The sequence below is a fragment of the Enterobacter cloacae complex sp. IR53041 genome (genome assembly GCF_049238285.1).
Lineage (GTDB): Bacteria > Pseudomonadota > Gammaproteobacteria > Enterobacterales > Enterobacteriaceae > Enterobacter > Enterobacter roggenkampii.
Genome location: NZ_JBMKHB010000037.1, coordinates 1 through 40,565 on the forward strand (window position 1 = coordinate 1; position 40,565 = coordinate 40,565).

The 40,565-nt window shown below is 50.5% G+C and carries 37 protein-coding genes, 2 tRNA genes, 1 pseudogene and 1 other annotated feature; of the genes and pseudogenes, 17 read left to right on the forward strand and 23 right to left on the reverse strand.

Annotation, left to right across the window (positions count from 1 at the left end; all coding sequences use genetic code 11):
• Positions 1–70 precede the first annotated feature (70 nt).
• The gene (gene ldtA, locus ACOTXF_RS20345; RefSeq protein WP_048962296.1) at positions 71–970 is read right to left on the reverse strand and encodes a L,D-transpeptidase; all 900 of its coding nucleotides are present in this window, start codon (positions 968–970) and stop codon (positions 71–73) included.
• Positions 971–1,161: 191 nt separating this feature from the next.
• Here ldtA and shiA point away from each other — a divergent pair, with 191 nt between their 5' ends.
• The 3 genes from shiA to ACOTXF_RS20360 all read left to right on the forward strand — a co-directional run bounded on the left by shiA (position 1,162) and on the right by ACOTXF_RS20360 (position 5,794).
• Positions 1,162–2,475: a shikimate transporter gene (gene shiA / locus ACOTXF_RS20350; RefSeq protein WP_008499472.1), complete on the forward strand. Its 1,314-nt coding sequence runs from the start codon at positions 1,162–1,164 to the stop codon at positions 2,473–2,475.
• A 73-nt stretch (positions 2,476–2,548) separates the two neighbouring features.
• The gene (locus ACOTXF_RS20355; protein ID WP_008499471.1) at positions 2,549–4,003 is read left to right on the forward strand and encodes an AMP nucleosidase; all 1,455 of its coding nucleotides are present in this window, start codon (positions 2,549–2,551) and stop codon (positions 4,001–4,003) included.
• Positions 4,004–4,021: 18 nt separating this feature from the next.
• Entirely contained in the window at positions 4,022–5,794 is a 1,773-nt protein-coding gene (locus ACOTXF_RS20360; protein ID WP_047747554.1) for an aminopeptidase P family protein, read from the forward strand.
• Positions 5,795–5,939: 145 nt separating this feature from the next.
• Here ACOTXF_RS20360 and ACOTXF_RS20365 read toward each other — a convergent pair.
• Both ACOTXF_RS20365 and emmdR read right to left on the reverse strand, forming a co-directional pair.
• Positions 5,940–6,015, reverse strand: a tRNA-Asn gene (locus ACOTXF_RS20365).
• 103 nt (positions 6,016–6,118) lie between these two features.
• On the reverse strand, positions 6,119–7,573 hold the full coding sequence (gene emmdR / locus ACOTXF_RS20370; RefSeq protein WP_196343123.1) for a multidrug efflux MATE transporter EmmdR: 1,455 nt from the start codon (positions 7,571–7,573) through the stop codon (positions 6,119–6,121).
• 162 nt (positions 7,574–7,735) lie between these two features.
• On the opposite strand from emmdR, the gene ACOTXF_RS20375 reads away from it, so the two are divergent.
• Together ACOTXF_RS20375 and ACOTXF_RS20380 are read left to right on the forward strand one after the other, a co-directional pair.
• Positions 7,736–7,811 (forward strand) — tRNA-Asn (locus ACOTXF_RS20375).
• 53 nt (positions 7,812–7,864) lie between these two features.
• The gene (locus tag ACOTXF_RS20380; protein WP_047747485.1) at positions 7,865–8,200 is read left to right on the forward strand and encodes a gamma-glutamylcyclotransferase family protein; all 336 of its coding nucleotides are present in this window, start codon (positions 7,865–7,867) and stop codon (positions 8,198–8,200) included.
• Between the two features lie 47 nt (positions 8,201–8,247).
• Here ACOTXF_RS20380 and ACOTXF_RS20385 read toward each other — a convergent pair whose 3' ends face one another.
• The 4 genes from ACOTXF_RS20385 to dacD form a co-directional block, all read right to left on the reverse strand.
• Positions 8,248–8,583 carry a DUF496 family protein gene (locus tag ACOTXF_RS20385; protein ID WP_008499467.1) on the reverse strand — a complete coding sequence of 112 codons (336 nt, stop codon included), beginning with the start codon at positions 8,581–8,583 and terminating at the stop codon, positions 8,248–8,250.
• A gap of 158 nt (positions 8,584–8,741) precedes the next feature.
• Positions 8,742–9,800 carry an FUSC family protein gene (locus tag ACOTXF_RS20390; RefSeq protein WP_048963088.1) on the reverse strand — a complete coding sequence of 353 codons (1,059 nt, stop codon included), beginning with the start codon at positions 9,798–9,800 and terminating at the stop codon, positions 8,742–8,744.
• A 92-nt stretch (positions 9,801–9,892) separates the two neighbouring features.
• Positions 9,893–10,366: a DNA gyrase inhibitor SbmC gene (gene sbmC / locus ACOTXF_RS20395; protein WP_048963087.1), complete on the reverse strand. Its 474-nt coding sequence runs from the start codon at positions 10,364–10,366 to the stop codon at positions 9,893–9,895.
• Between the two features lie 119 nt (positions 10,367–10,485).
• The gene (dacD, locus tag ACOTXF_RS20400) at positions 10,486–11,652 is read right to left on the reverse strand and encodes a serine-type D-Ala-D-Ala carboxypeptidase DacD (protein WP_048963086.1); all 1,167 of its coding nucleotides are present in this window, start codon (positions 11,650–11,652) and stop codon (positions 10,486–10,488) included.
• Positions 11,653–11,850: 198 nt separating this feature from the next.
• Between dacD and sbcB the strand changes: the two genes are divergently transcribed.
• Positions 11,851–13,287 carry an exodeoxyribonuclease I gene (gene sbcB, locus ACOTXF_RS20405; protein WP_370974986.1) on the forward strand — a complete coding sequence of 479 codons (1,437 nt, stop codon included), beginning with the start codon at positions 11,851–11,853 and terminating at the stop codon, positions 13,285–13,287.
• 123 nt (positions 13,288–13,410) lie between these two features.
• Here the strand turns inward: sbcB and plaP are convergent, their stop codons facing one another.
• From plaP to ACOTXF_RS20425, 4 genes are all read right to left on the reverse strand, one after another.
• Positions 13,411–14,769 (reverse strand): putrescine/proton symporter PlaP, encoded by a 1,359-nt coding sequence (plaP, locus tag ACOTXF_RS20410; RefSeq protein WP_008499462.1) that lies wholly within the window; start codon positions 14,767–14,769, stop codon positions 13,411–13,413.
• A complete protein-coding gene (yoeI, locus tag ACOTXF_RS20415) occupies positions 14,759–14,821 on the reverse strand; it encodes a membrane protein YoeI (RefSeq protein WP_099458931.1) in 63 nt (20 codons plus the stop codon). Before yoeI ends, plaP begins: the two co-directional genes overlap by 11 nt.
• 219 nt (positions 14,822–15,040) lie before the next feature.
• Positions 15,041–15,970: a LysR substrate-binding domain-containing protein gene (locus ACOTXF_RS20420; protein WP_021241428.1), complete on the reverse strand. Its 930-nt coding sequence runs from the start codon at positions 15,968–15,970 to the stop codon at positions 15,041–15,043.
• Between the two features lie 41 nt (positions 15,971–16,011).
• On the reverse strand, positions 16,012–16,836 hold the full coding sequence (locus tag ACOTXF_RS20425; RefSeq protein ID WP_023344481.1) for an SDR family oxidoreductase: 825 nt from the start codon (positions 16,834–16,836) through the stop codon (positions 16,012–16,014).
• Between the two features lie 175 nt (positions 16,837–17,011).
• On the opposite strand from ACOTXF_RS20425, the gene hisL reads away from it, so the two are divergent.
• The 9 genes from hisL to hisIE all read left to right on the forward strand — a co-directional run bounded on the left by hisL (position 17,012) and on the right by hisIE (position 24,228).
• Positions 17,012–17,062: a his operon leader peptide gene (gene hisL / locus ACOTXF_RS20430; RefSeq protein ID WP_001364200.1), complete on the forward strand. Its 51-nt coding sequence runs from the start codon at positions 17,012–17,014 to the stop codon at positions 17,060–17,062.
• Positions 17,038–17,161: a sequence feature (His leader region), on the forward strand. Its footprint overlaps the gene before it by 25 nt.
• A 45-nt stretch (positions 17,162–17,206) precedes the next feature.
• Entirely contained in the window at positions 17,207–18,106 is a 900-nt protein-coding gene (gene hisG / locus ACOTXF_RS20435) for an ATP phosphoribosyltransferase (RefSeq protein WP_000886595.1), read from the forward strand.
• Positions 18,107–18,111: 5 nt separating this feature from the next.
• Positions 18,112–19,416: a histidinol dehydrogenase gene (gene hisD, locus ACOTXF_RS20440; RefSeq protein ID WP_045419028.1), complete on the forward strand. Its 1,305-nt coding sequence runs from the start codon at positions 18,112–18,114 to the stop codon at positions 19,414–19,416.
• A complete protein-coding gene (gene hisC / locus ACOTXF_RS20445; protein ID WP_047747481.1) occupies positions 19,413–20,474 on the forward strand; it encodes a histidinol-phosphate transaminase in 1,062 nt (353 codons plus the stop codon). The genes hisD and hisC overlap by 4 nt, the downstream gene beginning before the upstream one ends.
• Positions 20,471–21,538 (forward strand): bifunctional histidinol-phosphatase/imidazoleglycerol-phosphate dehydratase HisB, encoded by a 1,068-nt coding sequence (gene hisB, locus ACOTXF_RS20450; protein WP_048963084.1) that lies wholly within the window; start codon positions 20,471–20,473, stop codon positions 21,536–21,538. Before hisC ends, hisB begins: the two co-directional genes overlap by 4 nt.
• Positions 21,538–22,128 carry an imidazole glycerol phosphate synthase subunit HisH gene (gene hisH, locus ACOTXF_RS20455; protein WP_045418646.1) on the forward strand — a complete coding sequence of 197 codons (591 nt, stop codon included), beginning with the start codon at positions 21,538–21,540 and terminating at the stop codon, positions 22,126–22,128. Before hisB ends, hisH begins: the two co-directional genes overlap by 1 nt.
• Entirely contained in the window at positions 22,128–22,865 is a 738-nt protein-coding gene (gene hisA, locus ACOTXF_RS20460) for a 1-(5-phosphoribosyl)-5-[(5-phosphoribosylamino)methylideneamino]imidazole-4-carboxamide isomerase (protein ID WP_045418643.1), read from the forward strand. Before hisH ends, hisA begins: the two co-directional genes overlap by 1 nt.
• Positions 22,847–23,623 (forward strand): imidazole glycerol phosphate synthase subunit HisF, encoded by a 777-nt coding sequence (hisF, locus tag ACOTXF_RS20465; protein ID WP_021241435.1) that lies wholly within the window; start codon positions 22,847–22,849, stop codon positions 23,621–23,623. Before hisA ends, hisF begins: the two co-directional genes overlap by 19 nt.
• Positions 23,617–24,228 (forward strand): bifunctional phosphoribosyl-AMP cyclohydrolase/phosphoribosyl-ATP diphosphatase HisIE, encoded by a 612-nt coding sequence (gene hisIE / locus ACOTXF_RS20470; protein ID WP_045418639.1) that lies wholly within the window; start codon positions 23,617–23,619, stop codon positions 24,226–24,228. Before hisF ends, hisIE begins: the two co-directional genes overlap by 7 nt.
• 39 nt (positions 24,229–24,267) lie before the next feature.
• Here hisIE and wzzB read toward each other — a convergent pair whose 3' ends face one another.
• Positions 24,268–25,248 (reverse strand): LPS O-antigen chain length determinant protein WzzB, encoded by a 981-nt coding sequence (gene wzzB, locus ACOTXF_RS20475; protein WP_045418636.1) that lies wholly within the window; start codon positions 25,246–25,248, stop codon positions 24,268–24,270.
• A 190-nt stretch (positions 25,249–25,438) separates the two neighbouring features.
• On the opposite strand from wzzB, the gene ACOTXF_RS20480 reads away from it, so the two are divergent.
• Positions 25,439–26,443 carry an NAD-dependent epimerase gene (locus ACOTXF_RS20480; RefSeq protein ID WP_045418633.1) on the forward strand — a complete coding sequence of 335 codons (1,005 nt, stop codon included), beginning with the start codon at positions 25,439–25,441 and terminating at the stop codon, positions 26,441–26,443.
• A gap of 48 nt (positions 26,444–26,491) precedes the next feature.
• Here ACOTXF_RS20480 and ugd read toward each other — a convergent pair whose 3' ends face one another.
• The 11 genes and pseudogenes from ugd to ACOTXF_RS20535 all read right to left on the reverse strand — a co-directional run.
• Positions 26,492–27,658 (reverse strand): UDP-glucose 6-dehydrogenase, encoded by a 1,167-nt coding sequence (gene ugd, locus ACOTXF_RS20485; RefSeq protein ID WP_025913291.1) that lies wholly within the window; start codon positions 27,656–27,658, stop codon positions 26,492–26,494.
• Between the two features lie 226 nt (positions 27,659–27,884).
• Positions 27,885–29,291 (reverse strand): NADP-dependent phosphogluconate dehydrogenase, encoded by a 1,407-nt coding sequence (gndA, locus tag ACOTXF_RS20490; RefSeq protein WP_048963082.1) that lies wholly within the window; start codon positions 29,289–29,291, stop codon positions 27,885–27,887.
• Positions 29,292–29,702: 411 nt separating this feature from the next.
• Positions 29,703–30,920, reverse strand: a complete 1,218-nt coding sequence (locus ACOTXF_RS20495; protein ID WP_025913287.1) for a transporter — start codon at positions 30,918–30,920, stop codon at positions 29,703–29,705.
• A 2-nt stretch (positions 30,921–30,922) separates the two neighbouring features.
• A complete protein-coding gene (locus ACOTXF_RS20500) occupies positions 30,923–32,251 on the reverse strand; it encodes an oligosaccharide repeat unit polymerase (protein ID WP_234115142.1) in 1,329 nt (442 codons plus the stop codon).
• A 120-nt stretch (positions 32,252–32,371) separates the two neighbouring features.
• The gene (gene cpsG, locus ACOTXF_RS20505) at positions 32,372–33,742 is read right to left on the reverse strand and encodes a phosphomannomutase CpsG (RefSeq protein ID WP_045419026.1); all 1,371 of its coding nucleotides are present in this window, start codon (positions 33,740–33,742) and stop codon (positions 32,372–32,374) included.
• A gap of 69 nt (positions 33,743–33,811) precedes the next feature.
• On the reverse strand, positions 33,812–35,248 hold the full coding sequence (gene cpsB / locus ACOTXF_RS20510) for a mannose-1-phosphate guanyltransferase (protein WP_234115144.1): 1,437 nt from the start codon (positions 35,246–35,248) through the stop codon (positions 33,812–33,814).
• Entirely contained in the window at positions 35,230–36,264 is a 1,035-nt protein-coding gene (locus ACOTXF_RS20515) for a glycosyltransferase (RefSeq protein WP_421635298.1), read from the reverse strand. The genes cpsB and ACOTXF_RS20515 overlap by 19 nt, the downstream gene beginning before the upstream one ends.
• Entirely contained in the window at positions 36,261–37,421 is a 1,161-nt protein-coding gene (locus tag ACOTXF_RS20520) for a glycosyltransferase family 4 protein (protein ID WP_223861871.1), read from the reverse strand. The genes ACOTXF_RS20515 and ACOTXF_RS20520 overlap by 4 nt, the downstream gene beginning before the upstream one ends.
• A gap of 76 nt (positions 37,422–37,497) precedes the next feature.
• Positions 37,498–38,364 (reverse strand): glucose-1-phosphate thymidylyltransferase RfbA, encoded by an 867-nt coding sequence (gene rfbA, locus ACOTXF_RS20525; protein WP_047747580.1) that lies wholly within the window; start codon positions 38,362–38,364, stop codon positions 37,498–37,500.
• A complete protein-coding gene (gene rfbB / locus ACOTXF_RS20530) occupies positions 38,364–39,449 on the reverse strand; it encodes a dTDP-glucose 4,6-dehydratase (protein ID WP_047747581.1) in 1,086 nt (361 codons plus the stop codon). The genes rfbA and rfbB overlap by 1 nt, the downstream gene beginning before the upstream one ends.
• A gap of 104 nt (positions 39,450–39,553) precedes the next feature.
• Positions 39,554–40,471 (reverse strand): annotated as a pseudogene (locus tag ACOTXF_RS20535) (UDP-N-acetylglucosamine 4,6-dehydratase family protein); the annotation flags it as partial.
• Between the two features lie 32 nt (positions 40,472–40,503).
• Between ACOTXF_RS20535 and ACOTXF_RS20540 the strand changes: the two are divergent.
• Positions 40,504–40,565, forward strand: a 62-nt coding sequence (locus tag ACOTXF_RS20540) for a hypothetical protein (protein WP_225385476.1), incomplete at its 3' end; no start/stop codon positions are given.

The window sequence follows — 40,565 nt, forward strand, 5'->3', positions numbered from 1 at the left end:
CTTACCCGACCGACAAAAACCTCGAATCGTAGGCCGGGTAAGGCAACGCCGCCACCCGGCGAAAATGTCCTCAATTGCCGAGCTTCACCGGCATCCCCGACCGCCGTTCCAGCTCAGCACCTGCACCCTCGTTGATCAACTCTGTCCGCAGCGCGGCCGATATCGGCAGCGGCACTTTCCGGGTCGATTCAAATTCCGCACGGTTACGCGATAACGGCTCGTGAACCTCCACCCAGCGGCTGCCGTCCGGTTCCGTGGTGACTTTAACGGGCCGATCGATAAGCTGCAAGCGGGTGCCGACGGGAACATTATCGAAAAGGTATTTGATGTCGTTATTCCGCAGACGAATACAGCCCTGGCTCACCCGCAGCCCGATGCCGAAATTAGAGTTTGTGCCGTGTATGGCATACAGCCTGCCGATATAGATCGCATACAGCCCCATCGGGTTATCCGGCCCGGCGGGCACGAAGGCAGGCAGCGTTTTTCCCTCTGCCGCATAGGCACGGCGCGTATTGGGCGTCGGAGACCAGGTGGGTCCCACCTGCTTACGTTCAACCGCCGTTACCCAGTTACGCGGGGTTTCGCGCCCGGCCTGACCGATGCCGATGGGCAGCACTTCAACGGTATTGCTGCCCGGCGGGTAATAATAGAGACGCATTTCCGCCACGTTAACGACAATCCCCTCGCGAACGGTGTCGGGCAAAATCAGCTGCTGGGGAATGACCAGCCGGGTGCCGGATTTGGGCAAAAAAGGATCCACGCCCGGGTTCGCTTCCAGCATATTGCTCAACCCCTGCCCGTACTGCGCGGCAAACGCCTCAAGCGGTAACGTATTATGATCCGGCACGGTAATGACCTGCGAGCTCCCCACCAGGCGACTGCCCGCCGGCGGTAAAGGATAGCTCACCGCCTGCACGCTCTGGCTGATGAGTAACGCAGCAAGACAGCCCAACGCCTTTTTACGACACATATTCCCTTCCTCAGTCGCTTCGCTCTTTAGTAAGCATAGCGTAGCCGTTTTGCATTACCCATCAGGAAATAAAATCAGTTTGCACAGGCCCCCTGTCGCGGTAGTCTCATAGGTTCCGTTTATATGACGGCCGCTATGTGAGTGACCTTTTCTTATACCAATAATTAAAAATCAGTGCAGACAGGACAACTATGGACTCCACTCTCACCTCCACACATCCCAACGAGGAGACACCTTCGCTCAATCGTGCCCGCCGCGCCGCACTCGGCAGCTTCGCGGGTGCCGTCGTCGACTGGTATGATTTTCTGCTCTACGGCATTACCGCCGCGCTGGTGTTTAACCGCGAATTTTTTCCGCAGGTCAGCCCCGCGATGGGCACCCTCGCCGCGTTTGCCACCTTCGGCGTCGGTTTTCTGTTTCGCCCGCTGGGCGGGGTGATCTTCGGCCACTTTGGCGACCGCCTCGGCCGCAAGCGCATGCTGATGCTTACCGTCTGGATGATGGGGATCGCCACGGCGCTGATTGGCATTCTCCCGTCGTTTTCCGCGATTGGCTGGTGGGCACCGGTATTGCTGGTGACATTACGGGCGATTCAGGGCTTCGCCGTGGGCGGTGAATGGGGCGGCGCGGCGCTGCTATCCGTTGAGAGCGCGCCCAAAAATAAGAAAGCGTTTTACAGCAGCGGCGTGCAGGTCGGATACGGCGTGGGTCTGCTCCTTTCTACCGGGCTGGTCTCCTTGATCAGCCAGCTCACCACCGATGAGCAGTTCCTGAGCTGGGGCTGGCGCATTCCGTTCATCTTCAGCATCGTGCTGGTCATCGCCGCGCTGTGGATCCGTAACGGCATGGAGGAGTCGGCAGAGTTCGAAAAACAGCAGGAAAAACCGGCCGTCAAAAAAAGGCTGCCGGTCATGGAGGCACTCGTCCGGCATCCTGGCGCTTTTCTGAAAATTATTGCCCTGCGCCTGTGTGAACTGCTGACGATGTATATCGTCACCGCGTTTGCCCTGAACTACTCGACGCAGAACCTCGGCCTGCCGCGTGAACTGTTCCTGAATATCGGTCTGGTGGTTGGCGGGATCAGCTGCCTGACCATCCCCTGCTTCGCCTGGCTGGCGGACCGCTTTGGCCGCCGTCGCGTCTATATCACCGGGGCGCTGGTGGGCACCCTCAGCGCCTGGCCATTCTTTATGGCACTGGAGGCGCAGTCGATCTTCTGGATTGTCTTCTTCGCCATCATGCTCGCCAACGTCGCTCACGACATGGTGGTCTGCGTCCAGCAGCCGATGTTTACCGAACTGTTCGGCGCCAGCTACCGCTACAGCGGCGCGGGCGTGGGCTACCAGGTCGCAAGCGTGGTCGGCGGCGGGTTTACGCCATTTATTGCCGCCGCGCTGGTGACCTTCTCCGGCGGAAACTGGCACAGCGTGGCGATTTATCTGCTGGCCGGTTGCCTGCTCTCTGCTGCGACGGCCCTGGTGATGAAAGAGCCCCGCCACACCTGATCGCCCTTTTGTTTCACAGGCGTGTGACATACTATCGGGTAGAGTCGCACACCTGTGGAACAAGGAGACAGAGATGAATAATAAGGGCTCCAGCCTGACCCCGGCTCAGGCGCTGGAAAAACTCGACGCGCTGTATGAACAGTCCGTCAATGCGCTGCGCAGCGCCATCAGCGAATATATCGAAACAGGGAAACTTCCCGACCAAAAGGCCAGAAACGAGGGCCTTTTTGTTTATCCATCGCTCTCTGTGACCTGGGACGGCAGCGCCAGCACGACGCCAAAAACCCGCGCCTACGCCCGTTTTACCCACTCCGGCTGCTACAGCACCACCGTCACCCGCCCGGCTCTGTTCCGCCCGTATCTTGAAGAACAACTTACGCTGTTGTACCAGGATTACGGCGCGCACATTGCCGTTGAGCCCTCGCAGCATGAGATCCCCTATCCGTACGTAATTGACGGTTCGGCGTTAACCCTTGACCGTTCCATGAGCGCGGGGCTGACCCGCCACTTCCCGACGACGGAACTGTCGCAGATTGGCGATGAGACCGCCGACGGGATTTATCACCCGGCAGAATTTTCTCCTCTGTCGCACTTTGACGCCCGCCGGGTCGATTTCTCCCTGGCGCGACTGCGCCACTACACCGGTACGCCCGCTGAACATTTTCAGCCGTTCGTGCTCTTTACCAACTACACCCGCTACGTCGACGAGTTTGTCCGCTGGGGCTGCAGCCAGATCCTCGACCCGGAAAGCCCGTATATTGCACTCTCCTGCGCGGGCGGGATCTGGATCACCGCAGAGACCGAAGCCCCCGAGCAGGCCATCTCCGATCTGGCATGGAAAAAGCATCAGATGCCTGCCTGGCACCTGATCACCGCCGACGGTCAGGGCATTACGTTGATTAACATTGGCGTCGGCCCCTCGAACGCCAAAACCATCTGCGACCATCTGGCGGTGCTGCGCCCGGACGTGTGGCTGATGATTGGTCACTGCGGCGGCCTGCGTGAAAGCCAGCTGATTGGCGATTACGTGCTCGCCCACGCCTACCTGCGCGACGACCACGTGTTGGATGCGGTGCTGCCGCCGGATATCCCAATCCCGAGCATCGCCGAAGTACAGCGTGCGCTGTATGACGCCACCAAAGCGGTCAGCGGCATGCCGGGCGAAGAGGTGAAACAGCGCCTGCGCACCGGTACGGTCGTCACGACGGATGACCGCAACTGGGAGCTGCGTTACTCCGCCTCCGCGCTGCGGTTCAACCTGAGCCGCGCGGTAGCCATTGATATGGAGAGCGCCACCATCGCCGCACAGGGCTATCGCTTCCGCGTCCCGTACGGTACGCTGCTGTGCGTCTCCGATAAGCCGCTGCACGGCGAAATTAAGCTACCGGGCCAGGCCAACCGTTTCTATGAAGGGGCCATCTCAGAGCATCTGCAAATTGGCATTCGCGCCATCGACCTGCTTCGGGCGGAAGGTGACAGGCTGCATTCCCGCAAGCTGCGCACCTTCAACGAGCCGCCGTTCCGCTAATAACGATAAGGAATAACCATGTCCAGCACATCTCCGCTCTCTGCCCTGCGCCACTGGCTTGAGGCCAGCCATCTCGACGGGATGATCGTCCCGCGTGCGGATGCGTGGCAGAGCGAATACTGCGCGCCCTACGACGAAAAGCTGGCCTGGCTGACGGGCTTTGACGGTTCTGCCGGCGTCGCGCTGGTACTGAAGGATAAAGCGCTGCTGTTCGTCGACGGGCGCTATCAGGTGCAGGCCCGCGTTCAGGTGAATCTGGACGAGATTGAAATTCACCACCTGCACAACGAGCCGCTGGCTGAATGGCTGACAGAAAACGTGGAGGCAGGCACGCGCATCGGTTTTGACGCACTGCTGATGACCAATACGGAGTTTGAGCAACTGTCCGCCACGCCGTGCAAGCTGGTACCGCTGAAGGTTTCGCCGTTTGACGCCTTATGGACCGATCGCCCTGCCGCACCGGCGGGGCTTATTCGTGAAATGCCGGTTGAAGTAAGCGGTGAAAGCAGCGAGGACAAACGTCAGCGCGTCGCTGCCGTGCTGGCCGCGAACAATGCTGATTATCTGGCCGTTACGCTGCCGGATAACATTGCATGGCTGCTCAACGTAAGGGGCTCAGATATCCCAACCAGTCCGGTACCGCTCTCATTTGCCCTGCTGAGTCGTGACGGCCACGTTGAGTGGTTTGTAAACGACAACAAGCTCGGCGCCCTGCCTGAAGAGGTGCGCAATGCGTTTACCATTGCGCCGCAGGACGCCTTCATCGAACGCTGTCAGCAGATTGCTGCAGGCAAACGGGTGATGGTTGATGCCGATTCCGCTCCGGTCGCCCTGCGCTTTGCCATTGAACCACGGGGAGAGATTGTCTGGCGAACCGATCCCATCACCCTGATGAAGGCCACCAAAAACCCGATCGAGCTGGCTGGGTATCGCGCGTGCCATCACCAGGACGGTGCCGCCTGGGTCAACTTCCTGGCCTGGCTGAGCCGCGAAGTGCCGCTGCGCGAGGCGGCAGGAAATCCCCTCACCGAACTGGAAGTGCAGGCGCAGCAGCTCGCGTTCCGTCAACAGCAGCCCGGGTTTATCGAGCAAAGCTTTGCGACCATCTCCGCCTCTTCGAGCAATGCGGCGATGTGCCACTATCATTCGAGCGAGGCCAGCAACAAGCCCATCGGCCATGATCATTTTTACCTGAACGATTCCGGCGGTCAGTACGTTAATGGCACCACCGACGCCACGCGCACGCTGGCATGGGGTAAGGTCGACCCGCAGCAGCGCCTGCACTACACCGCCGTGCTGAGAGGCTTTCTGTCGCTCATTACCCTGCAGTTCCCCTCTGGCACTCAGGGGCATCAGCTGGATGCCTTCGCGCGTCGTCCGCTGTGGGAGATGGGGCTGGATTACGATCACGGCACAGGGCATGGCGTGGGGCATCAGCTTCTGATCCATGAGAACCCGCATCGCATCGCCAAAAAGGTCAACCCGTGGCCGCTGGTGGCGGGCAATATCATGACGATTGAACCTGGCTACTATCTGGGCGATAGCCACGGGATTCGTATTGAAAACCAGGTGGAGATCGTGGAGAGCCGTCCGGGATTCTGTAAATTTGCCTCGCTGACGCTGATCCCGATTGATTTAAGCCAGGTCGAGCTGGATCTGTTGAGCGAACAGGAAAAAGCGTGGCTGGATGCGTATCACCAGCAGGTGCGTGAGGCGCTGTCACCACGGGTGAACAGCGATGCGCGTTCGTGGCTGGAAGAGGCGACGGCACCGGTTCGTGTGAACGGATAGTGCGGCTTTTGCCGGGTGGCGGCTTCGCCTTACCCGGCCTACGATTCGAGGTTTTTGTCGGTCGGGTAAGGCGAAGCCGCCACCCGACAATTTAACCCAACCCAGAAAAGCAAAAAGCCTGCTTTAAAAGCAGGCTTTTCAAATTTGGCTCCTCTGACTGGACTCGAACCAGTGACATACGGATTAACAGTCCGCCGTTCTACCGACTGAACTACAGAGGAATCGTGTGAACGGGGCGCATATTATCGATGCTCCCCCATGATGTCAAAGGCAGAATGCATATTTCCGATCGTTTGCCGATTTATTCTCCACTTCGCACAATTGTCAGGCATTTTTCCGCGGGTATTTCCACAGCCAGCGCCCGCTGACCATGCGCCAGTAGAACAGCGCGCCCCGTACGGCCCAGTCCAGGAACATACCCAGCCAGACGCCAACCACGCCCCATCCGAGTATCACCCCGAGCGTATACCCCGCCACAACGCGACATCCCCACATGCCGAGCATCGACACCCACATCGCAAAGCGGGCGTCACGCGCGCCCTTTAGCCCGGCTGGTAGTACCCATGAGGCCGCCCAGATGGGCATAAAGGCGGCGTTGAGCCAGATGAGGATTTTAACGACCTCTTTAACATCCTCTTCGTGGGTATAGAACGAGGCCATCAGCCCGGCAAACGGCGCCGTTCCCCAGGCAATCACGGTCAGTCCAATGGTCGACAGCCAGAAAACGTGGCGCAGCTGCCGCTCAGCCTGGCCGATCTGCCCTTTCCCGAGCCGTTTCCCGGTGATGATAGTCGAGGCCGAACCCAGCGCGTTACCCGGCAGGTTAATCAGCGAGGCGATAGAAAAGGCGATGAAGTTACCGGCGATAACGTCGGTGCCCATCCCGGCGACAAACATCTGCGTCAGCAGCTTCCCGCCGTTAAACAGCACCGACTCAATACTGGCGGGAATGCCGATCCCCATCACTTCCCAGATAATGGCGAAGTTAAAGGGGCGGAAATAGCTCTTCAGCGTGAGGCGCAGCGAGGGGGTGATCCCCGCCATCAGCACGCCGATAATCGCTGCTGCACCGATATAGCGTGAAATGGTTAGCCCCAGTCCGGCGCCGACGAACCCCAGCCCGTCCCACGAGAACACGCCGTAGATCAGCACGCTGCTGATGATGATATTCAGGATATTCATTCCGCCGTTGATCAGGAGCGGAATTTTGGTGTTACCTGCCCCGCGCAGCGCGCCGCTGCCAATCAGGGCGATAGCCGCCGCCGGATAGCTGATGACGGTCATCTCCAGATAGGTCAGCGCCAGGTCTTTAACCTCGTTCGTGGCTTCCCCGGCGACAAAATCGATAATCTCTTTACCGAAATAGTGAATCACCGCCGCCAGAACAATCGAAAAGACAGTCATGATCATCAGCGACTGGCGGGCTGCCTCGCGCGCACGTTTGGGATCGAGCTTGCCGAGGCTAAAAGCCACCACCACCGTCGTCCCGAGATCGATGGCAGCAAAAAATGACATCACCACCATGTTAAAGCTGTCCGCCAGCCCGACCCCCGCCATCGCCTCTTTCCCCAGCCAGCTCACCAGGAAGGTGCTCAGTACCCCCATCAGCAGAACGCAGGTATTTTCCAGGAAGATAGGCACAGCAAGAGGGGTGATTTCACGCCAGAACAGGACACGATAGCTTTTACGTTTTGCATACCATGGCGTGCGCGCGATCGCCTGGCGTAAGGAGGCAGTGACGTTCAAAATGGACCTTAGCGAGAAAAGTTGAAACTCCATTTCAAATGATGGGGGAGAAATGCTAATCCTGCAAAGTATTTTCCTGAAAAAAGATGTGTGGAATTACAACAAACTGACGACAGAATCAGCAATCAGTCGATTTTCCCTAAGATCAGGTTTGACAAAAGTTTTTTCGCCGCTAAGATAAGCCTCCACAACGATTCCTCTGTAGTTCAGTCGGTAGAACGGCGGACTGTTAATCCGTATGTCACTGGTTCGAGTCCAGTCAGAGGAGCCAAATTTAAAAAGCCTGCTTTTAAAGCAGGCTTTTTGCTTTGCGGATGAGGGAAAATGAACGCTCTGTTTGTCTACGGCACGCTGCGTCCGGGCCATTCTAATGCGCATATCCTTGAAAACATCGGCGGTGAATGGCTGGCCGGTTTCGTCTCCGGTACGTTCTACGAACGCGGCTGGGGTGCGGCGGCAGACTTTCCCGGGATTATCCTCCACTCCGATGGACCGCGCGTCGAAGGCTATCTGTTTATCTCTGATAACCTTTCCGCACACTGGCAAATGCTGGATGAGTTTGAAGACGGCTATGACCGGGTTGAGGTCACGGTGACTACCTCTGAAGGCAAGCAGGTTCAAGCCTGGATTTATCAGCTACAGCCACGTTCTGAGTCATAAAAAAAGGCTCTCTGTCACCAGAGAGCCTTTTTCACGATTCGCTGCGATTACTCGCTTTTTGCTTCGCCGTTTTTGATTTCGCCCATCACTTTCAGCTTCTTAGAGATGTCGCGACGCTCTTTGGACAGTTCAGCGTTTTTGATGATGTAATCATCAACACGGTCTTCATAGTCGCTCTTCATGCTGGCGATGATGCCCTGAATAGCTTCAACACTCATGCCTGGCTTGATGTAGTCGCTCAGGTTGTCGAGCAGCAGAACACGTTTCTGGTTGTCACGGATCTTCTTCTCAACGTCCTGGATTTCACGCTGCAGCTTGTTTTTGCGGCGGAACAGGCGGACGAATTCCAGAACATCCTGGAACGAAGGCTTGGTAGTTTCCATTTTTACACCCCTGATAATGTGAGATTCGGATTCGTTAAAGCAACCGTTGTAACAATAACCTTACTGACAGCGGCTGCGAATGACAATGAGTATATCGTTTAAACCTATCATAACCCCAATTGCTGCTGAATCGAAGCAGCAGGCGTCACATCCGCGTTTTATTTGCGCAGCGCCCGACAAATCAGATGCGATAGCAGCTCAAGCTGTCGCGCCAGTTCCATACTCAGCCAGACATAGCCATGAATGGGCGTTTCCGCCACGTTATCGCCCTGCCGCTCATTGATTAACTGCTTCAGCTCCGCAACGATCTCATTCAGCCGCTCGCTGTTTGCCAGTATCGGCTGCGGGTTACCTTCGTAGAGCGCATGAGCGATGGTCAACAGCGTTTGCTGCGTCATCTGCTGGGTCTCTTTGAGGGTCTGCGCGTTAAGCATCAACAAATGGCTCGGGCGAGAGGCCCAGTGCGCGTTGATTTGCAGTTCAAGCATGCAGACCAGGTTGCGGCTTACCGTCTGGATGGCTTCGAAAATCGCTTTCTGAATATGGGTCTCTTTGCTGGCGGGCGTGATCAGGCCGCGCATTTTGACCACGTCGTTGAGGATGGTTTGCAGATGCTTTTCCAGCCGGGGGCGTTCAACCAGATTAGGGGAAAAACCGGCCTGATAGACGCGGTTAAACGCGGTGACATAGTTGGCCATCTGGATACGCCAGTGCAGAAAAGCCCGCTGCGGCCAGATGCCGGTAAACAGCATGGCGAGCAGTGAACCCAGAATGACATCCCCGCTTCGCCACAGCGCCGTGGTCATATCCCCGGCGGGTGCGCCGACCACCACCGCGAGCGTGATACCAATCAGCAGCGCCTGATAAGGACGCTTGCCCAACGCCAGCCAGCCGCACAGGAACATGGCGGCACCGCACCATATCAGCATGACCGGGAACGAGATAAGCTCCAGCTTCAGGGCGATAAGCCCCAGGGCCGAGCCTAACACGGTCCCGCCAATACGCTCGAAGGCGCGCGGGACAACGTTGCCCCAAAACGAGATGGGCCCCATCACCACCACCAGCGTGATCTGCGGCCACGTCCCTTCCGGAACTTCCAGCAAGCGGACCAGGACAAACGTCAACACGAACGCCAGCGCGATGCGACACCCGTGCACCACACGGTAGTGTTTATACAACCGAATTTCAAAAGGGGTTAATGATTTGTCGGGACGCACACCCGCTCTCCAGCTACACGGCAAATCACAATTGTACTGTGTTTTCAGCCGGGCGGAACGGTCCCGGCTGAAAAACCCTTTATTCAGCAGGCCTAAACCGGTTTGTGCTCTACCGCGATATACATTTCAATATCCCAGTAGCCGTCCGCGTTGCCGTCATTCAGGTAGCGCTCGAAGCAGGGTTTGAGCGCCATCTGATACTTATTGTCCTGCAGCAGGGAATTGAAGAACTGATACCACGGCGTGGCAAAGTCATAGTTTTCCACACGCGCCGTCGCCACGGCATAATCCCCTCCCGCGATTTCCGTCATCATGACGCCTTCGCTGTTTTCCGGGATCAGAAAATCGTCCGGTACGGTAACGGCCGTATCGCAGCGCAGTTTTTCGGCCGGGACCTCATCGGGGTTATCGTAGTAGACCGCCACCCACTCCAGCGGCTCAATGTGACGCCCGTCGACCCACATGACCAGCTGTTCAAAGCCCTGTTTTACCGTGTGTTCCCACGGACCGACCAAATGAAAACCGGCAATCTTACGTTTCTGTTGCTGCGTAATGCTGTAGTCCATGCTGCCTCCGTTTATCACTGTATATTTATACACTATAAAACTGGATTATGATTATCAGCAAACGAGGAGTGTTTATTATGTGAGCAGACTCGCAACCCTGCCAATCTGCTCATCGGCGGTTAAAGCGTGTGATGCAGATAATCGCTCAGACGAGAGAACAGGCCGCCTTTATCAACGGCTTCCAGCGTGACCAGCGGCCAGTGGGCTACCACCTTGTCACGATCGTAAAGCTGGATCTCCCCGACACGCTGATGCGCGGCAATCGGCGCTTCCAGCTTTTTTTTATCCAGCACGTATTTGGCTTTGATATTGGGCACCTCCGCTTTCGGCAAGGCCAGCCAGAAGTCCTGGTCGGTGCCCAGTTTTACCTGCTCCTTGTCGCCGTACCAGATGCGCTCCGTTCCCACTTTTTTTCCGTTATGCAGGATCTGCACCGTATCGAAATTCTGCTGCCCCCAGTGCAGCAGTTTTCGGGCCTGGTCCTCACGCCCTTTCGGGCTGTCCGCTCCCATTACAACGGCAATCAAACGACGCTGACCGTCAACGGCGGATGCAATCAGGTTAAAGCCGGCCCCCGAGGTATGCCCCGTTTTCAGCCCGTCTACGTTCATGGTCTTATCCCACAGCAGGCCGTTACGGTTCTGCTGGGTGATCCCGTTCCAGGTCAGGCTCTTTTCGCTGTACATATGATAAAACTCGGGCTCACCGTGGATAATGGCCCGGGAGAGAACGGCCAGGTCATACGCCGAGCTATGCTGGCCCGGCGCGTCCAGCCCGTGGACGGTTTCGAAGTGGGTATCACGCAGGTTCAGCTTCTGCACATAGTCGTTCATCATCTTCACGAACTGCGGCTGCCCGCCCGCCACGTGATCGGCGAGCGCCACGCAGGCGTCGTTGCCGGAATCGACAATCAGGCCGCGGCTCAGATCGCGCACGGTGACGCGATCGCCCTCCTTCAGGAACATCAGCGATGAACCGTCAAACACCGGGTTCCCTTTTGCCCACGCATCACGCCCTACGGTGACGATGTCATCCGGGGTAATGCGGTGGCTATCAATGGCCCGATCCACCACATAACCCGTCATCAGCTTGGTCAGGCTCGCCGGATTACGTTGTTGATGTTCGTTGCCCGCCGTTAAAATCTGACCAGTCGTGTAATCCATCAGCACCCAGGAGCCAGCCTGAATGGCCGGAGGCTGCGGCGAAAAATCCAGTGGTTCGGCCGCAAAAGCAGATGAGACACTCGAAGCGAGTAAAGAAACAGCAATAAACAGACGGCGTTTCAACGGTATATCCTCAGGTCATTAAAAATCGATGACCTTTTTACGGGAGTTCTGATGTCGTTACCTGGCTTAATTGCAAAAAAATGTGACAGAACGCAGATTTTTCTCTGAAGCTGGCGCGCAAATTTGCGACGCGGCGGTGCTTTTTATTCGGTCTGACCCGCACGATCGTTTACCATAGTGACGTCATTTTTTAACAGGATGGTATTACTGGTGTCTGACTCTGCCGCTCGCCCGACTTTTTTGTTCCACGACTACGAAACCTTTGGCACGCATCCGGCGCTGGACCGACCGGCGCAGTTTGCCGCCATCCGTACCGACGACGAATTCAACATCATTGGCGAGCCCGAGGTCTTTTACTGCAAGCCTGCGGATGACTACCTGCCGCAGCCCGGCGCGGTGATGGTCACCGGGATCACCCCTCAGGAAGCGCGGGAAAAAGGCGTTAACGAGGCAGAATTCGCCCGACGCATCCACGACTTGTTTACCGTCCCCAACACCTGCGTGGTCGGTTACAACAACATCCGCTTCGATGACGAAGTGACGCGCAACATCTTTTATCGTAACTTCTACGATCCCTATGCCTGGAGCTGGCAGAACCGCAATTCGCGCTGGGATTTGCTCGACATCATGCGCGCCTGCTACGCCCTGCGTCCTGAGGGCATTCACTGGCCGGAAAATGAGGAAGGGCTGACCAGCTTCCGGCTGGAACACCTGACGCGCGCCAACGGCATTGAGCACAGCAATGCCCACGACGCGATGGCGGACGTCTATGCCACCATTGCCATGGCGAAGCTGGTGAAAAGCGCGCAGCCACGACTGTTCGAGTATCTGCTCAGCCATCGCAGCAAGCAGAAGCTTATGACCCTTATCGACGTACCGCAGATGAAACCCCTGGTGCATATTTCCGGCATGTTTGGCGCATGGCGCGGCAATACCAGCTGGGTCGCGCCGCTGGCGTGGCATCCGGACAACCGTAATGCGGTCATCATGGTGGATTTGGCGGGCGATATTTCACCGCTGCTGGAGCTCGACAGCGATACCTTGCGTGAACGGCTGTACACGCCGAAGAATGAACTCGGCGATCTGCCTGCGGTGCCGGTCAAGCTGGTGCATATCAATAAATGTCCGGTCCTGGCGCAGGCGAATACGCTGCGCCCGGAAGATGCTGACAGGCTGGGCATTAACCGCCAGCACTGCCTCGATAATCTCAAAGTGCTGCGTGAAAATCCGCAGGTGCGCGAGAAAGTGGTCGCCATCTTTGCCGAAGCCGAGCCGTTCGTGCCGTCTGAAAACGTGGACGCCCAGCTCTATAATGGTTTCTTCAGTGATGCCGATCGCGCGGCCATGAATATCGTTCTGCAAACCGAGCCGCGCAACTTACCGGCGCTGGATATCACCTTCGCCGATAAGCGCATCGAAAAGCTGATGTTTAATTACCGCGCGCGTAATTACCCGGGAACCCTGGATGAAGCAGAGCAGGAACGCTGGTTGCAGCACCGTCGTAACGTGTTTACGCCAGAGTATCTGCACAATTACGCCCAGGAGCTGGAAATGCTTTATGGCCAGTATGAAGGGAATGCTGAGAAACAGGCGCTGCTGAAATCCCTGTACCAGTACGCGCAAGAGATAGTTTGATCGATGGGTATAAAAAAGCCGGAGGCGATGTCTCCGGCTTTTTTTTTGCCCGGTGGCGCTGCGCTTACGCGGGCCTACGGGGTATGTAGGTCGGGTAAGGCGTAGCCGCCACCCGACACAGTCTTACGCGACGTCTTCGTACTGAGGAACCGGGTTACGGAAACTCTTCGTGACGCAGGCCAGGTAAACTAGGCCGATACCCGCCCAAATCAGGCCAAGCACCATCGAGCTCTCTTCCAGGTTAACCCACAGCGCGCCCACGGTCAGGGCACCACACATCGGCAGGAACAGATACTGGAAGTGATCTTTCAGCGTCTTGTTACGCTTTTCACGGATCCAGAACTGAGAGATAACCGACAGGTTAACAAAGGTAAACGCCACCAGCGCACCAAAGTTAATCAGCGCCGTTGCCATCACCAAGTCAAAGTTAATTGCCAGAAGCGCAATCGCACCGACCAGGATGATGTTCATCGCCGGGGTACGCCAGGTTGGATGCACGTAGCCGAAGAAACTTTTCGGGAATACGCCATCGCGGCCCATTACGTACATCAGACGCGCAACGCCTGCATGCGCGGCCATACCGGACGCCAGTACGGTGATGGTGGAGAAGATCAGCGCGCCGACCTGGAACGCTTTACCCGCCACGTACAGCATAATTTCCGGCTGAGACGCATCCGGATCCTTGAAGCGAGAGATATCCGGGAAGTACAGCTGCAGGAAATAGGTCGAGAAAATAAAGATCAGACCGCCAATCAGCGCCGTCAGGAAGATGGCACGAGGAATTACGCGCTCTGCATCTTTGGTTTCTTCAGACAGGTTGCTGATCCCGTCAAAACCGGTAAAGGAGAAGCACAGAATGGTTGCCCCGGTAATCATCGGGATCACATGCGCATCACCAGACCAGAACGGCTTGCTGCTCGCCAGGGTGCCCGCGCCTTCGCCGTGGAATACGCCGTAAATCACCATGCCAAGAATAACCGCAATCAGGACAACCTGAAGCACAACGATAACGGAGTTAAAGTTGGCGACAGACTTGATGCTGCGCAGGTTAAAGGCCGTCATAAAGGCCACCAGCGCCACAACGAACATCCAGGATGGAATCGACGGCACCAGCGCTTCAAAATAGATTTTTGCCAGCAGAATGTTGATCATCGGCGCGAACAGATAGTCGAGCAGCGAAGACCAGCCCACCATAAAGCCAACCGTCGGGCTGATGGATTTCTGGGCATACGTGTAGGCGGAACCCGCAGACGGGTAGCGACGCACCAGTTTACCGTAGCTCAGCGCGGTAAAGAGGATCGCAATCAGCGCGAAGCCATATGCCGTTGGCACATGACCGTCTGTGAGGCCTGATACGATACCGAATGTATCAAACAGCGTCATCGGTTGCATATAGGCCAGGCCCATCATAACAACCGGAATCAACGTAAGCGTTTTACGTAATTCCACGCGAGAGGTGTTTGGAGTTGCGTTATGCGACATAGTTATTCTCCTTTACGGTGATAACCGCCACGTAAGCGAAAAATTGCCCCATTTCTTTCTTCCTCAGCGACAACAACTGTCGGATTTTAGTAAATATCTATCCGGTACGAAGCCCGGCCTCTTGGTTTTTAGTTTCGTTTCGTACATGCAAAAAAAAATAACCGACGCCTTTTATATCGTCGATTATTCATTTGGTTGCAGCGGCGGCATTTTGCCCCACATCGGATACAAAAGGCAATACTTTGCAACGCACCGGGTAATTTTCTTTTTGCTAACTGGCTGATTTCTCGACGCTGCCCTGAGCATATACAGCAGCGATAGCACTATTTGCTAAAATTTCGTCCCGCCACCAGGCACTCGCCAGCCCGGCGGTCTGTTCATTCCAGCCCACCCACACCGATTCATGGCTGTTTTGAGCAAGTACCTGTTTTTCAACAAGCGCACCGCTGTCAATAAAGCGCTGCGCCAGATAGCGGGGTAAATAGCCGCAGCCCAGACCGCTAATTTGCAGCTCAAGCTTGGTTTTAAAGTCGAAAACGGTAATCGCTTCCTGCTCATCAAGCAGCTGCGAGGAGACCGCACATTCCGGGCGAGAGCTGTCACCCACTACAATCGCGCGGTAGCCTTTAATCACGCGGCGGTTAAGCGGCTCGGGCTCCTGAGCCAGCGGATGATGAGGCGCCACGGCAAATACCTGCTCCAGCACGCCAAGGCGGGCAAAACCAAATTCACTGAGTTGGGGTGGCTCATGCAATGCACCGACAAAAATGTCCGCCCTGCCCTGGGTTAAGGCATCCCAGGAACCGCCCAGCACGCCGTTGATGAAAATAAGCCGGGTGACGCTGTGATGTTGGTAAAACATTTCAATCAGCGGCGTCAGGAGAGAAAAAGGAAAGGTGTCATCCACCCCAATCACCAGCTCGTTTTCCCATCCCTGATGCAGTTTGACGGCCTGTTTTTCGAGTTCACGAACGGTATGGAGGACTTCACGGCCTTTTTCCAGCAGCATCTGTCCGGTGCGGGTAAAGCGCGCGCGATGCCCGGAGCGATCGAGGATCTGGATATTGAGATCGCTTTCCAGTTTTTGAACGGTATAGCTCAAGGCAGATGGGGTTTTGTAGAGCTTCGCCGAGGCTGCCGCAAAGCTCCCCTCTTTTTCCAGTGCATCCAGAATAATAAGAACATCCAGCAGCGGTTTCATGCTCGCCCCCTTCTGGCGTGCGATCGTCTCCGCTGCGGAACTTATTCCATGGGCATCACCAGCGGATCGGGATACTGATACTCAAACCCCAGCTCATGACAAATGCGATTGCCATCAACAATTTTGCCTTTACTGCCATCTTTTGCCTCACCAAAGACCGGCGGAGCCAGGCCCAGCTGACGTGCCATCAGTGGGTAAAAGGTGCTGCGCGCCGGATGAGTCGGTGCACATATATTATAGATGTGTCCGCCTTTCGGAGCCTGTAAGAGTAGCTCAATTGCGCCAATAACATCCTCAAGATGGACAAGATTCACGCCATGCTGGCCGTCTGGCGCAGTCTTTCCGGCAAAGAAGCGTCCCGGATGGCGGCCAGGGCCCACCAGCCCCGCCAGACGAACGATATCGACCTGCGTGCCGGGAAGATTGTGCAGCCAGTCTTCCAGCTCTTTCAGGACCTGACCGCTCGCGGTAACGGGACGGCGCTCGGAGGTCTCTTTCACTACGCCTTCAGCATCGCCATAGACCGACGTCGAGCTGGTAAAAACAATGCGCGGTACGTGATGCGCCAGCGCGCTGTCGACTATCTCCTGCATCGCCTGCAGATAAAATGATTCACCCGGGCCGCTGCGCCGCGCGGGTAGCGTAATCACCAGCGCATCGACGTTCATCAGCGTGTCCAGATCGTCCGCATCACACACCAGTTCTGGCTCCAGACGCAGTTCAACGCCCTCAATACCGCACATGCGCGCCGCTTCAACCCCATCTCGGGTGGTCTTGCTCCCGGTCACCTGCCAGCCTTTCGCGGCTAATGACATCGCCAGCGGCATTCCCAGCCATCCTAAACCGACAATCGCGACCTTTTTCATGCGAATTCTCCTGACTCTCACTCGTCTTTCATAAGGCTACGCCAGCCCGGCAGAACACACAATTCATAGCATCAATATGAAATGAATTAATGATCAAAAAAAGCCCTTGCAATATGTCGCACAACTGGTTTAGGTTAAAAGACATCAAATGAATAAGCATTCATCGAGAATTTATATGACACGCGTTCAATTTAAACACCACCATCATCACCATCATCCTGACTAGTCTTTCAGGCGATGTGTGCTGGAAGACGTTTGGATCTTCCAGTGGTGCATGAACGCATGAAAAAGCCCCCGGAAGATCTTCTTCCGGGGGCTTTTTTTTGGACCGAATTCAGACAGGTTAAAACAGGTTAACGAGGAATAAAGAATGTTAGATAACTCACGTTTACGCATAGCTATTCAAAAATCAGGCCGTTTGAGTGACGATTCACGCGAACTGCTGGCCCGCTGCGGGATTAAAATCAACCTGCACACCCAGCGCCTGATTGCTCTGGCTGAAAACATGCCCATCGACATTCTCCGCGTGCGTGATGACGATATTCCCGGCCTGGTGATGGATGGCGTCGTTGACCTCGGCATCATCGGTGAAAACGTGCTGGAAGAAGAGCTGCTGACCCGCCGCGCGCAGGGCGAAGACCCGCGTTACTTCACCCTGCGTCGTCTGGACTTCGGCGGCTGCCGCCTGTCGCTGGCGACGCCGGTTGATGAAGCCTGGGACGGCCCGGCCGCGCTGAACGGCAAACGTATCGCCACCTCCTACCCTCACCTGTTAAAGCGCTATCTGGATCAGAAAGGCGTACAGTTTAAATCCTGTCTGCTGAACGGTTCTGTAGAAGTGGCGCCGCGTGCGGGTCTGGCGGACGCCATCTGTGACCTGGTCTCTACCGGCGCGACGCTGGAAGCGAACGGTCTGCGCGAAGTGGAAGTCATCTACCGCTCTAAAGCGTGCCTGATCCAGCGCGACGGCGAGATGGCCGACGCCAAACAGCAGCTGATCGACAAGCTGCTGACCCGTATTCAGGGCGTGATTCAGGCGCGTGAATCCAAATACATCATGATGCACGCCCCAACCGAGCGTCTGGATGAAGTGATTGCCCTGCTGCCGGGCGCCGAGCGTCCAACCATCCTGCCGCTGGCAGGCGATCAGCAGCGCGTGGCGATGCACATGGTGAGCAGCGAAACCCTGTTCTGGGAAACCATGGAAAAACTGAAAGCGCTGGGCGCAAGCTCCATCCTGGTGCTGCCAATTGAGAAGATGATGGAGTAATGGCCATGAGCTTTAACACAATCATCGACTGGAATACCTGTAGCGACGCACAGCAGCGTGAGCTGCTGATGCGCCCGGCGATTTCCGCTTCCGAGAGCATCTCACGTACCGTGGCAGAGATCCTGGATAACGTCAAAGCCCGCGGCGATGACGCGTTGCGCGAATACAGCGCGAAGTTTGATAAGACGGACGTCGGCGCATTGCAGGTTACCGAGCAGGAAATCATTGATGCCAGCAATCGCCTGGGTGACGACATCAAGCAGGCAATGGCCGTCGCGGTGAAAAACATTGATACCTTCCACACCGCGCAAAAGCTGCAGACCGTGGATGTCGAAACCCTGCCCGGCGTGCGTTGCCAGCAGGTGACGCGCCCGGTTGCGTCCGTCGGCCTCTATATTCCCGGCGGCTCTGCCCCGCTTTTCTCCACCGTGCTAATGCTGGCGACTCCCGCACGCATTGCCGGGTGTCAGAAAGTGGTGCTGTGCTCACCGCCCCCGATTGCCGACGAGATCCTTTACGCGGCGAAGCTGTGCGGCGTGCAGGCGGTCTATAAAGTGGGCGGCGCGCAGGCGATATCCGCCCTGGCATTCGGCACGGAATCCATTCCCAAGGTCGACAAAATCTTTGGCCCGGGCAATGCGTATGTGACCGAGGCTAAGCGTCAGGTCAGCCAGCGTCTGGACGGCGCGGCCATCGATATGCCTGCCGGCCCGTCTGAGGTGCTGGTGATTGCCGACAGCGGCGCCACGCCGGATTTCGTCGCGTCCGACCTGCTTTCTCAGGCGGAACACGGCCCGGACTCGCAGGTCATCCTGCTGACGCCGGATGCCGATATGGCGAAACGCGTGGGTGAAGCCGTGGAGCGTCAGCTTGCCGACCTGCCCCGCGCCGACACAGCACGCCAGGCGTTAGCGGCCAGCCGACTGATTGTGGCGCGCGATCTCGAGCAGTGCATTGCCATTTCTAACCAGTACGGTCCGGAGCACCTGATTATTCAGACCCGCAATGCGCGCGATCTGGTCGACAGCATTACCAGCGCGGGCTCGGTGTTCCTCGGCGACTGGTCACCGGAATCCGCGGGCGATTACGCCTCCGGCACCAACCACGTGCTGCCAACGTATGGCTATACCTCAACCTGTTCCAGCCTGGGGCTGGCGGATTTCCAGAAACGCATGACCGTGCAGGAGCTCTCCCGCGAAGGGTTTGCCTCGCTGGCGTCCACCATTGAAACCCTGGCCGCCGCCGAGCGCCTGACCGCTCACAAAAACGCCGTTACGCTGCGCGTTGCAGCCCTGAAGGAGCAAGCATGAACATTGAAGAATTAGCCCGCGAAAATGTCCGTCGCCTGACGCCTTACCAGTCTGCGCGTCGTCTGGGCGGTAAAGGGGATGTCTGGCTGAACGCCAACGAATATCCTACGGCGGTGCAGTTTGAGCTGTCGCAGCAGACGCTGAACCGCTATCCGGAGTGTCAGCCGAAGGCGGTTATTGAGAACTACGCGCAGTACGCTGGCGTGAAGCCAGAGCAGGTGCTGCTCAGTCGCGGCGCGGATGAGGGCATTGAACTGCTGATCCGCGCCTTCTGCGAGCCGGGCAAAGACGCGGTAATGTACTGCCAGCCGACCTACGGCATGTACAGCGTCAGCGCGGAAACCTTCGGAGTGGCGTGCCGCAACGTGCTCTCACTGGAGAACTGGCAGCTGGATCTGCAGGGGATTGCCGACAACCTTGACGGCGTAAAAGTGGTGTTTGTTTGCAGCCCGAACAACCCGACCGGGCAGATTATTAACCCGCAGGATATCCGCACCCTGCTGGAGATGACGCGCGGTAAAGCCCTGGTGGTCGCGGACGAAGCCTACATCGAGTTCTGCCCGCAGGCGACGCTGGCTGGCTGGCTGGAGGAGTATCCGCACCTGGTGGTGCTGCGTACGCTGTCGAAGGCTTTCGCCCTAGCAGGTCTGCGCTGCGGATTCACCCTGGCAAATAAAGAGGTCATCGACCTGCTGCTGAAGGTGATCGCCCCGTACCCGCTCTCGACGCCGGTTGCCGATATTGCGGCACAGGCGCTGACGCCTCAGGGGATTAACGCGATGCGCGAGCGCGTGGCGCAAATCCTGGAGGAACGTCAGTACCTGGTGACCGCCCTGAAGGATATCCCGTGCGTGGAGCAGGTGTTCGACTCGGAAACCAACTACATCCTGGTGCGCTTTACCGCCTCCAGCGCCGTATTTAAATCTTTATGGGATCAGGGCATTATCTTACGAGACCAGAATAAACAACCTTCTCTGAGTGGCTGCCTGCGCATTACCGTCGGCACCCGTGCAGAGAGCCAGCGCGTGATTGACGCCCTGAAAGCGGAGAAAGTATGACCCAGAAGATCCTTTTCATCGATCGTGACGGCACCCTTATTTCGGAGCCACCAGCTGATTTTCAGGTCGACCGATTCGACAAGCTGGCGTTTGAACCTGACGTGATCCCGGTGCTGCTCAAGCTGCAAAAAGCCGGGTACAAGCTGGTGATGATCACCAACCAGGACGGTCTGGGTACCGACAGCTTCCCGCAGGCAGACTTTGACGGCCCGCATAATCTGATGATGCAGGTGCTGACCTCTCAGGGCGTGGTGTTTGATGAAGTGCTGATTTGCCCGCACATGCCAGCCGACGAGTGCGACTGCCGTAAGCCAAATGTGAAGCTGGTCGAGCGCTATCTGGCGGAGGATGTGCTGGATAAGACTAACAGCTATGTCATCGGCGATCGCATTACCGATATTACGCTGGCGGAGAACATGGGCATCGCGGGGCTGCGCTATGACCGCAACAACCTTAACTGGGCGATGATTGGCGAGCAGCTGACAAAACGTGACCGCTACTCGCACGTTGAACGCAACACCAAAGAGACACAGATTGATGTGAAGGTCTGGCTGGACCGCGAAGGCGGCAGCAAGATCCACACCGGCGTCGGTTTCTTCGACCACATGCTGGACCAGATTGCCACCCACGGCGGTTTCCGCATGGAGATCGCGGTAAAAGGCGACCTGTATATTGACGATCACCACACCGTGGAAGATACCGGCCTGGCGCTGGGTGAAGCCCTTAAGCTGGCGCTCGGCGATAAACGCGGCATTAACCGTTTTGGCTTTGTCCTGCCGATGGACGAGTGTCTGGCGCGCTGCGCGATGGATATCTCCGGTCGTCCGCACCTGGAATACAAAGCAGACTTCAATTACCAGCGCGTGGGCGATCTGAGCACCGAAATGGTGGAGCACTTCTTCCGTTCATTGTCCTACACCATGGGCCTGACGCTGCACCTGAAGACCAAAGGCAAGAACGACCACCACCGCGTGGAGAGTCTCTTCAAGGCCTTTGGCCGCACGCTGCGCCAGGCAATTCGCGTGGAAGGTGACGCCCTGCCCTCATCAAAAGGAGTGCTGTAATGAACGTGGTGATTCTGGATACCGGATGCGCCAACCTCAACTCCGTAAAGTCGGCCATCACCCGCCACGGCTACGAGCCGATGGTCAGCCGTGACCCGGACGTGGTGCTGCGTGCCGACAAGTTATTTCTGCCGGGCGTGGGCACTGCGCAGGCGGCGATGGATCAGATTCGCGAGCGCGAGCTGGTCGATCTGATCAAAGCCTGTACCCAGCCGGTGCTGGGCATTTGCCTGGGTATGCAGATCCTGGGCCGCCGCAGCGAAGAGAGCAACGGCGTTGACCTGCTGGGCATTATCGACGAAGACGTGCCGAAGATGACCGACCACGGTCTGCCTCTGCCGCATATGGGCTGGAACCGCGTGTACGCCAAAGCGGGCGACCGGCTTTTTCGCGGCATTGAAGACGGCGCGTATTTTTACTTCGTGCACAGTTACGCTATGCCGGTGAACGTCAATACCATCGCCCAGTGCACTTACGGCGAGGCGTTTACCGCGGCGGTGCAGAAAGACAATTTCTTCGGCGTACAGTTTCACCCGGAGCGCTCGGGCGCCGCGGGCGCGCAGCTGCTGAAAAACTTCCTGGAGATGTGATGATTATTCCCGCGTTAGATTTAATTGACGGCACGGTTGTCCGTCTTCATCAGGGCGATTACGGGCAGCAGCGAGACTACGGAAACGATCCGCTGCCGCGTCTGCAGGATTATGCCGCCCAGGGTGCTCAGGTGCTGCATCTGGTCGATTTAACGGGTGCGAAAGATCCGGCGAAGCGCCAGATCCCGCTGCTTAAAAATCTGGTTGCCGGTGTTGATGTGCCGGTACAGGTCGGCGGCGGCGTGCGTACGGAAGATGACGTTGCCGCGCTGCTGGATGCGGGCGTGGCGCGCGTGGTGGTCGGTTCAACCGCCGTCAAAGATCCTGAGACGGTGAAGGGCTGGTTCCGCCGCTTTGGCGCCGACGCGCTGGTGCTGGCGCTGGACGTGCGCATTGACGAACAGGGTAATAAACAGGTGGCGGTCAGCGGCTGGCAGGAAAACTCCGGCGTGACGCTGGAGGCGCTGGTCGAGATGTATCTCCCTGTTGGCCTGAAGCACGTGCTGTGCACGGACATCTCGCGCGACGGCACGCTAGCGGGCTCCAACGTTTCTTTATATGAAGAAGTTTGCGCCCGTTATCCGCAGGTGGCGTTCCAGTCATCTGGCGGCATCGGTGACTTAGCCGATATCGCTGCGCTGCGCGGAACCGGCGTGAAGGGCGTGATTGTGGGCCGGGCCCTGCTGGAAGGTAAATTTACGGTGACGGAGGCGATTCAATGCTGGCAAAACGGATAATCCCTTGCCTGGACGTGCGTGACGGCCAGGTCGTGAAAGGCGTGCAGTTCCGCAACCACGAGATCATTGGCGACATCGTTCCGCTGGCAAAACGCTACGCCGATGAAGGCGCAGACGAGCTGGTGTTCTACGATATTACCGCGTCCAGCGATGGACGCGTGGTCGACAAAAGCTGGGTCGCTCGCGTGGCGGAAGTGATCGATATTCCGTTCTGCGTGGCGGGTGGGATTAAATCCGCCGACGACGCCGCCAAAATTCTCTCGTTTGGTGCCGACAAGATTTCCATCAATTCCCCTGCCCTGGCCGACCCGGAGCTGATCACCCGCCTGGCCGATCGTTTTGGCGTGCAGTGTATTGTGGTTGGGATCGACACCTGGTATGACGCCGCAACGGGCAAGTACCACGTCAATCAATACACCGGAGATGAAAGCCGCACGCGCGTGACGCAGTGGGAAACGCTCGACTGGGTGCAGGAAGTGCAGAAGCGTGGCGCGGGCGAGATTGTGCTAAACATGATGAACCAGGACGGCGTGCGTAACGGGTATGACCTCGAGCAGCTGAAAAAAGTCCGTGAGGTCTGCCACGTTCCGCTGATTGCCTCCGGCGGCGCGGGCACCATGGAACACTTCCTCGAAGCCTTCCGCGATGCGAACGTAGACGGCGCGCTGGCCGCTTCCGTGTTCCACAAACAGATTATTAATATTGGTGAGTTAAAAACGTACCTGGCCGACCAGGGCGTGGAGATCAGGGTATGTTAACAGAGCAACAACAGGCGCAGCTGGACTGGAAAAAAACGGACGGATTACTGCCGGTGGTTGTCCAGCATGCCGTCTCAGGCGAAGTGCTGATGCTGGGGTATATGAACCAGGACGCGCTGGCGAAAACGATCGAAAGCGGCAAAGTGACGTTTTACTCCCGCATGAAACAGCGCCTGTGGACAAAAGGGGAAACCTCGGGTCATTTCCTGAACGTGGTCAGCATAACACCTGACTGCGATAACGATACCCTGCTGGTGCTGGCAAACCCAATCGGCCCGACCTGCCATAAGGGCACCAGCAGCTGCTTCGGCGAGGCGAGTCATCAGTGGCTGTTCCTGTATCAACTGGAGCAGCTGCTGGCAGAGCGTAAAACGGCAGATCCGGAGAGTTCTTATACCGCGAAGCTGTACGCCAGCGGAACCAAGCGTATTGCGCAGAAGGTGGGTGAAGAAGGCGTTGAGACGGCGCTGGCCGCGACCGTGCATGACCGCGAGGAGCTGACGAACGAAGCGTCTGACTTGATGTATCACCTGCTGGTGCTGCTGCAGGATCAGGCGCTGGATTTGACGGCGGTGATAGAAAACCTTCGCAAACGTCACAAATAAAAAACCGGGGTATATCCCCGGTTTTTTTTAATCTGCAAATCAGGCTTTTGGTTTGTAGTTTCGTAAGGCGTTACGGCCCAGTACCACACCTGAACCAATCATTCCGCCAAGTAGCACGGCGAGGACCAGAATCACGGCTTTTTTCGGGCTGTCACGGCGGACAGGCAGATCCGGCTTCATAACGTAACGATAAACGTGGATTGTGTCCGGGTTTACGTTCAGATTCTGGATGTCCAAGAGATTTCGCCTGGTCTGATAATAGGCGGTGGGGAAAACCAGTGGGCGCGATGCTTCGTTGTCAATCATCGATTTAAGCCCTTCGCTGCCAAGCAGGAATAATGTTTCCTGTGTGACATCCTGGGTTTGCTGGAGCTGTGGCGAAGTAATTTTCGCTGCCTCAGCGTTTTTCAGTGCCTCAGCAATCTGTTTGATACGCAGATCTTTTTGTTCTTGCGCGACCTTCTCCTGGTTTTGCAGGGAATCATTCAGGGTTTTGATTTGCTCTTTGATATTGTCTTTAAGGTCTACGGCAAGCTCTTTCGCCGTTTGCTCATCAACTTCCTGGATGAACTGTGCCAATTGTTTCTGAGCAGCTTCTGCTGATGTACTGGTATAGGAAATACTGAGCGGGAGGGGCTGTCCAGTCACAGTCGGCGCGATAGTTAGTTTCTCAGGTTCCTCCTGATTTTCAAGCGCCTGAGATAATGCCGAGAATGAAGAGTTAAAACGGCCAATCGCGCGAGTTTGAATATCAAGCATTGACGGCGCAGCGCTGCCGTAGAGAATGTTCAATGCGTTGGAATAGGTTGCAATCTGCGCGGCATCAGGTTGCGCAATAATCGCGTTTGAGGTCCATTTTTCCTTTGCAACTGAAAGATATCCAACCGCCAGGGCAATAAATACAACCACAAAGATTGCTATTGTCCACTTCCCACGCCACAGCTGTAACACCAGATCGAGTAAATCAATTTGCTCAGGTTCATTACCTGAAGAAACCTGACTATTGTTAATTTGCGTCATACAATCCCTAACACATAAAGAGGGGTACCATAATTAAGTTTGCATAGTTTATCGAATACTGTCGATTTTTCTATAAGAATCCGATGAGTAATATCGGAAAGATGGGTTATGTAACTTACATCCTTCGCGCTATCATAGACCCCATGCGATGCATTATGGCATCTGTAAGAATAGGGTTATGAGGGAAGCTATGAAATTTTTAGTCACGGGCGCAGCCGGTTTTATCGGTGCAAATGTTAGTAAACGCCTCCTTGAGGCCGGGCATCTGGTTGTTGGTATCGATAACCTCAATGACTACTACGATGTAAGCCTTAAGCTGGCGCGCCTGGAACTGTTGAAATCAGAGCGTTTCACCTTTCACAAGCTGGAGTTAGCAGACCGTGAAGGCATGGCTGCGCTTTTCGCTGGTGAGAAGTTTGATCGTGTGATTCATCTGGCCGCGCAGGCGGGTGTTCGTTACTCCCTGGAAAACCCCCATGCGTACGCGGACGCCAACCTTATCGGCCACCTCAACGTGCTGGAAGGCTGCCGCCATAACAACGTTCAGCATCTGCTGTATGCCTCATCCAGCTCCGTATATGGCCTCAATCGCAAGATGCCCTTCTCCACTGACGATTCCGTGGATCACCCGGTTTCGCTTTATGCCGCGACCAAAAAAGCCAATGAGCTGATGTCGCACACCTATTCGCATCTCTACAACCTGCCGACAACTGGGCTGCGCTTCTTTACCGTATACGGTCCGTGGGGACGCCCGGACATGGCGCTGTTTAAGTTTACCAAGGCGATGATTGAAGGCAAAAGCATTGATGTCTATAACTACGGTAAGATGAAGCGCGACTTTACGTATATTGATGATATCGCTGAAGCCATTATTCGTCTGCAGGATATAATTCCTCAGTCAGATCCAAACTGGACCGTTGAGACTGGCTCACCGGCAACCAGTTCAGCGCCTTATCGTGTTTACAACATCGGTAACAGTTCACCAGTCGAGCTGATGGATTACATTACCGCGCTGGAAGACGCGCTGGGTAAACAAGCAGAGAAAAACATGCTGCCTCTCCAGCCAGGAGACGTGCTGGAAACCAGCGCCGACACTAAAGCGCTGTATGACGTGATAGGTTTTAAACCGCAAACCTCAGTCAAAGACGGAGTAAAGAACTTCGTTGACTGGTACCGCGAGTTTTACAACGTCTGAAAATAAAAAACCCGGCAAATCAGCCGGGTTTTTTTATCACGAAAAGACTTAGTCACTACCGAAGAGATCGCGGGTATAGACTTTGTCAGCGACGTCAGCCAGTTCTTCGGCCATTCGGTTCGAGATAATAACATCCGCTTCCTTTTTGAAGGCATCCAGATCGCGGATCACGCGTGAATTGAAGAACTGATCGTCCGGCATGGCAGGTTCATAGATAATAACCTCAACGCCTTTTGCCTTGATACGCTTCATGATCCCCTGAATGGAAGAGGCACGGAAGTTATCGGAACCACTCTTCATGATCAGACGGTACACACCGACCACTTTCGGCTGACGTGCAAGGATAGAATCGGAGATGAAGTCTTTACGCGTACGGTTGGCATCAACAATCGCCGAGATGAGGTTATTCGGCACCGCCTGATAGTTTGCCAGTAGTTGCTTCGTATCTTTTGGCAGGCAATAGCCACCGTAGCCAAATGACGGGTTGTTGTAGTGATTGCCAATGCGCGGGTCGAGGCACACCCCTTCAATAATCTGGCGAGTATTCAGTCCGAGGCTTTCTGCGTAGCTGTCGAGCTCATTAAAATAAGCCACTCGCATCGCCAGATAGGTATTCGCGAAGAGCTTGATCGCCTCAGCTTCAGTGGAGTCGGTAAACAGCACCTGAATATCTTTCTTCAGGGCCCCTTCCTGTAGCAACGCAGCAAAACGTTCAGCGCGCTCAGAACGTTCGCCAATAACGATACGCGAAGGATGCAGGTTATCGTAAAGCGCTCTCCCCTCACGCAGGAATTCCGGCGAGAAGAAGATATTATCAATACCGAATTTTTCTTTAATGGATTTGGTAAAACCAACAGGGATGGTCGATTTAATCACCATCACCGCATTAGGGTTGATCGCGATAACGTCTTTGATTACCGCTTCTACCGTTGAGGTGTTGAAATAGTTGGTTTTAGGATCGTAGTCAGTAGGCGTCGCAATGATGACGTAATCCGCATCGCGGTATGCATCTTCTTTATCTGTCGTGGCGCGGAAATTCAGCGGTTTATTGCTGAGATAGTCCTGGATTTCTTTGTCGACAATCGGCGATTTCTTCTGATTGAGCATATCCACTTTGGCCTGCACGATATCCAGCGCAACCACTTCATGATTCTGAGCAATCAAAATGCCGTTAGAAAGACCGACATACCCTGTTCCGGAGATTGTTATTTTCATTCGCTAATGACTTCTGTGAGTTAACTGTACTGATGGCCGCCAGACCATCGCGATAAACATAACTGTTGGGCTTTGTACCTCCTGGCAAACTGAGCTGTCAAGGCAAACCAGGAGTAATCACTGCGAGGAGGATGAGATTCAGACTACTTCGAGTAACAGGCGGCAGTTTTTGCATAAAAAAACCCGGAGACGAGCTCCGGGTTGCGATGACAGCGAGTGCGTTAACTTATTCCATCCATTCGGTATGGAATACGCCTTCTTTATCGGTACGCTTGTAGGTATGCGCACCGAAGTAGTCACGCTGTGCCTGAATCAGGTTTGCAGGAAGAACTGCCGCACGGTAACTGTCGTAGTAGGCTACTGCCGCAGAGAAGGTCGGAACCGGGATGCCGTTCTGAACAGCATAGGCAACCACGTCACGCAGCGCCTGCTGATATTCGTCCGCAATCTTCTTGAAGTACGGTGCCAGTAGCAGGTTAGCGATACCGGCGTTTTCAGCATAGGCATCGGTGATTTTCTGCAGGAACTGCGCACGAATGATACAGCCCGCGCGGAAGATCTTCGCGATCTCACCGTAGTTCAGATCCCAGTTGTTCTCGTCTGATGCCGCACGCAGCTGAGAGAAGCCCTGCGCGTAAGAAACGATTTTACCCAGGTACAGTGCACGACGCACTTTTTCAACGAATTCGGCTTTATCACCCGCTGGTTTAGCCTGAGGGCCAGACAGCACTTTAGACGCCGCCACGCGCTGCTCTTTCAGAGAAGAGATGTAACGCGCGAAGACAGATTCGGTGATCAGTGACAGCGGTTCGCCCAGATCCAGAGAGCTCTGGCTGGTCCATTTACCGGTACCTTTGTTCGCTGCTTCATCCAGAATCACATCAACCAGGTATTTACCCTCTTCATCTTTTTTCGTGAAGATATCTTTGGTGATGTCAATCAGGTAGCTGTTAAGCTCGCCTTTGTTCCACTCGGTGAAGGTTTCCGCCAGCTCTTCATTGGTGAGGTTCAGGCCGCCTTTCAGCAGAGAGTATGCTTCCGCGATCAGCTGCATATCGCCGTATTCGATGCCGTTGTGCACCATTTTCACATAGTGACCTGCACCGTCCGCACCGATATAGGTTACGCAAGGCTCACCATCTTCAGCCACAGCTGCGATTTTGGTCAGGATAGGTGCAACCAGTTCGTATGCATCTTTCTGGCCGCCAGGCATGATAGATGGGCCTTTCAGCGCGCCCTCTTCGCCACCGGATACACCGGTACCGATGAAGTTGAAACCTTCAGCGGACAGTTCACGGTTACGACGAATGGTGTCCTGGAAGAAGGTATTACCGCCATCAATGATGATGTCACCTTTTTCGAGGTAAGGCTTCAGGGAGTCGATAGCTGCATCGGTACCTGCGCCTGCTTTCACCATTAACAGGATACGACGAGGCGTTTCCAGAGACTCAACAAACTCTTTAACCGTATAGAAAGGAACCAGTTTCTTGCCTGGGTTCTCGGCAATCACTTCTTCGGTCTTATCACGGGAGCGGTTGAAAACGGAGACGGTATAACCACGGCTTTCGATGTTGAGCGCCAGGTTGCGCCCCATCACTGCCATACCGACGACGCCGATCTGTTGCTTGGACATTACATACTCCTGTCAGGTAACATTATTATTGAGCAAGCACAATCTTTAAATTCTATCTTATATTTCTGAGAAGAGAAAGCGTTTGCAATATCATTTTTACAATAATGACACAAAATGCATATTAAGAAATAGATGTTCTGATCTTTGGGGTTTAGTTGAAAATAAATTACAAATAATCAATGACATATTCCAGCACAATAGAGTTCCTAACAATTGATTGCATTTCGGCTCATTATAGCACTCACTTTAATTGGTTAACACCCTACACATCAAAACCAACAAAGATATCAAATAAATTGTAAGTCATGCAATTATATTCAACCAGGCACCAATTAAAGGAAACATGTCATTATGTCATTACAAAGCAAAATAAAAACATATCATTGCAATTAAAAGCTCGAAAATAAGAAGTCAGATTTTTTTCTTCGTTAACAACCCAATGCTTACAGCTAATAAAATCATACTTGTAAGTTCCACCGAAGCTATTGTAAAAATTGCACCAATTGTACCATACTGATGAACCAGTATATACATTAGTGGAATAGCTATAAACATACAGATTAATGCGATATATAGACCAAAACGATACAATCCCTGAGATTGGATGATTGATGTTAATGCACCATTCATACATTTGATTCCGGCAATTAATAGAAACCCGAGTATCATTATGTTGTTATTTTCATTATCAAGTATTATGTACCGACCAAAGAAAGATAGAACCGCATAGTAACATACTGTACTTAACGTTATATATCCAACTATCATGTAGATAAAGGGATATACTTTAGTGATATTTCCGTAACTTCTTAAATCCATGCGACTAAACTTCGCATAAGCCACAGTAGAAAACAATGATGAAACCATTACTAATGGATCTACGAGACGAAAAATCTGTCCATACGCAGCTAAACCTTCAGGGACTATATTTTTTATATATATATTATCCAATCTACTGTAAATAATCACCACCATGGCGTTAAGGCCTATACTCACAGTATGCCGATACAAGACAAATACATCTTTCAGGGTAATTTTCCCTTCAGCTCGGATGCTTTTCCAACCCACTTTTCTAAATAGATGAATTGTAACTGCCGATACAAAAAAACCTTCTGCAAGCAAATAATCCCATGCAGTAAAAGGGATTTTTAAAATAAATTGAACACCGTAACTTAAAAAAGTTAGAACCAGTGCTAACGCTATAGAAGGAGATAAAGCCTTATTTAAATTTTGTGATTGGAAGTAGCTATTAGATAGGTTAAAGAGAAGCGCGAAAAACAATGACAAAGAGATAGGAATATATATATCCCTATCGTATCCAAATGCATAAGAGATTACAAAAAACAATATTGAGACAAATATTCCGATGGATACTTTTTGAAAGAATACCTTTTTTAATAATTTAATAGGATTTTCTACATCCGAGTATTTCTTGATTACAAAAATATCCACACCAAAATCAGATACAACTCTTAATATCTCGAGCGTACCTATTAAAAATATAAATGAGCCTCCTGTATCAACACCAAGCTCTCTAGTGATCAACACAATAGCGAGTGTTTTTGCCCCAAAATAACTTATCTTATTAAAGAGCGCAAAGATACCATCACTAAGAATATCTTTTAACATTTTCAATTTCTACTTTTTAGTTGAATCAACAGGTTTGCAATTAATATTATTGGTAATGATTTTAAAACATAAGCAAATGGCAAAACTAATTCTCCACGTACAGAGTAGAAGAAGCCAGTCATCATAACCAGAGCAAAAAAGTTAAAAATAACATAATTACTATTCAAACCTTTTTGGATTATCGAAATCATAATCAATAGATAGGCAAGATAAACAAACAAACTGAAATGTAAACTAATAATACTTGCTTCAAGAAGCCCAGAAGATGACAAAGCTATTCCGTTAGTAATATTCCCAAACACTATTGTTGAATATTCATGAGAAATTTGAGCATCACTTATGAAGCCAAAACCACTAAGAGGAAGCACTTGAGATATTATTGTAATCGGATTGAGTAATGCCCAACCTTTTTCATCGGGCAAAGAGTATACATTTTGTAAACCTGCGAGCGTAGACGACAGAGAGTCAAGTACAATCCCTAGATAACTAATAAAATTGACTTCATATCCTTCACGGATGTATGAAATTACTGAAAACCCGACAAACCCAATTAATAAATATTGGAGTTTGGATATTCTGGCGAATATCGCTGTTATTTTTCTCCTGTTTGAATACAATGAGAGAATTATAATACAGATAAAAGCAAAAAAGAATTTATTTCTTATTCCGATTACAAGATCTGATGCAAGCAAAATAAATGCAAACACCTTATATTTCTTCGATGACTTATAATAAAAGACCGCTAAAGCCATTATATATGAAAAACCACTGATAGCACGTATAAGAAAAGGCGTGCTTGCAAGTAATTCTTCACTTTCTGTATAAATGGCTAAATGACCTAAGCCTGAAGATAATATAAACTTTAAATAAAAAACAACTTTAATTAACTGACAGGCACCTACAATGAGAAATATCGTTTTAAATAAACTATTTATGGTTTTTGTTTGTTGCCTGTGAACACTTTTAATAGGTGTGAGATAGAGTATTATATTTATTAACATACCCCAGATACAAGTCAATTCAAAACCATTGGAAGCTTGTTTAAAAAAATACAGATAAAAAGAAGGAATACCTATAATCAAAGAGAATACAAAAGCAAACAACAATTGCAAAGAGATATACTTCACTCTATGCATATAGAAATAGAGCATTTCACCAAATAAAATAATAGCGCAAAAAGTCGCAAAAATGTCCTCTACAGTTTCATAAAATGTGGCACTTGCAGATACTGTCAAAAAAATCAACATTAAAGAAAAAGTAAGCAGGAAATATATAAACGCTGAGCGCACACTTATTTTAAAGTGATTGTTTATTAAACTATTCTCATTCATGGAAATTGTATACTTCCCAACATGCACGATTATTAAAGCATCAGATATTATAAATGATAATATATAACTATTATATCAAGGGAGGGCACAACTACATGTGCCCGTCATAAAGAACACAAGCTATGCTCGAATTTTATTCAGTAGCTCTTCTGTTTTGAGCTCCATTAAAGCAGTATTACCTCGTGACTCCACGTTCAAGCGGATAACAGGCTCTGTGTTTGAGCTTCGGAGATTAAAACGCCAGTCAGAAAATTCTATACTGATTCCATCAGTATAGTCTATTTTCAAGGCATCACTTTTATAACACTGAAGTATTTCAGAAATCACTTTTTCTTGATCTTGCACGATACTGTTAATCTCTCCACTGGCCGGGAAAGATTTGATTCGATCATGGACAAGTTCTGCCAATGTTTTATTTTTAATACACACCAACTCGGCTATAAGTAGCCAAGGAATCATTCCACTATCACAGTAAGCAAAGTCACGAAAATAATGATGGGCACTCATTTCACCACCATAAACTGCATCTTCCAAACGCATGCGTTCTTTTATAAAAGCATGTCCGGTTTTGGACATAACCGGAGTACCCTTTGCTTGCAGAACCACATCTATAGTATTCCATGAAAGGCGGGGATCATGTATGATGCGCGCGCCAGGTTGCTTTTCGAGGAAAGATTCTGCAAGCAACCCGACAATGTAATAACCCTCAATAAAATTACCTTCATTATCGAACAGGAAACATCTGTCAAAATCACCATCGAATGCAATTCCCATATCTGCCTTGTGATGAATAACGGCTTCGCTTGTATCGGCACGGCATTCCTGAAGAAGAGGGTTTGGAATACCATTCGGGAAATTCCCATCAGGCTTATTGTGAATTTTCACAAATTCAACTGGAATTTGCATTTCCTTGAAACGTTTTTCGATCTCATCAATAACCGGGCCTGCAGCTCCGTTGCCTGAGTTAATAACAAGTTTCAATGGCTTAATATTTTCAGGCTTGATATAGCTGAGGATATGATCAATATATTCTTTTTTGGTATCTATTTTTTTATAACTTCCGCGCTTCGTGGGATCTACTGGCGAAAAATGATTATCTTCAGCTAGACGTTGTATCTCTCGCAGCCCTGTATCACCACTGATAGGTCGGGCTCCTTCGCGGACTAACTTCATTCCATTGTAATCCATGGGATTATGACTTGCTGTTACTTCAATTCCACCGTCAACACCGAGATGGAATGTAGAGAAATAGATTTCTTCGGTCCCTGTCATTCCAATATCAAGGACGTCAACTCCAGCGTCCTGCAACCCTTCGGCCAGGGACATTTTTAGAGATTCACTTGTAAGGCGGACATCGCCTCCTAATACGACCGTGTTAGGTTTCAAATATTCACCGTAGGCTCGACCGATTCGCTTTGCAATATTATTATTAAGTTCATCACCTAATCGGCCACGTATGTCATATGCCTTGAAACAAGTCAATTTACCCATTTTTTCCTCATCTATCGTTGGTAAATTATTACCATAAACTTTCATAAAACTTATTTGCTGTGAAAATTCCTAAACTCGTCCATAGCGATCTGAAAGACGAATAATGTCATCTTCTTCCAAATAGGAACCAGAACGCACTTCGATCAGCTCAAGCATGATTTTTCCGGGGTTTTCAAGAGAGTGAACTATCCCAAGTGGGATATAAACGGATTCATTTTCAGTCAGAAGCTTTTCTTCGCCGTTTATTGTTACTTTCGCTGTCCCAGATACAATAACCCAGTGCTCAGAACGGTGATGATGCATTTGTTCTGATAGCCCCTCACCTGGTTTTACGCTAATACGCTTAACCTGATAGCGTTCTCCAGTATCAATTGAGTCATATTTACCCCAGGGACGAAAAACTTCGCGGTGTTTATGGTGTTCTAAACGCCCCTCAGCCTTTATTTTCTCAACTATCTTTTTAACATCTTGAACGGCATGTCTATCAGCAATCAGTACTGCATCCTTAGTCTGTACAATGATAAGGTCTTTCACGCCCACAGTGGCAACAAGACTGGATTCTGAATGTATGTAACTATTTTTAGTTCGAAAACTCACTACATCACCACGATGGACATTCCCATCGATATCATGTGGGCTAATATCCCACAATGATGACCATGAACCAACGTCGCTCCACCCGGCATCCATTGGAACCACAACGGCGTCTCCCGTTTTCTCCATCACAGCATAGTCAATCGACTCATCCGGACAAGCTAAGAATGACTTCTCATCAACACGGGTAAAATCAAGGTCGGGATTGATAGCGTTCATTGCGTTTTCGCATGCCTCAAGAATATCTGGCCTGAACTTTTTCAATTCTGCCAGATAGCTATCAACCTGGAAAAGAAACATACCGCTATTCCAATAATATTCCCCGCTGTCCACATAGGATTTAGCTGTATCAAGATCGGGTTTTTCTACAAACTTTGAGACCTTATAGGCTTCATTACACCCTTTCTGGCTAATACTGTCGCCTCGCATAATATAACCATATCCAGTCTCAGCTCTATCTGGAACAATCCCAAAAGTTACAAGTTTGCCTTGTTTTGCGCAAGGAATTGCTTTTCTGATTGCCTCTCGGAAAACTTCTTCTTTCTCGAAAATATGATCGGCCGCAAGCACCAGTAATAATGGATTACTTTCAGCATTATTTTTTTTCGCTGCTAGCGCAGCAAGTGCGACTGCAGGTGCTGTATTTCGCCCTACAGGTTCAAGAATAATATTTTTAGTTAATTTATTTAATTGTAGTAATTGTTCTGCGACGATAAAACGGTGTTTTTCATTACAAATAACAATAGGATTACTACAGTCAAGCCCATCCAGGCGTTTGATGGTTGATTGCAACATCGTGTAATCCCCCTTTACCGGTATGAACTGTTTTGGATAAAGTTCACGGGATAGTGGCCATAAACGACTACCTGTGCCGCCAGCCATTATAATAGGTATCAATTTGCTAGTAGCCATTTTCCAATCTCTTCCTCTAAAATAACATGATACTTAATCTTATAGCCTGTGGTATCACTTTTCACATATGCCAAATGATATTTCTCACAAAAAGAATCATCATCATACAAATAAACACTTTCGTCTCTATGTTCTCTAAATGCAGAAATATTTGATGCTAAAACACTTTTCCCACATATTCTTCCTTCAATAACTGGTCTTCCGAATCCTTCATGTGTCGAATGAGCCCAAACCATTGAAGCGTTCTGTAGCTGCGATAATAATTCGTCATCTGTTAGAATTGGCAGAACATGGACATTTTCAATCTCTAACTTCCTAGTTATATTTAATGCCCATTCTCTGTAAGAACCTAATCCTATAATCTTAAGCTTGTGTGAAGTAGCATATTTGCATGTTTTCCATAAATGCATTGCATGGTCAAATTCTTTATTAGAACCATTTCCTGAAATTAGCACTACATAGGATTCTTCATTCAAGGATTTTTCATTGCATTTTTGTGCGCTATTTTGTGTTAATTTAGCTTCTAGTTGATAAAAGGAATTTGGGAAAAGATAAACGTTACAACCTTTTAACCATTTAACATTCATTCCAATTCTTTTTGTTGTTGCTGAGACAAAAGCAACATCTCTCCTCAAAAAAGCATGAAATCGTTGAGTCAGTACAATATATAACGCAGAAATACTCAGTCTTGTCTTAATTCTTTTGTTTGGGATAAAATCATGAATTATTAATAGAGACTTTTTCGAAAAAGCCGATATTAGAGAACATGAGTTATAAGGATATATGACTTTATCATATCGCCCCAAAATAGTTATAATTGGAACAATAAATTGCTCACAAAAAACAAAGAGTAAGTCTATAATTGCCCGAGGTAATTTATGTGCGAATTTTGGACAACTCCACTCATTAACTATGCATTCTTTCTTTTCTAATGCTGTAATTAAGTTTGATGAATAGATTGGAATACCTCTATACAATATTCCCTTATAAAAATTGAACAACAATACTTTTTTCATTTCATTCCTGTCACACAGTTTATAAGATTCCAGTTATAATCTTTCTTCAATACTTCTATTGCACAGAGAGAATTTTTATTAATCCCCTCTTCTGTAGGCTCAAAAAGTTCAATGGCACGGATAAATTCAGATTTGCTATTAGCAACCATTGCATATTCACTGAGTTTTGGCATTGAATCAAGAACTATATTTGTAGTTATTACTGGAAGGCCCAATGCAAATGCTTCTAATACTTTATTCTGAAGCCCGGAACCGTCGAAAATAGGGAATACAGCTATATCCATATTCGCCAGTAAATTTTTTAAATCATCAACATACCCATGAATGATAATTTCATTTGGTTTATTCAAAGCCATAACTTGTTTACATGGTTGAGCACCGACAATATGGAGTTTATATTTCCCTTTAGGTAGATCATTAAATAAGTTAGCTATAAAGATTGCAGCTTTAACATTGGGATAATAGCTCATATTGCCCCAAAAGGCTAAATTTATTATACCGTCGCTACTTTTAAAATTTCTGTGTATTACAGGAATGCTCACACCATTGGGTATAATTTTAAAATCGTTTTTACCTATATAATTAGCATCTCTTTCTGAGATTATAAACCCTGCATCGATTGCTTCGTATATTTTGTTCTCAACAACAGATAGTTTTTTACTTTCGAAATCACATATTTTCTTCATAAAAAAATTTTCTGTTGCTGCTCTATTTTGCATATTTAATGAAAGAGCATCAACAAAATCACAATAAATTAATGCTTTGATACAATGTTCTTGCCTTAAAGAAATAGTTTTGAATATAAGATATTCTAATCTAACTAATTGAAAAATTATAATATCATAATTATTTGCAATCAAAAGATCCTTTAATTTCTCCCAAGACTTCCTATCATTATACATCGCACATTGCAACGCAGTTTTGCCGCGATTTATAATTATATTTTTTATTTTATCAAGCTTAGATAAACCACCAGAATCACTTAAATTTATAAAGCTATTGACACCACCACTTGAACTGTTTGCTCTTTCAACAGAAAAAACATCAACTAAATTGTCTTTCGAAAGCTCTTTTATTTGATTATAGGCACGTAGAGCATCTCCAGTAATAATTGGCCAGGGATAGCGTGCGGTTACAAATAAAATTCTCTTCATCATCCAACCTATCTGTTTCTTATATTATGTAAGGTACATAAATGCTAAATATGCCAGACAATATCAAATAGACAAATTTTTATCTATTAATCAATTTTAGCAAATATGCACCATAGTTAGTTTTGCCTAAAACCTTCGCTCTTACATTTAGATCCTCATCGCTTAACCAGCCGTTTCTCCAGGCAATTTCCTCCAGGCACGCAATCATCATACCCTGACGCTTTTGAACCGTCTCAACAAAGCTTCCAGCCTCGATCAAACTGTCATGAGTCCCTGTATCAAGCCAAGCAAACCCTCGACCTAACAATTCAACTGTTAACATTTTATTTTCTAGATAAACTTGATTCACAGTTGTAATTTCAAGCTCACCTCGCGATGAAGGCTCTATATTTTTAGCTATATCAATAACATTATTATCATAAAAATAGAGACCTGTTACTGCCCAATTTGATCTAGGTATTTCAGGTTTTTCTTCAATACTCAACGCCGCAAAATTTTTATCAAATTCGACAACGCCAAAACTCTCAGGATTCATAACCTGATAACCAAATACTGTAGCGCCCTTATTTCTGCTTGCGGCAGTTTTTAGTTTTGGTGTAAAGCCTTGACCAAAGAAAATATTATCCCCAAGGACCAAACAAACAGTATCATTTCCAATAAATTTGTCACCAATGATAAATGCCTGAGCTAAACCATCAGGGCTGGGTTGGATTGCATATTTTATATTTATGCCAAACTGATTACCATCACCGAGCAGACGTATAAATCCTGGCTGATCTTCTGGTGTAGTAATAATTAAAACATCATTTACTCCAGCCAACATTAATACTGAAAGCGGATAATAGATCATTGGTTTATCATAAACAGGCAGTAATTGTTTCGATACGCCCATCGTTATTGGATATAATCGTGTGCCTGAGCCTCCAGCTAAAATAATCCCCTTCATTACTTGTCACCCCCGTAATTCTGCTTTATCCAGGAGTGGTAATTTTTGTTTTTAACATTTTCTAGCCACTGTTTATTGGCGAGAAACCACTCAACCGTTTTACGAATCCCACTTTCGAAAGTCTCCAGTGGTTTCCATCCCAGTTCCTTGCTAATCTTTTTAGCATCAATTGCATAACGACGGTCATGACCAGGTCGGTCTTTTATGAATGTTATTTGTCTTCGATAAGAAACTTTTTTTGGGACAATTTCATCTAACAGATCACAAATGGTATGCACAACATCAAGGTTTCTCTGTTCATTATGGCCACCTATATTATAGGTCTCACCGATTTTACCTTGCGTCACAACTGTATATAAAGCGCGGGCGTGATCCTCAACATACAGCCAGTCACGAATTTGATCTCCTTTGCCATACACCGGAAGCGGTTTACCTTCCAGTGCATTGAGAATTACCAACGGGATTAATTTTTCCGGGAAATGATATGGGCCGTAGTTGTTTGAACAGTTGGTTACGATGGTAGGTAAGTCGTAGGTTCGCAGCCATGCGCGGACCAGATGATCACTGGAAGCTTTTGAAGCAGAATACGGGCTGCTCGGAGCATATGCGGTTTTTTCAGTAAACAGCGGTAGTTCTGTGTTCTTTTCTACTTCATCCGGGTGTGGAAGATCGCCATACACTTCATCTGTAGAAATATGATGGAAACGAAATGCCTTTTTTTTCTCTGCGTTCAGCTCGGACCAGTATTTGCGGCTGGCTTCTAATAGCACATAAGTACCGATAATATTAGTCTCGATAAAGGCTGCAGGACCATTTATTGAACGATCGACATGACTCTCAGCCGCCAGATGCATCACAGCATCAGGTTGGTGATAAGACATAATACGTTCTATTGCAGCGTTATCGCAAATATCAGCATGTTCAAAATAATAACGATCGCTCTGAGCTACGCTGGCAACCGTTTCAAGGTTACCGGCGTAGGTCAGTTTATCGACATTTATAACGCTGTCCTGCGTATGATTTATAATATGTCGCACAACTGCAGACCCAATAAAGCCAGCCCCACCTGTGACCAGTATTTTCACGTTTATTTCGCTCTAAAAGTATTCTGAAACAAAAGATGAAGGTCCTAATCCCCTGTTTTCTCACGACCAGTAAACAGTGAGGAAAAAGACGACGATACGCTCATTTAACTCACTTTTTTATTCCAAAGTAAATCGCAAATACCATCAGTTGGATTGAATGCGGCAGGAGCCTGCAAGAGTATCTCGCGCACGCTTTCATAGTCGAACTCGCAGCAGGCTTTGTCGAGATCGTGAAGAATCATGTTCATCTCACTCCACGGCAACATCACTTCGTTAGCAGTCCTGATGCGCGGGTGTTGTGTCGCAGATACGTTGTCGCCGATAAGCAACTCTTCATACAGTTTCTCACCTGGACGCAGACCCGTCGTTTTTATAGCAATATCACCATAGGGGTTTTTATCATCACGAACAGTGAGGCCTTGCAACGTAATCATGCGCTGTGCAAGATCGATTATCTTGACGGGTTCTCCCATGTCCAGAACAAAAACATCACCGCCCGTTCCCATTGCGCCTGCCTGAATCACCAATTGCGCCGCTTCAGGGATAGTCATAAAGTAGCGCGTGATGTTCTCATGTGTCAGCGTCACAGGACCGCCTGCTGCTATCTGTTTTTCAAACAACGGTACGACAGAGCCTGACGAACCTAACACGTTGCCAAAGCGAACCATACTGAAGCAGGTTTTATCGGTTTCTTTCGCCAGCGCCTGCAGCACGAGTTCGGCCATGCGTTTAGTTGCCCCCATCGTATTTGTAGGGCGAACTGCTTTATCGGTCGATATTAAAACAAAGCTTTCTACGCCGCAGCTCGCTGCGGCCTGAGCGCAGCTCAGCGTACCGAAAATGTTATTCCGTACGCCATCAAGAACGTTGAATTCAACCAGTGGGACATGCTTGTACGCGGCAGCGTGATAAATTGTATTAACGTTGAATGCTTTTATTAATCTTTCGAGATGTTCTTTATCCTGTACATTACCAAGGATTGGGTAAATTTTAACCTTAAAATCCTGACTAAGACTGAGACTGGCTTTGTTGAATAAATCGAACTTTTGCTGAGTTGAAGGATCAGATCACGTATCTTCCCGACAACGCAGACCGTTCCGTGGCAAAGCAAAAGTT

What these genes read in the sequence shown, in the direction of transcription:
- cpsB (WP_234115144.1), bottom strand. Translation starts at nt 35,248, where the DNA reads ATGGCTACTAGCAAATTGATACCTATTATAATGGCTGGCGGCACAGGT.
- ACOTXF_RS20385 (WP_008499467.1), bottom strand. Translation starts at nt 8,583, where the DNA reads ATGGAAACTACCAAGCCTTCGTTCCAGGATGTTCTGGAATTCGTCCGC.
- sbmC (WP_048963087.1), bottom strand. Translation starts at nt 10,366, where the DNA reads ATGGACTACAGCATTACGCAGCAACAGAAACGTAAGATTGCCGGTTTT.
- ACOTXF_RS20425 (WP_023344481.1), bottom strand. Translation starts at nt 16,836, where the DNA reads ATGAAAAAGGTCGCGATTGTCGGTTTAGGATGGCTGGGAATGCCGCTG.
- hisC (WP_047747481.1), top strand. Translation starts at nt 19,413, where the DNA reads ATGAACATTGAAGAATTAGCCCGCGAAAATGTCCGTCGCCTGACGCCT.
- hisF (WP_021241435.1), top strand. Translation starts at nt 22,847, where the DNA reads ATGCTGGCAAAACGGATAATCCCTTGCCTGGACGTGCGTGACGGCCAG.
- gndA (WP_048963082.1), bottom strand. Translation starts at nt 29,291, where the DNA reads ATGTCCAAGCAACAGATCGGCGTCGTCGGTATGGCAGTGATGGGGCGC.
- sbcB (WP_370974986.1), top strand. Translation starts at nt 11,851, where the DNA reads ATGGTATTACTGGTGTCTGACTCTGCCGCTCGCCCGACTTTTTTGTTC.
- ACOTXF_RS20495 (WP_025913287.1), bottom strand. Translation starts at nt 30,920, where the DNA reads ATGTTAAAAGATATTCTTAGTGATGGTATCTTTGCGCTCTTTAATAAG.
- ACOTXF_RS20520 (WP_223861871.1), bottom strand. Translation starts at nt 37,421, where the DNA reads ATGATGAAGAGAATTTTATTTGTAACCGCACGCTATCCCTGGCCAATT.
- hisIE (WP_045418639.1), top strand. Translation starts at nt 23,617, where the DNA reads ATGTTAACAGAGCAACAACAGGCGCAGCTGGACTGGAAAAAAACGGAC.
- ldtA (WP_048962296.1), bottom strand. Translation starts at nt 970, where the DNA reads ATGTGTCGTAAAAAGGCGTTGGGCTGTCTTGCTGCGTTACTCATCAGC.
- ACOTXF_RS20480 (WP_045418633.1), top strand. Translation starts at nt 25,439, where the DNA reads ATGAAATTTTTAGTCACGGGCGCAGCCGGTTTTATCGGTGCAAATGTT.
- ugd (WP_025913291.1), bottom strand. Translation starts at nt 27,658, where the DNA reads ATGAAAATAACAATCTCCGGAACAGGGTATGTCGGTCTTTCTAACGGC.
- ACOTXF_RS20420 (WP_021241428.1), bottom strand. Translation starts at nt 15,970, where the DNA reads ATGAAACCGCTGCTGGATGTTCTTATTATTCTGGATGCACTGGAAAAA.
- hisH (WP_045418646.1), top strand. Translation starts at nt 21,538, where the DNA reads ATGAACGTGGTGATTCTGGATACCGGATGCGCCAACCTCAACTCCGTA.
- ACOTXF_RS20360 (WP_047747554.1), top strand. Translation starts at nt 4,022, where the DNA reads ATGTCCAGCACATCTCCGCTCTCTGCCCTGCGCCACTGGCTTGAGGCC.
- hisB (WP_048963084.1), top strand. Translation starts at nt 20,471, where the DNA reads ATGACCCAGAAGATCCTTTTCATCGATCGTGACGGCACCCTTATTTCG.
- ACOTXF_RS20380 (WP_047747485.1), top strand. Translation starts at nt 7,865, where the DNA reads ATGAACGCTCTGTTTGTCTACGGCACGCTGCGTCCGGGCCATTCTAAT.
- hisG (WP_000886595.1), top strand. Translation starts at nt 17,207, where the DNA reads ATGTTAGATAACTCACGTTTACGCATAGCTATTCAAAAATCAGGCCGT.
- cpsG (WP_045419026.1), bottom strand. Translation starts at nt 33,742, where the DNA reads ATGGGTAAATTGACTTGTTTCAAGGCATATGACATACGTGGCCGATTA.
- ACOTXF_RS20500 (WP_234115142.1), bottom strand. Translation starts at nt 32,251, where the DNA reads ATGAATGAGAATAGTTTAATAAACAATCACTTTAAAATAAGTGTGCGC.
- ACOTXF_RS20355 (WP_008499471.1), top strand. Translation starts at nt 2,549, where the DNA reads ATGAATAATAAGGGCTCCAGCCTGACCCCGGCTCAGGCGCTGGAAAAA.
- hisD (WP_045419028.1), top strand. Translation starts at nt 18,112, where the DNA reads ATGAGCTTTAACACAATCATCGACTGGAATACCTGTAGCGACGCACAG.
- wzzB (WP_045418636.1), bottom strand. Translation starts at nt 25,248, where the DNA reads ATGACGCAAATTAACAATAGTCAGGTTTCTTCAGGTAATGAACCTGAG.
- emmdR (WP_196343123.1), bottom strand. Translation starts at nt 7,573, where the DNA reads ATGGAGTTTCAACTTTTCTCGCTAAGGTCCATTTTGAACGTCACTGCC.
- plaP (WP_008499462.1), bottom strand. Translation starts at nt 14,769, where the DNA reads ATGTCGCATAACGCAACTCCAAACACCTCTCGCGTGGAATTACGTAAA.
- shiA (WP_008499472.1), top strand. Translation starts at nt 1,162, where the DNA reads ATGGACTCCACTCTCACCTCCACACATCCCAACGAGGAGACACCTTCG.
- ACOTXF_RS20515 (WP_421635298.1), bottom strand. Translation starts at nt 36,264, where the DNA reads ATGAAAAAAGTATTGTTGTTCAATTTTTATAAGGGAATATTGTATAGA.
- rfbA (WP_047747580.1), bottom strand. Translation starts at nt 38,364, where the DNA reads ATGAAGGGGATTATTTTAGCTGGAGGCTCAGGCACACGATTATATCCA.
- hisA (WP_045418643.1), top strand. Translation starts at nt 22,128, where the DNA reads ATGATTATTCCCGCGTTAGATTTAATTGACGGCACGGTTGTCCGTCTT.